We start from the raw sequence: 55382 nt of genomic DNA, 5'->3' as shown, positions 1-55382 counted from the left end.
TGAACCGCTGCCACGACGGTTCTTCGTGATGGCGGCCGTATGCCGCGCGGAGGCGTGCGGCGATCCGTCGTTGCGCGTGGTCGAGGTCGACGTGCGAGCGCTGCCACTCGGAGTCGGTGAACAGGAGCACGGCGCAGTTGCGGCGCTCGGTCGGCATGTCGTCGAGGTCGTCGAAAAGATAGCGGTAGGCGCGGTTGTACGCACGAATGTCGAAGCGGGCGGTCTGCACGGCGGCGGGGTAAGGAAGGAGTTTCTCGAGAAGGTCGAGGTGTGTCGCACCGACGCAGTACCGCGCCCCGCGGTCGGGCACGGGGAGGTCGGCGAGGGCGAAGAGGTGATCGCGCTCGTCGTCGCTCAGTCGGAGCGCCCGGGCGATGGCCGCGACGACCTGGGCGGAAGCCGCGATCGGGCGTCCTTGCTCGAGCCAGGTGTACCAGGTGAGACCGACCCCGGCGAGCTGCGCGACCTCTTCTCGGCGAAGGCCGGCGACACGGCGCCGCGTCCCCTCGGGAAGCCCGACGTCGGCGGGACGCAGGCGCGCTCGCCGGCTGCGCAGGAACCCCGCGAATTCGGCGCGGACGTCGTCGGATCGAGTCATGGCACCCCTCCCTCCCCGGCGATCATAGGACGGGCCCGGCGACATCCCACCCGTCGGAGGGGAGTGCTGGCAGTACCAGGATGAGCGCACTCCTGGTACCAGGATGAAGCGGTCTTCATGCTGGCACCATGACGACTTCCGCACACCCCGCCACCGGCAGCGCTCCGGTGTCGATCCGTCCGGGCGCCTTCGCCGCCGTGCCCACCTGGCGCTACCTCGGATTTCTGCTGGGGCCCGGCGTCGGCACCTTCGCCTTCAACGCGGTGACGGTGATCCTGCCGACCCTGCGCGAGCGCTTCGGAGCCGGCGACGTCGCTCTCGAGCTCGTGATCGCGGGATACGGCATCCCCTTCGCGGTGCTGCTCATTCTGGGCGGTCGTCTGGGCGACCGCTTCGGCCGGCACCGACTGTTCGCCGTCGGAATGGCCCTGTTCCTCGTGTCGGCCATCGCCTGCGCGCTCGCGCCGTCCATCGAGACGCTGATCGCCGCCCGGGTGGTGCAGGGCATCGGCGCGGCGCTGTGCACGCCGCAGGTGCTCGCCACCATCCAGGCGACCTCTCAGGGCGCCGCTCGCACCCGCGCGATCGCGGCATTCGGTGCGAGCGGGGGTATCGGAGCGGCCGTCGGCCAGGTGGCGGGCGGCGCTCTGGCGGCGCTGTCCTTCGGCCCCGTGGAGGGATGGCGTGCCGTCTTCGTCGTCGTTGCTCTCATCGCCGTGGCCGCGATCGCCCTCGCGCCGCTGGCTCCGCGTTCGCGTGCGCACGAGATCGTCGCGATCGACCTGGTCGGAACCGCCGCCTTGGGGCTCGGCATCCTCGCGGCATCCGTCGCTCTGACGTTCGGGCCGGTCTGGGACTGGTCGTGGCCGGTCGCCGTGGCGCTGGTCATCGCAGCCGTGGCGCTCGTCGCGATGTGGAAGCACCAGAACGCCGTCGAGCGTTCGGGTCGGGTGCCGTTGCTGCCGCCGAGCGTGCTGCGGCTGCGTCCCCTTCAGCTGGGCCTCATGGCCGCGGGGCTCTTCTTCGCGGGGTACTCGGCTCTGCTCTACGTCTTCCCGCGAGCCGTCGAGGCCGGTGGGCTGAGCTCTCTCGACGCCGGGATGGCGCTGCTGCCTTTCGCCGTGGTGTTCGCCGGCGTCTCGCTCGCGGTGGCACGGATCCAGGCGAAGCTCGGGGACTCGACGCTCGTGCTCGGCGTCACGGTGCAGATGGTCGCGCTCGTCGCGATGGCCGTCACCCTCGTCCTCGCGTGGGGAAGCGACATCGGGCTGTGGCTGCAGCCGGCGCTCGTCCTGCTCGGGGCGGGTCAGGCTCTGATCTTCTCGCCGCTCACCCAGCTCGTGGTGCGCGAGGTTCCGGTCGAGGCCGCAGGCCTGTCGGGCGGGATGTTCAGCACCGCCCAGCAGCTCGCCCTGTCCTTCGGCGTGATCGTCATCGGCGGTGTCGTCACCCTCACCGGCGTCGGCGGCCGCGCCGAACTGCTCGCCGGGCTCGCCTTCGACATCGTGCTCGCGGCGGCGGTGCTGGCCCTGGCGGTGGCGCTGCGCGCGCGGGGGCGCGGCGCGTCGGTCTAGCTCTCGCGCGTCGCCGCGCCGATGCCCAGAGCGTGCCGTCGTCCCGCCGTCACGGCCCGGCCACCGGGCGTTCACCGCGGGCCGGTGTCATCGGGGAATGCGCGCGCGTCGACCGGTGACCTTGACCGCGGCGTCCGTGGTGGCGCTCGCCGGAGCCGGGGCGGTGGGGGTACGCGCCCTCATCTCCCGGCAGGCGGCGATCGCCCGCCGCCGGATCGGGAAGCCCCTCGGCGAGCAGGCCCTGGATGCCGATCGCGTCTGGCGGCGCAAGAAGCACCCGGGTGAGCCGGTCGAGCTGCTCGTGCTGGGCGACTCGATCGCCGCGGGGCTCGGTGCGGGACACCGTCGCGACACGCTCGGTGCGCGCCTCGCGAAGGGGATCGCGCGAGCGGCCGGACGACCCGTCCGGCTGCGGACCGCGGCGGTGGTGGGGTCGGAGACCTCGGCCGTCGCGGCGCAGGTGGCCTCGCTCCCGCCGGAGTACCGACCGGATGCCGCCGTCATCGTCGTGGGCGGCAACGACGTGACGCACCGGATCCCGGCATCCCGTTCCGCGGAGCAACTCGCGCACGTCGTGCGCGACCTGCGCGACCGGGGCGTGCCCGTCGTGGTCGGCACCTGCCCCGACCTCGGCACCCTGCGCGCGATCCCGCAGCCCCTCCGTGCGCTCGCCGCGCGGTCGTCGCGGCAGCTGGCCTCGGCTCAGGCGACCGCCGTGCACCGTGCGGGTGGGCGGGTGGTCGGACTCGCGCGCGCCGTGGGTCCGGTGTTCGCGGAGCGACCCGACGAGATGTTCAGCGTCGACCGCTTCCACCCCAGTGCCCTCGGCTACCGCCGCACGGCGGAGGCGCTGCTGCCGGCGGTGCTGGCGGCTCTGGAGTCGGGGCGAGCCGATGGCTGAGACGGCCCGATCCTCACCTCACGCATAGCTCCCGGATCTACCTTTCTTCCACGCCTCCCATCGATGTCTTCCTCAGTACCTGGCGCGCCGATCCGATCACGCTCGGCGTGCTCATCGTGGCATCCGCCGCCTACCTCCTCGGTGTTCGGCGTCTCCGTCGCCGCGGGGAGCGGTGGCCGGTCCTGCGCACCATCGGCTTCTTCGCGCTCGGGCTGCTGCCGTACGCGGTCATCGAACTCGGCTTCCTCGGCGTGTACTCATCGGAACTGCGTTGGGCATTCTCGACCCGCGTCGCGCTGCTGATCTTCGCGGTTCCCGCCGGCATCGCCGCCGGTCGCCCGCTCGATCTCGTTCCCTCGGGTCTGCGCGAGCGTTTCCTCTCCGCGCGCGTGACCCGCATCTTCGGCAACGCGATGGTCGCCACCGTCGTCATCGCGGCGGTGTTCTGCCTCTTTCTCACCCCGATCGCCGGCATCCTGCGCGTGAATCCGGCGGTCGAGGCGTCGCTGGGGATCGTCGTGCCCCTCGTCGGGCTCGCGATGGTGCTGCCGATGATGGCGCTCGGCGCCGTCCACACCGGCGCCTTCATCGCCATCGAGTTCCTGCTCGCGTTCGTCGAGCTGCTGATCGACTCCGTTCCGGGGCTGCTGATGCGCTTGAACGACAACGTGCTGGATCTGATCCCGGATGCCACGCAGGCGGTGTCGTGGTGGCCGTCGCTGCTGCACGACCAGCACCTCGCGGGTGACATGATCTGGTTCATCGCGGAGTTCGCCGACGTGCCGATCCTCGTGATCCTCATGGTCCGTTGGATGAGGTCGGACCGGGTGGAGGCCAAGGGTTTCGACGAGCTCTCCGACGAGGAGTACGACGAGATGACCCGCGCCCATCTGCGCGGAGAGCGTTGACCCGCTCGACCGGTGCCGACAGGCTGGGGGAGTGCGCACCCACGAAGACGTCGATGCCTTCCTGACCGAGACCCTCGTCGGGCCCGACCCCGAGGGGGAGGCCGCGCTCGCCGCCCAGCACGGCGCGGGCCTGCCGGCGATCGAAGTCGCGGCGGTCAACGCCAAATTCCTGCACCTGCTCACGCGCATCGCCGGGGCGCGCCGCGTGCTCGAGGTCGGAACGCTCGGCGGATACTCCACGATCTGGTTCGCCCGCGCCGTCGGCCCGTCGGGACGGGTCGTCACCATCGAGGCGGAGCCCGCGAACGCGGATATCGCCCGCGCGAACCTCGCGCGCGCCGGAGTCGCGGACCGGGTGGAGGTGCGCGTCGGTCGCGGAGCCGACGTGCTGCCGACGCTCGCGGACGAGGGGCCCTTCGACCTCGTCTTCATCGATGCCGACAAGGAGTCCAACGAGCTGTACCTGGACTGGGCGGCGCGTCTCGGGCGGATCGGCACGGTGGTCGTGCTCGACAATGTCGTGCGCGGGGGAGAGGTCGCCGATGCGGACACGACCGATCCGAAGGTGCAGGGCGCTCGCCGCGGCATCCTGATGCTCGGATCCGACCCCCGGTTCGACGCCACGGCCCTGCAGACCCTCGACCGCAAGGGGTGGGACGGGGTGGCGGTCGCGATCGTGGTGGATGCCGTGGGACGCTCGACCGATCGGTAGGCGGCCCCGTCGCGCTCCGTGCAGCGCGGACTCCGCAACCCGGCCGCACGCCCGGCGAACGAGATCACTAGACTCGACCACGGACCGACGACGCTCCGCCCCCTCTCCACCCAAGAACCAACGAGGAGTCCTTCGTGGCACTTATCGAGGCTGTCAACGCGCGCGAGATCCTGGATTCGCGCGGTAACCCGACCGTCGAGGTGGAGGTGCTCCTCGACGACGGAATCGTCCAGCGGGCCGCCGTGCCCTCCGGCGCGTCCACCGGCGCGTTCGAGGCCTACGAGCTGCGCGACGGCGACAAGAGCCGCTACAGCGGCAAGGGCGTGCTGAAGGCCGTCGCCGCGGTCGTCGACGAGCTCGGCCCCGCGATCGAGGGCGTCGAGGCCAGCGAGCAGCGCATCATCGACGAGATCCTCATCGAGACCGACGGCACCGAGAACAAGTCGCGCACGGGCGCGAACGCCATCCTCGGCGTGTCGCTCGCCGTGGCCAAGGCCGCCGCCGACAGTGCCGACCTGCCCCTGTTCCGCTACCTGGGCGGCCCCAACGCGCACCTGCTTCCCGTCCCGCTGTTCAACGTCATCAACGGAGGCGAGCACGCCGACAACGGCATCGACTTCCAGGAGTTCTTCCTGGCCCCGATCGGCGCCGAGACCTACGGCGAGTCTCTCCGTTGGGGCACCGAGGTCTACCACGTCCTCAAGGGAGAACTGAAGTCCGCGGGCTACAACACCGGTCTCGGCGACGAGGGCGGCTTCGCCCCCGACCTGCCCAGCAACCGCGAGGGCCTCGACTTCCTCATCCGCGCGATCGAGAAGGCCGGCTTCACGCCCGGTAAAGAGATCGCGGTCGGCCTCGACGTCGCCGCCACCGAGTTCTACAAGGACGGCGTCTACACCGTCGAGGGCAAGGAGTGGAGCGTCGACACCCTCGTCGACTACTTCGCCGACCTCGTCGCGAACTTCCCGATCGTCACGATCGAAGACGCCCTCGCCGAAGACGACTGGGACGGCTGGAAGAAGCTGACGGATGCCATCGGCTCCAAGGTCCAGCTCGTCGGTGACGACCTGTTCGTGACCAACCCCAAGCGCCTGCAGCAGGGCATCGACCTCGGCGTCGCCAACTCGCTGCTGGTCAAGGTCAACCAGATCGGCACCCTGTCCGAGACGCTCGACGCGATCTCGTTGGCGACCCGCTCGGGCTACACCTCGATGCTGTCGCACCGCTCGGGCGAGACCGAGGACACCACGATCGCCGACCTCGCCGTCGCCGTGAACGCCGGTCAGATCAAGACCGGTGCCCCCGCGCGCAGCGAGCGCGTCGCCAAGTACAACCAGCTGCTCCGCATCGAGGAAGACCTCGGCGACGCCGCGGTCTTCGCGGGCCGCTCGGCGTTCCCCCGTTTCAAGGGCTGATCGTCTGACCACATGAGGAGGGGGAGCCGTACGGCTTCCCCTCCTCCGTCGTTCGCGAGCGCTTTTCGCTGAGCGGACGCCGTGCCCCCGGCGCGTCCGCGGGAGCGCCTTCCGGCGGGCCGTAGACTCGCGTGCGGTTCGAGATCCGAGCCGGACGACGACGGAGGGGATGCCGTGGAGCGACCGACTTTGCCTCCTCGCCGCCCAACGGCATCCGAGGCTCCGACGTCGAGCAGGACCTCGTCGAAGAGGAGTCCGACGGCATCGGCCCGACCGGTGCGTCCGTCGACGCGCCCGGCCGCCCGCGAGCGCCGCGTCGACGTGCGCGACTGGCTCGGCCGCGTACGCATCTCCGGTTTCGTCGTGATCATGCTGGGTCTGGTGGTGCTGGGGACCTTCGTCCTCGTGCCGACGGTCGGCACCTATATGGACCAGCGCCAGCAGATCCAGGCGCTTCGCAGCGCCGTGCAGCTCAGCCAGTCCCAGGTGGCCGATCTGCAGACGCAGCGCGACCGCTGGTCCGATCCCGCGTACATACGGACGCAGGCGCGCGAGCGTCTCGGCTACACGTTCCCCGGCGAGGTCGTGTACCTCATCGACAACGACCTTCCGGCCTCGGCCACGCCGCAGGAGCAGGACGACGTCAGCGGTGACGTGGGCCAGACCCGCACCGACTGGATGGCACAGCTCGTGCGCTCGGTCACCTCCTCGGGCGCGGCGCAGGTGGCGGTTCCCGACGTCACTGTCGGCGTTCCGGATCCGACTCCCGCCCCCGACGCACCCGCGGGCTGACTCCGGGTCCCGGCGGGCTGTCGGAGACGGCGGGTATCCTGGAGGCGATGACTACCGCAACGCTTCCCCCCGCCTCCGACGCCGACCTGGCCGTGCTCCAGTCGCAGCTCGGCCGTGTCCCGCGCGGGGTCGTGGGAATCGCGGCGCGCTGCGTGTGCGGCAATCCCACGGTCGTGGCGACTTCGCCGCGGCTCGACGACGGCAGCCCGTTCCCCACCTTCTACTACCTCACCCACCCGGCGGCGACCGCCGCGATGTCGGTGCTCGAGGCGGGCCACGTCATGAAGGAATTCTCCGACGAGCTCGCCGAAGACGAAGAACTGCAGCAGCAGTACCTGGCGGCGCACGAGGCGTATCTGCGAGACCGTGCGGCCTATGGCGAGCCCGAGGAGATCGCCGGGATCTCGGCCGGCGGCATGCCCGCGCGCGTGAAGTGCCTGCACGCTCTCGCCGGTCACGCGCTGGCCGCGGGTCCCGGCGTGAACCCGATCGGAGACCGTGCCCTCGAGCGCGGTACGTGGTCGCCCGAGCGGTGCCAGTGCGAAAGCCCCGGGGCCGGCGGATGAAGCGCGTCGCCGCCGCTATGGCATCCGTCGTTCTCGTGACGGTGCTGAGCGGGGCGATGGCGATGCCCGCGGTGGCCGCGACGGTTCCCGCGTCGGCCGCACCCCAGGCCCCGTCAAATCCGGTCCCCGAGGACCCCACCGATTCGGTTCGCGCGGGGGAGTACTGGCTCGACCAGTACGGCGTGCGCGAGGCATGGAAGACCACACGGGGTGCGGGCCAGAAGATCGCGATCATCGACACCGGCATCGGCCGCGGGCCGACCGAGTTCACCGGGGCGGTTGTCGGCGGCACCGACGTGTCGGGCGTGGGCGCCTCCGACGGACGCTCGCCAGTCGGCGCGGTGGACGCGAATCACGGAAGCTGGGTGGGTTCGCTTGCCGCAGCCCGCGGGACCGGCAACGGCCGCGGCATGATCGGTGTCGCGCCCGAGGCCGAGTTGCTGTCGATCTCGGTCGGGTTCGGCGCCTCGAGTGCCAAGCCCTTCACGGATCAGATCGCCGATGCCATCCGCTGGGCGGTCGACAACGGTGCGACGGTCATCAACATGTCGTTGACGACCAACACCCTCGACTGGGACACCAGCTGGGATACCGCCTTCGAGTACGCCTTCGATCACGACGTGGTCATCGTCGTGGCCGCCGGCAACCGGGGCAGCGGCACCGACCGCGTGGGCGCTCCGGCCACCATTCCCGGCGTTCTGGCCGTCGGCGGCGTCGACCCGAGTGGCGCGGCGAGCAACGACGCGTCGACCCAGGGCATCACGATCGGTCTCTCCGCCCCGAGCGAGCGGCTCATCGGTGTCTCGGCCGACGGTTCGCTGGTGCAGTGGAACGGCACGAGCGGTGCGGCGCCCATCGTCGCCGGCATCGCCGCCCTCGTGCGCGCTTCGCACCCGGGGATGGATGCCAACAACGTCCTCAACCGTCTGATTCAGACCGCGAGGCCCGCGGCCGGCGCTTCGGCTCGACCCGACAAGCTGTACGGCTACGGACTGGTGGATGCCGCTGCTGCGGTGTCGGCGCGGGTCGAGACCGTGTCGGAGAACCCGCTCGGGAGCCTCAAGGAGTGGATCCGTCTGTACCGCCGCGCAGACGCGGAGCCGTCGCCGGAGCCCACCTCGAGTCCCGTGGTCATCCCGCCGCTGCCGCCCGTCGAAGCGGCGCCCGCGGCGGGGTCGCCCCTTCTGCCGTCTCGCGATAGCGTGCTGTACGGGTCGTTGCCGCTCGGCGCTGCCACACTGGCCGCTATAATGATTGCGCTCGGTGTCACTGCTGCTGCCCGGCAAATCCGACAGGCGCGCGTCTCCCGCGAGCCGAGCCGCACCACAAACGAGGAGTCCCTCACATCGTGACCACTACCGTGCCCAGAATCCTCATCGTCGGTGGGGGCTATGCAGGTTTCTACACCGCCTGGAAGCTCGAGAAGCTGCTCGGCCGAGGCGAGGCCGAAGTCACGCTCGTCGACCCGCTGCCGTACATGACGTACCAGCCCTTCCTCCCCGAGGTCGCCGCGGGCGAGATCGAGCCCCGCCACGTGGTGGTCGGCCTCCGTCGCCACCTCAAGCGCACCACGGTCATCGCGGGCAAGGTCACGGGCATCTCGCACGCGACCAAGACCGCGACGGTCACGCCGATCGCCGGTGACGAGACCTTCGAGCAGAGCTACGACCACATCGTCGTCACCGCCGGTGCCGTCTCGCGCACCTTCCCGATCCCCGGCATCGCCGACAACGCGATCGGGCTCAAGACCATCGAAGAGGCCGTCGCGATCCGCGACCGCCTCACGTCGAACTTCGACAAGGCGTCGGTGCTGCCCGCAGGTCCCGAGCGCGACCGTCTGCTGACCGTCGTCGTCGTCGGTGGCGGCTTCGCCGGTATCGAGGTCTTCGCCGAACTGCGCGCCTACGCGTCGTCGCTGCTCTCGCAGTACCCGACCCTGGCGTTCGACGACACGCACTTCCACCTCATCGAAGCCATGGGCCGCATCATGCCCGAGGTCTCGCAGAAGACGAGCGAGTGGGTCCTCGCCGACCTCGCCAAGAAGGGTGCCTTCGTGCACCTCGACACGCAGGTCAAGGGCGCCGTCGATGGCATCGTCGAGCTGTCGACGGGGGAGAACCTGCCGACCGACCTCATCATCTGGACCGCCGGTGTCATGGCCAACCCCACGGTCGTCCGTGGCAGCGACCTGCCCGTCGAGGAGCGCGGTCGCATCCGCACCCGCCCCGACCTGCGCGTCGGCACCGACGAAGAGATCGTCGAGGGTGCGTGGGCCGCCGGTGACGTCTCGGCCGTTCCCGACCTCTCGGGCGGCGGCGTGGGCGGATTCTGCGTCCCCAACGCCCAGCACGCGGTCCGCCAGGGCAAGCTCATGGCGAAGAACCTCGCGGCGGTGCTCCGCGGTGAGGAGCCCAAGGAGTACAACCACAAGAACCTCGGTGCCGTCGCCGGCCTGGGCCTGTACAACGGCGCCTTCCAGTCGGGCAACATCGCCCTGACCGGTCTGATCGCCTGGTTCGCACACCGCGGCTACCACGGTCTCGCCATGCCCACCTGGGAGCGCAAGTTCCGCGTGATCGGCGACTGGATGCAGAACTTCGTCCACGGCCGCGAGGTCGTGTCGCTCGAGGCCGTGCAGAAGCCTCGCGCAGCCTTCGAGGAGTTCGCCGCTCGCCCGCGTCCGGCCGCTCCCGCCGCAGAGACGCCCGCAGCTCCGGCTGAGAAGAAGGTCGAGCCCGTCGCGGCCAAGTAACACCCTTCGTCCGCGACCCTCGCGCCCTTCCGGGTGCGGGGGTTTCGGCGTTTCCGGGGGCGTCACGTGTCGTCGTGCCGAGTCGGGGACCGGGAGGCCGGATGTCGGCATCGGGAATCGGCGTGTCGTCGCTCTTCTTGCCGCACGGTCAGCGGGCGGCGGGCGACGCCCGCGATACGGTGGAGGCACGGGCCCCCGTAGCCCAATGGCAGAGGCAGGCGACTTAAAATCGCTTCAGTGTGGGTTCGAGTCCCACCGGGGGTACGAGATGCCCGTTGCGTGCAGATCGCCTGGGAGTCCTTCGCACCACCCGTAACGCGGCGCACCCCGCAGTTACACTGGAGGGCAATCTTCCGAACGGAGTGTGGGGACTTATGTGGGAGTGGCTCGTACCGGTCATCGTGATCGTCGGCATCCTGGTCATCGCTGGCATCTACCTGTGGGCCACCTACAACAGCCTCGTCGCGCTCAATGTGCGCGTCGACGAAGCGTGGAGTGACATCACCGTTCAGCTCAAGCGACGTGCCGACCTGCTGCCCAACCTCATCGAAACGGTGAAGGGCTACGCGGCGCACGAGAAAGCCGTGTTCGAGAACGTCACGCGCGCGCGGGCTGAGACACTCTCGGCGCAGAGTCCCGCTGAGGCCGGCGTCGCCGAGGGCCACATGCAGCAAGCGTTGAAATCGCTGTTCGCGGTGGCCGAGGCATACCCGCAGCTCCAGGCGAGCCAGAACTTCCTGCAGCTCCAGCATGCGATCGTCGACACCGAAGACAAGATCCAGGCGTCGAGACGGTTCTACAACGGCGGCGTGCGCGAGTTGAACACGAAGATCAAGGTGTTCCCGAACAACCTCTTCGCCCGCCAGCTCGGCTTCCACGAGCGGGAGTTCTTCGAGGTCATCGACGGCGCCGCGATCGCCGAACCGCCACGCGTGCAGTTCTGAGTGAACGCGCCCCCTCCGCTTCGGCCGAGGGGGCGCGTTTCAGTTGGTGCGACCGTCGGGGTGCTCGTGTCGCTCGGCGCGCAGGGCCCCTGCCAGGTCTTCGGCCGCGTCACCCCACCGCGAGACCGTGACGCGGTCGAGGCCCTGCCAACGTGCGGCCGCGAGCAGTTCGGCGGCGACGCGCTCGGCGGCATCCGGAGACGCCCCGGCCTCCCACCACGCGGACTGCACGCGCAGAGCGCGCGACGCGCGGTCGGCCTTGAGGTCGATGCGTCCGACCACGTCGTCTCCGACGAGGACGGGCAGCGAGTAATACCCGTAGCGCCGCTGCGGCGCGGGCGTGTAGATCTCGATGCGGTAGTCGAAGTCGAACAGCCGCTCGGCGCGGTCGCGGAACCACACCACGGGGTCGAACGGGGTGAGGATGGCTGCCGCATCGACCTTGCGCGGCCGGGCGGCGTCGCGGTGCAGCCATGTCTTGGCCGGTCGACCGGCGACCTGCCAGCCCTCGACGGACACGGGGATGAGTTCGCCGGCGTCGACCAGATCGTGGATGCCGGTCATCACCGCCGGTCGATCGCGGATGCGCCAGTAGTCGGCGAGGTCGGCCGCCGTGGCGACGCCGTACGCGATGGCGGCGCGACGTACGAGCTCTCTGATCGCCTCGGCGCGGGCAACGGAGGTCTCGAGCGCCGCCGGTGGAAGGACATCGGAGGCGAGGGCGTAACGCCGCTCGAAGCCGCGTCGGCCGGCGATGGCGACATCGCCGAACAACCAGAGGCGCTCCAGGCCGTTCTTGACGTCGTCCCACCCCCACCAGGAGCCGCGAGAGCCGCTGCGGGCGTCGTGCTCGATCTCGGCGGGACGCAGCGGACCGCGGTCGGCGAGCTCGTCGCGCAACCACCGCAGAAGTGGCTGATTCGCCTCGGCCCACGCGTCGCGACTGTACTTGGCGCGCAGCTCGTCGCGACGAAACTGCAGCAGGGGCCAGTCATCGACCGAGACGAGGGATGCCACGTGCGCCCAGGACTCGACCCACGTCGGCCGGCGTGAAAAGGCGAGTTTGTCGAGCAGGGCGGGATCGTAGGGCCCCAACCGTGCGAACAGGGGCATGTAATGAGAGCGGGAGAAGACGTTGACGGAGTCGATCTGCAGGATGCGCATGCGATGCAGCACGCCCGTGATCTGACGCGTTCCCACCGTCGCGGGGCGCGGTCGGGCGAAGCCCTGAGCAGCGAGAGCGATTCGGCGGGCGTCGGCGCGACGGAGCGTCGTGGTCATGCGATTCACCGTAGCGACCCCCTCCGACATGGCCGCCGGAGCGCGACCGGCGCGGCGGTAGGCTGACGGGATGAGCGGAACCGATCCCGACGAGCGTGGATCCTTCCTCGACGCCCTGAAACGTCGCACCGTGTCGAGCGACCTGCAGCCGCCCGTCCCGCCGGGTCTGCGGCAGGCGACGGCATACGCGTGGCGGTTGCTGGTGATCGCCGCGGCGCTCGCGGTGGTGATCTTCGTCGTCATCCAGCTGAAGCTCCTGGTGATCCCGCTGCTGGTCGCCGTGCTGATCTCGGCACTGGTGTGGCCCGGGTTCTCTTTCCTGCTGCGGCACCGCTGGCCGAAGTGGCTCGCCATCATCGTCACGGTGCTGGGCACCCTCGCGATCATCGCGGGTCTGGTGTGGGTCGCCGTGTGGCAGATCTCGCGGCAGTTCGGGTCGGTGCGCAAGCAGACCGAGGCATCCGTCCAGCAATTCCGCGAGTACTTGATCAGCGGCCCCCTGCATCTGAGCGCTCAGCAGATCGACGACGGGCTCACGCGGGCGGGGACCTTCCTGCAGCAGCAGGGCGAGGTCATCTGGACCGGGGCCCTCACGATCGGCTCCACCATCGGGCACGTCGCGACCGGCGTGCTGTTGACGCTCTTCATCCTGCTGTGCCTGCTCGCCGACGGGGGCGGCATCTGGCGGTGGACGACGCGCCTCTTCCCGCGCGCCGCCCGACCAGCGGTCGACGGTGCAGGTCGCGCCGGCTGGCGCACCATCAAGAGCTACGCCCGCACCCAACTGCTCGTCGCGACGATCGACGCGATCGGCATCGGTCTCGGCGCCTTCCTGCTCGGCGTGCCCCTGTCGATCCCGATCGGTGTGCTCGTCTTCCTCGGCGCGTTCATCCCGTTCGTCGGCGCGGTCGCGACCGGGGCGCTCGCGGTCTTCATCGCCCTCGTCTACAACGGCCCGCTCATCGCCCTGTTCATGCTCATCGTCGTCCTCGGGGTACAGCAGTTCGAGAGCCATGTGCTCCACCCGATCCTGATGGGCTCGGCCGTCAAGGTGCACCCTCTCGCGGTGGTGCTCGTCGTCGCAGGAGGCGCGATGATCGGCGGCATCGCCGGCGCCCTGTTCGCGGTGCCCCTCGCCGCATTCGTCAACGTCGTCGCCGTCTACCTCAGCACGAAAGCGTGGAAGCGCGACGGTGAGACCCTGGCATCCCCGGATCTGATCTGGCGGACCGTCCCGCGCGAACGCGGAAGGAGATCATGAACGACACTCCCACCCTGGCCGAGTTCGAGGATGCCGCGCAGAACCTGCGCGGCATCATCACGAGAACGCCCCTCGACGAGTCGCTCCACCTCACCGAGCTGCTCGGTGTGCCGGTGAACCTCAAGCTCGAGAACCTGCAGCGCACCGGATCGTTCAAGATCCGCGGCGCGACCTACCGCCTGTCCCGCCTCACCGAGGAGGAGCGGGCGCGAGGCGTCGTCGCGGCATCCGCCGGCAATCACGCGCAGGGGGTGGCGCTGGCCGCGCAGCAGCTCGGTATCGCAGCCACGATCTTCATGCCCCTGGGTGTTCCGGTCCCCAAGCTCCTCGCCACGCGCGGATACGGCGCCGAGGTGATCCTCGAGGGGGCGACCGTCGAGACGCCGCTGCGCCTGGCCGCCGAGTTCGCCGAGCGCACGGGTGCCGTGCTCATCCACCCCTTCGACCACCGCGACATCGTCGTGGGGCAGGGGACCCTGGGCCTCGAGCTCGTCGAGGACATGCCCGATCTCGAGACGGTCATCGTCGGTATCGGCGGGGGAGGGCTCGCCGCGGGAGTCGCCGCCGCCGTGAAGGCACGTGCCGCAGCCGAGGGGCGAGCGGTGCGTATCATCGGCGTGCAGGCGCACAACTCCGCCGCCTACCCCTCGTCGCTCGCCGCGGGGTACCCGATGCAGGTCGAGACCACCCCGACGATCGCCGACGGCATCGCGGTCGCCCGCCCCGGTGACCTGCCGTTCGAACTCATCCGTCAGTACGTCGACGAGGTCGTGACCGTCACCGAGGACGACATCGCCCGCGCGCTGCTCGTGCTCCTCGAGCGCGCCAAGCAGGTCGTCGAGCCCGCCGGAGCCGTGGGCGTCGCAGCGATCCTCGCCGGCAAGGTGAAGGCCAGCGGCCCCACCGTGACGATCCTCTCGGGCGGCAACATCGACCCCCTCCTGCTGCAGCGGGTCGTGGCTCACGGACTCTCGGCATCCGGTCGCTATATGTCTCTGCGGATTCCGCTGCCCGATCGCCCGGGCCAGCTCGCCCGGGTGTCGGAGCTGCTCGCAGGCGTCGGTGCGAACGTCATCGAGGTGCTGCACACCCGCCACGGGCAGGGGCTCCAGATCAGCGAGGTGATCCTCCAGCTGAGCGTCGAGACGCGCGGCGAGGAGCACCGGGCGCTCGTGATCTCGACGCTCGAGCACGCCGGGTTCATCGCGACGGTCGTTCCGAACTGACGCGTCAGGGCCTCGACCGGGAGGCTGGTCGAGGCGCGTTCAGCGTGGTCACACGCCCCGGACCGCCCTGGCCTCGGCGGTCCGGAAACACCGCGAGCCGCCCACCCCGGCAGTGGGGGAGCGGCTCGCGAACGAAGGCGGGTTACTGACCCGAGTAGGTCTCGACCTTGACGACCTCGACCTGGATCTCTTTCCCGTTGGGTGCGGTGTACGAGCCCTTGTCGCCCTCTTTGAGGCCCATGACGGCCGTTCCGAGAGGCGAGGCCTCGCTGTAGACGTCGAGCTCGGAGTTGGCCGCGATCTCGCGGTTGCCGAGCAGGAACTTCTCTTCGCCGCCGGCGACGATCGCGGTGACGACGGTGCCCGACTCGACTACGCCGTGGCTCTCGGGGGCCTCTCCGACCTTCGCGTCCTTCAGCAGCGCCTGCAGGGTGCGGATGCGCGCCTCTTGCTTGCCCTGCTCGTCTTTCGCAGCGTGGTAGCCGCCGTTCTCTTTGAGGTCGCCCTCTTCGCGCGCGGCCTCGATGCGCTTCGCGATCTCTTCGCGACCCGTGGTCGAGAGGTGCTCCAGCTCGCTGTGGAGGCGGTCGTAGGCGTCTTGCGTGAGGAACGTCACCTGAGCGTCGTTGGACACGGGTACTCCTTCGTCGAGGCGCTGACGGCGGTGTCTGCAGCCGTCGGCGGGGATATGTCGAACGCCCCGGCATCGAGCCGGGGCGCGTCGTGATTCCGCGAGTTTACGGCACCCAACAGGCGTTGACAAAACCTGTGGTCGCCAGCGACAGCGTCGGAATCGTCTCGGTGAAGGCGCGCGAGGCGTCGTCCGACGCGGGATACTGCACGACCTTCCAGCCCACCGTCCCGTGGTCCTCGTCGCGGGCCTCGAGGGCGCAGGCGACCGGCTTACCCACGGGGGCGGTGATCTGAAAGCTGCTCGAGACGGATTTGTCGTCGATGACGGTGAAACCGGTGTCGGTCGCCGTCACCGAGGCCGCGCTGCTGGCGAACGTCGTGTAGCCGAGATACCCGATGGCGCTGAGCGCGAGCACAGCGACGATCGTCCAGCCGACGAGGCGCCGCCGGGGCGAACGCGTGCGCCCGTAACGTTCGTCGAGCAGGGCTTGCGTCGTCATGGTCTCCCCGGGCTTTAGGCTGGAGTACCAGGCTACGCGCTTCCGCCCGGACCGAAGGACTCCATGCATCCCGTGATCGTCGCTCTTGCGACCACGCCCTCCCCGGCCACCACCCCCGACGAGTCGATCGTCACACCCGGGCCGCTCGGCTTCGCCGCCATCGCCTTCATCGGCGTCGCGGTGTTCCTCCTCGTGTGGGACATGCTGCGCCGGATTCGCCGCGGTCGATACCGCGAAGAGGTCAACGCCGAACTGGATGCCGAGGAGCAGGCGCGCGCGGCCCGAGACGCCAGCACGACCGACGACCAGGACATCGACCCGGCCGCTCCTCGCAGCTGAATCTCAGCCCGGGGCTCTGGCATCCGGAATCCGAGGCTCGAGAAGGGGACGCGCGGGGCGTGACGCGCTCAGCCCCGGCGGCCCGGGGATTCAGCCGCCGTGGTACGCCGGGGCGAGGGCGATGAGCAGGCACGCCGTCCAGTGGCAGAGGAACGCCAGCACGGTGCACACGTGGAAGATCTCGTGGAAGCCGAAGTGTCCCGGCCAGGGGTTGGGCTTCTTCAGCGCGTAGACGATCGCACCGCCCGTGTAGAGCAGACCGCCGACCACGACCAGCACCATCATGGCGACGTTCGCCGCGAGCAGGTCGCCGAGGTACATCACGGCGGCCCACCCGAGCGCCAGGTAGAGCGCCACGTAGAGCCACCGCGGCGCGTTGATCCAGAAGACGCGGAACAGGATGCCGAGGATCGCTCCGCCCCACACGATCGACAACAGCAGCACGGTCTTCGGCGTCGGAAGGGCCAGTACGGCGAGAGGTGTGTACGTTCCCGCGATCAGCAGCAGGATGTTGGCGTGGTCGATGCGCTTGAGCACCGCGAGCGTCTTCGGCTTCCAATGGAAGCGGTGATACAGGGCCGAGTTGCCGAACAGCAGCATCGAGGTGGCCATGAACACGGCCCCGGCCCACTTGCCGGGGGCACCCTGCGCCAGGGCGATCAACACGATGCCGGCAGCGATCGCGACGGGGAAGGTTCCGGCGTGGATCCAGCCGCGCCAGGTGGGCTTGAGCTCAGCCTGCGCGCCTACCGCGCCCGCTTCCAGAAGGGGGAGCTGGGGCATGTCGGGGCCGTCTGCGGGGATCGAGGGCGTCACGCTCTCGACACTACGTCTCAGCTCATGCGCGCGGAGGAACATGGGCGATCCGCTCACCCTTCCCCCAGGAAGCACCGGTCGCTTTCACCGGTCGCCGCCGCCTGCGACGCGGTAGCGTAGGCGAGTGGCGCGTATGCGGAAGAACGAGGGGCGTGGACCGCTTTACCGTCTCTACATCTCGCGTCTGCGTCGTCGCATGCCGGCCACCGTGCCGCACCACGTCGCGATGATGATCGACGGCAACCGTCGGTGGGCGCGCCAGCTCGGCTTCGACAGTGCCGCCCACGGCCATCGAGCCGGCGCCGCGAAGATGCACGAGTTCCTCCGTTGGTGCGACGACCTCGGCATCGAGGTCGTGTCGCTGTACCTGCTGTCGAACGACAATCTGGTCAAGCGCGACAGTCGGGAGCTGCAGGACCTGCTCGAGATCATCGCCGAACTCGCTGCCGAGCTCTCGCATGAGCCCAACTGGCGCGTGAAGCACGTCGGCCGCGCCGACGGCTTGCCCACCGAGCTCGCCGAGGTGCTCCACGAGGCCACCGAGCGCACCCGCGGACACGATGGTCTGCACGTGAATCTCGCGGTCGGCTACGGCGGGCGCAGCGAGATCGTGGATGCCGTGCGCTCGATCATCGCGAAGCACGACCAGTCGGGCGGGTCTCTCGAGGAGCTCGCCGCGAGCCTCACGCCCGAACAGATCGGGGAGCACCTGTACACGGGGGGACAGGCTGATCCCGACCTCGTGATCCGCACCTCCGGTGAGCAGCGCCTCAGCGACTTCCTGCTCTGGCAGTCGGCGCATTCGGAGTTCTACTTCGTCGAGGCGCTCGGCCCCGACCTGCGCGAGGTGGACTTCCTCCGCGCGATCCGCGACTTCGCAGCGCGCGATCGTCGCTTCGGACAGTGAACGATCTCGACGACGTATCGGCGTGAACACGCTGTTTACGAACTCGTCATTTTCGCGGCGTGTTAACGACCCCGGGTGGTGTCGAGGGGTCGTACGGTGATCTCATCGGACACGGAGTCCGGTCGAGTCGACCTTCGGATCGCGACTCGTGACCCACAGGTCGACTCGTGACAACCGGGTGATTCACCCGGGTCGGGAGTGGGTTGTGACTGCACGAGCACCGTACGACCAGCGTCACGTCGTCGAGAGCACCGAGGCCGAAACGGGAGCCGACCAGGCTCTGCGCACATATGTCTTGGACACCTCCGTCCTGCTGAGCGATCCGCGAGCGTTCTTCCGCTTCGCCGAGAACTCCGTCGTGATCCCCGTCGTGGTCATCACCGAGCTGGAAGGCAAACGTCATGACCCCGAGATCGGGTACTTCGCCCGCCAGGCCCTGCGCCACCTCGACGAACTCCGTATCGAGCACGGACGCCTCGACTTCCCCGTCCCGGTCGGCACCGACGGCACCCTCCGCGTCGAACTGAACAACACCGACCAGCAGGTGCTCCCCTCCGGCATGCGCACGGGCGGCAACGACAGCCGCATCCTGGCCGTCGCCATGAACCTCGCGCAGGACGGCGCCGAGGTCACCGTGGTGTCGAAGGACCTTCCGATGCGGGTGAAGGCGGCATCCCTCGGTCTGAATACCGAGGAGTACCTCGCCGAGCAGGCGATGGACTCCGGGTGGACCGGTATCGCCTCGATCGACCTGTCGGGCGACGAGATCTCCGACCTGTACGAGACCGAGGTCGGGGTCAGCGAGGTGGTCAAGGGGCTGCCGATCAACACCGGGCTCGTCATCCACTCCGAGCGCGGCTCGGCGCTCGGCCGTGTCACCGGCAAGGGGGAGTACCGCCTGGTGCGCGGAGATCGCGATGCGTTCGGCCTGCACGGGCGGTCGGCCGAGCAGCGTATCGCCCTCGACCTGCTCCTCGACCCCGAGGTGGGCATCGTCTCGCTGGGCGGTCGTGCCGGTACGGGCAAGTCGGCGCTGGCGCTGTGCGCCGCTCTCGAGGCCGTGCTGGAGCGACAGCAGCAGAAGAAGATCATCGTCTTCCGACCGCTGTTCGCGGTGGGCGGGCAGGAGCTGGGCTACCTCCCCGGCGATCAGGCCGAGAAGATGGGCCCCTGGGGCCAGGCCGTGTTCGACACCCTCGGCTCGGTCGTGTCGGGCAACGTGCTCGAGGAGGTGCTCGCGCGAGGCCTGCTCGAGGTACTGCCTCTCACGCACATCCGCGGCCGTTCCCTGCACGACGCGTTCGTGATCGTCGACGAGGCGCAATCGCTGGAGCGGAACGTGCTGCTCACCGTCCTCAGCCGCATCGGCCAGAACTCCCGCGTGGTGCTCACGCACGACGTGGGCCAGCGCGACAACCTGCGCGTCGGTCGGCACGACGGGGTCGCCTCGGTGATCGAGACGCTGAAAGGCCACGGACTCTTCGGTCACGTGACCCTGACGCGGTCCGAGCGTTCGGCTATCGCCGCCCTGGTGACGGAGTTGCTGGAGGCCGGCGAACTGTCGTAGCGGCTCTCTGAGAGGGGTCGGGATGCCGTGGCGTCCCGGCCCCTCTTCGTCGCCGTCTGTGCGGCACCGGGAGTGAAGCTTTGGGCTCAGATGAGAGGGTTCTCATTTCACGCTCTCCCGGCTCTCACAATGACCCGCCAGAGTAGAGCCATCGACGAGGGAGACCTCGTCACCCGCCTCGGCGGTTCCCCCAGGAAAAACAAGAGAACGTCACGTGCAGGTCACCGCTCTTCGGGTGAGTCGGAAGACCACCGTGAGCGTCTCCCCAAACCCCCGGTTCCCCCGCCGGGGGTTTTCGGGTTGTGAACGTCATTCCCAGCGATAGCCCGCGCCGCGCACGGTGACGATATGCGATTGGCCGATCTTGGCCCGCAGATAGCGCACGTACACGTCGACCACGTTCGACGACGGGTCGAAGTCCATTCCCCAGACGCGGCTCAGCAACTGCTCGCGACTGAGCACCTGGCCCGCGTGGCGGATGAACTCCTCGGCCAGGGAGAACTCCCGTGCGCTGAGATCGATCTCGCGACTGCCGACGGTGGCCCGACGGGCGAGTACATCGAGGGACACGTCGCCGTGTGCCACGGTCATCGGACCGACCGTCACCGGTTCCCGCATGCGCGAGCGCACCCGGGCGAGGAGCTCGTCGAACTTGAACGGCTTGGCGACGTAGTCGTTGGCACCGGCGTCGAGACCGTCGACGGTGTCGCGCGTGCTCGTGCGTGCGGTCAACATGATCACGGGGATCTGCGAGCCTTGGCCGCGCAGGCTCCGCAGCACCTCGAAGCCGTCCATCGATGGCAGACCGACATCGAGCAGGACGAGATCGACGTCACCCGAGAGCGCGGTGTCGAGGGCCTCTGCTCCGTCGGCGATGATCAGAGTCTGGTAGCCCGCGGACTCCAGCCCCTTCGCGACGAACGCGGAGATGCGTTCCTCGTCTTCGGCGATGAGGATGCGTGTCATCCGGTGGCCTCTCTCTGCATGACGACGTCACCGGCGCGCACGGGCGTCGGGAGCTCGGCGGGGGACTGCGCCCCGGTCACGGGGATGTGCAGGGCCACGGTCGCCCCACCACCGGGGGTGTCGCTGACGCTGCAGTGTCCGTCGTGCGCCTTGGCGATGGCATCCACGATCGACAGTCCGAGCCCGGATCCGTCGATCCCCCGCCCCGTCGACAGGCGGTCGAAGCGACGGAACACGCGGTGACGAGCGGCCGGGGGGATGCCCGGGCCGTGGTCGCGGACCCAGAGGTGGGCGGTGGTCTCGTCCGCCGTGCTGCCGATCTCGATCGAGGTGCCCTCGGGGGTGTACTTCGCGGCGTTGTCCGCGAGCTGGAGCCACGCCTGGACGAGGCGATCGGCGTCGCCGTGGATGCGGCCGCGCGCCCGCTGCTCGACGGTCCAGGTGTGCCCCGGGATCGCCCCCGCGAGCTCCGCCACGCGGTCGGTGAGGGAGCCCACGTCGATGACCGCCGCCTCGAGCGCGCCGCTCTCGACGTCGGCCAGGGTGTCGATGTCGTCGACCAGCCGCGCGAGGCGATCGAGTTCGGCAATGCCGAGGTCGCGTGTCTCGGTCACATCGTGGGGATCGGCGGGATCCATCATCTCGAGGTGCCCACGGACGATCGTGATAGGGGTCTTGAGCTCGTGCCTGACGTCGTCGAGCAGTTGCCGTTGCGCGTCGACCGACATCGCCAGTCGATCCAGCATCGAGTTGACCGAGGTCGTCAGATCGGAGATCTCGTCGTTGCCGTGCGCGCGCAGGCGCGTGCCGAGGTCGTCGATGGTGATGGCGTCGGCGGTATCGCGCAGGCGCCGGAGCGGCGAGAACAGGCGCCCCGTGACGAACCAGCCGGCTACGGCGACGAGCAGCAGCACCACGAGCGCCGAGATTCCATAGGTCAGGGTCGAGAGGGTCACCAGCTCCATGCGCTGGTCCACCGAGATGACCTGCACGGCGGCCCCGTCGCGGGTCTCGACGGCCGCGTAGAGCACGGGCCCATGGACGCTGTCGAGGCGCCCACGATCGTTGCCGAGGCTGATCTGGTCGGCCAGGGATGCCACGAGCCCGGCATCGTCGGCGATCGACAGTCCGGGTGGAGACGGGGTGCTCGCGAGCACGCGCGCGCCGTCGAGGGCTACGGTGCCGTCGGTACGACCGGGAACGGTCGCCGCGACGAGTGTGGCGGCATCCTTGCTGCTCGTCGACAGGGTCGAGACGAACCCGTCGAGTTGCCGTTCGGCGTTGGCCACGACGCGTTCGCTCTGCACGAGGAACGTGACGCCGCCGGCGATGATCATGCCGAGCAGCACGACGCCGAGGATCGCGCCGAGGAAGCGCACGCGCGTCGAGACAGGTCTCGTCGTGCGGCTCATCCTCTGATTATGGCGCGCCTCGGCGTCGCGGATGTGCCAGTGGGCCCGATCAGCCCGGGTGGGTCATCGACAGCAGGTCGAGCTTGGCGTCGAGCACCTCTTCGGTGATCTCGCCGCGCTCGACGTAGCCGAGGTCGATGACCGCCTCGCGCACCGTGATGCCCTTGGCGACCGAGTGCTTCGCGATCTTCGCCGCGGCCTCGTATCCGATGACCTTGTTGAGCGGGGTGACGATCGAGGGCGACATGCCGGCGAACGCCTCGGCGCGCGCGACGTTGGCCTCGAGGCCGTCGATGGTCTTGTCGGCGAGGACGCGCATGGCGTTCGAGAGCAGACGGATCGACTCGAGCAGTGCCGTGCCCATGACCGGAATGGCGACGTTGAGCTCGAACGAGCCCGACGCGCCCGCCCACGCGACGGTCGCGTCGTTGCCGATGACGCGCGCGCACACCATCAGGGTGGCCTCGGGGACGACCGGGTTGACCTTGCCGGGCATGATCGAAGAACCCGGCTGCAGGTCGGGGATGTGCAGTTCGCCCAGACCGGTGTTGGGGCCGGAGCCCATCCAGCGGATGTCGTTGTTGATCTTCGTCAGCGAGACCGCGATCGTGCGGAGGGCGCCGGATGCCTCGACGAGACCGTCGCGGTTCGCCTGGGCCTCGAAGTGGTCCTCGGCCTCGGTGATGGGCAGCTGGGTCTCTGCCGCGAGCAGCTCGATGACCTTCTGGGGGAAGCCGAGGGGCGTGTTGATGCCGGTACCGACCGCCGTGCCGCCGAGGGGGACCTCGCCGACGCGGGGGAGCACGGCCTCGACGCGCTCGATGCCGAGGCGCATCTGGCGGGCGTAACCGCCGAACTCCTGGCCGAGGGTGACGGGGGTGGCGTCCATGAGGTGGGTGCGGCCCGACTTGACGATGCCCTTCCACGCCTCGGCCTTGGTCTCGAGCGCCGTCGCGAGGTGCTCAAGCGCCGGGATGAGGTCGGTGATGAGCGCCTGTGTGACGGCGATGTGCACCGAGGTGGGGAAGACATCGTTCGACGACTGCGAGGCGTTGACGTGGTCGTTGGGGTGCACCGTGTCGCCGAGGATGCGGGTGGCGAGGGTCGCCAGCACCTCGTTCATGTTCATGTTCGACGAGGTGCCGCTGCCGGTCTGGTACGTGTCGACGGGGAAGTGCGCGTCGTGCGCGCCGGTGACGACCTCGTCGGCGGCTCGGGCGATGGCATCCGCGATGCGTCCATCGAGGGTGCCGAGCTCTTTGTTGGCGAGCGCGGCGGCCTTCTTGATGCGGGCAAGAGCGGCGATCTGCGTCGACTCGAGGCCCGAGCCCGAGATGGGGAAGTTCTCGACCGCACGCTGCGTCTGCGCGGCGTAGAGGGCGTCCTTGGGTACCCGCACCTCACCCATGGTGTCGTGTTCGATGCGGTACTCGATGTCGGTCACGTCGTTGTTCCTCCGGGTCGTTCGTTGGGTTGTCAGATGCGGGCGTCTTCGACGCGCGGGTCGTCGACGCGGGGGTCGTCGACATCGCCCACGATGACGACGGGGAAGGCTTCGCCCTCATCGAGGCGGTAATTCGCTCCGACCACGGCGGTGCGCCCCTCGGCCACGGCCTCGCTGATCAGTTCGGAGGCGCGCAACAGCTCGCCCACCGTGTGGCGGAGGTGCTCGCGACCCACAAGCTCGGGGTCGACGGCGTCGGGGAGGTGACCGTCGACGGCGGAGGCGCGCTGCACGCGTCGCACAGCCGGGACGATGGGCGCGATCTGCCGCCAGATGTAGGCGGGGAGGGTCGGGGCGTCGACGCCCGTGCTCTCGATGGCCGCGCCGACGGCGCCGCACGCGTCGTGCGCGAGCACCACGATCAGGGGGACTTCCAGCACGCCCACGGCGTACTCGAGGCTGCCGATGACCGAGTCGGAGATGACCTGACCGGCGTTGCGCACGACGAACAGGTCGCCGAGGCCCTCGTCGAAGATGATCTCGGCCGCGAGGCGAGAGTCGGAGCAGCCGAACAGCGCCGCCGTGGGGTGCTGCGAGCTCGCGAGCTCGGTTCGGCGCTCGACGTCTTGACGCGGGTGAGCGGGGGCGCCCGAGACGAAACGTTCGTTGCCCTCCACCATCTGCCGCCAGACCTGCCGGGGGGTCATGCGCTCGCTCACGGGACCTCTCTCAACTGCTCGATCTGCGATGTGACGGACGCGGCGGCCAGCGCCGCGGTCTCGGGGGCGGCATCGCCGTAGACGAGCACGTAGTCGGGCCCGGCCGGGGTGGCGAGGGCGTAGTCGATGTTCCCGGTGCCGGACGGGTTCGACGGGCGGTACACGTTCCACGTGATGCCGTCGATCTCGATGGTCTCGGTGCTGCGGGTGCCGTCGAGCACCTGTCCGACCCACGTCTCGTCTGCCTCGAAGCCCTGCGCGACGCGGAGGAATCCGCTCTCGCCCGAGCGGACGTAGACCATGGTCCACGCCTCGGTGCCGCCGACGCCCTCGGTGCTGGCCTGGTTGACGCGCCATCCCTCGCCGAGGGAGGGGGAGAGCACCGGTCGACCCAGGTCGCTCTGCATCTCGGCCGCGAGGGCGGCGACGTCGATGTCGGGGCGGGGAGCCGGCTCGCCGCGGGGCACGGCCGCGACGACGACGAGCACGACGCCGACCGTCACGATGAGTGCCGCGATGAGGTTGCGGAACGTCTTGCTGGACCGGTACCGACGCGAGGACTCGGCCTTGCGATCGGCCGCTTCCTGCGGGGTTTCGGGGCGACCGAGATGGGCGACGACGCGAGCCATCAGTCGTCACCCTCGCCGCGGGCGGCGTCGAGGCGGCGCTTCGCGCCGAGCAGCCACTCCTCGCAGCGGGCGTAGAGCTTCTCGCCGCGCTCCCAGAGCGCCAGCGACTCTTCGAGGGTCGGAGCGCCCTGCTCGAGCTCGGCGACCACGCGCACGAGTTCGTCGCGGGCCTGCTCGAACGACAGGGTCGCGACGTCGACGGCGGGGCCGGGGGTCGTCGCGGTCATGGCATCCATTCTAGGCGCGCCCCACCGACACCCCGTCGCCGGGTGCCTCGTCGTCGAGCGGTCGATCGGCGGATGCCGAGGACTCGGCGTCGTCCGCGGTGTCGCGGCCGCTGGTCGACGCCCCGTGTGGAACCGTGTCGGGAACGCCGCCCTCCGAGCGAGCGGCCAGCGTGCCCTCCTCCACGGTGAGCCGAAGCGCGGTCCCGGCCGGGGCGTGAGCGGCGTCGCGCAGCACCGAGCCGTCGGGGAGCTGCGCGATCGCGTAGCCGCGGGCGAGCGTCGCGAGCGGCGAGAGCGCGCGCAACCCCGCGCCGAGTTCGCTCGCGCGTCGCCGCTCAGCCTCGATGCGGCGGTCGACGATGTCGCGTCCGCGGTTCGAGAGCATCCATAGCTCCTGCGCGCGGGAAGTGAGCATGGAATGGGGAGTGCGCAGCGCCGGTCGCGAACGGATCTGCTCGAGCTGCGCGATGTCGTGCAGCACGCGTTGGGTGAGACGCCCCGTGAGCCGGGCACGCAGCTGCGACACGAGTGCCCGCTGCTCGCTGACGTCGGGTACCACCCGCTTGGCGGCGTCGGTGGGTGTGGAGGCGCGCACGTCGGCCACCTCGTCGAGGAGCGGCCGGTCGTTCTCGTGTCCGATGGCGCTGACGATCGGAGTGGATGCCGCGGCCACGGCGCGCAGCAATCGCTCGTCGCTGAAGCCGAGCAGCGTCTGCGGATCTCCGCCGCCGCGGGCGATCACGATCACGTCGACCTCGGGGTCGGCATCCAGGATCTTCAGGGCCGCGAGGGTCTCGGGAACGCACCGGTCGCCCTGGACGGCGGCGTGCTGGGTGCGGAAGCGCACGCGGGGCCAGCGCAGCTCGGCATTGCGATGGACGTCTTTCTCGGCGTCCGAGTTCTCGCCCGTGATGAGACCGATGCAGTGGGGGAGGAAGGGCAGCTTCTTCTTGCGGACCGGATCGAACAGGCCCTCGGAGCGCAGCTGGACGCGGAGCCGCTCCAGACGCTCGAGCTGTTCGCCGAGACCCACGTGCCGCATTGCCGAGATCGCGAACGAGAAGTCACCGGTGCGCGGGAAGTAGTCGGCCTTCACACACGCGACGACATGGTCGCCGACCTTGAGGTCTTTCGGCAGACGGTTGAGGGTGCTCGACCAGATGCGGAAGGCCACCGTCGATTCCGTGCCGAGGTCTTTGAGGCGACCGAAGACGTTGCCGCCGCGGCGGTTGAACGAGGTGATCTCGCCCTCGACCCAGACAGACCCCCAGCGTTCGATGAAGCCGCGGATGGTGTCGTTCAGGCGCGAGACCGAGGTGGGGGCGTCGGTGCTCGAGTCACGGGGGTGCACGCTGTCGGCGGGCGGGGCCTGGCCCGCGATGGTCTCGGGCTGGAACGAGGTCATGGTCTCCGGAGGGTCGAGGTGGCCGGTTCGGCCGGTGTTCAGGGGCGTCCCGGTAGAATCGAGGGGTGAGCTCACCTGCCGTCCACCTGCCCGTTCCCCGTATCCCGGGTCGACGCGGGCGGCTCCAGGATATCCCCGTGAAGGGCCAGAAGAAGGTCCTGCTGGCCGCGCCCCGCGGCTATTGCGCCGGCGTGGACCGCGCGGTCATCGCCGTCGAGAAGGCCCTGGAGCGCTACGGTGCCCCGGTGTACGTGCGCAAGCAGATCGTGCACAACATCCACGTCGTGACGGAGCTCGAGAAGAAGGGCGCGATCTTCGTCGAAGAGGTCGACGAGGTTCCCTCGGGCGCCCACGTCGTCTTCAGCGCGCACGGCGTGTCGCCCGCCGTCGTGTCCGCGGCATCCGACCGGGGTCTTCAGGCCATCGACGCCACGTGCCCCCTCGTGACGAAGGTGCACCGCGAGGCCGTGCGCTTCGCCCGTGACGACTTCGAGATCCTGCTGATCGGCCACGAGGGACACGAGGAGGTCGAGGGCACCGCCGGTGAGGCTCCCGAGCACGTCACCGTCGTGAACTCTCCCGACCACGCCGACACGATCGAGGTGCGCGACCCCTCGAAGGTCGTGTGGCTCTCGCAGACCACGCTGTCTGTCGACGAGACGATGGAGACCGTGCGGCGTCTGCGCGAGCGCTTCCCGCAGCTGCAGGATCCGCCGTCGGACGACATCTGCTACGCCACCCAGAACCGCCAGGTCGCGATCAAGAAGGTCGCCGTCGGCGCCGACCTCGTGATCGTCGTCGGTTCGGCGAACAGTTCCAACAGCGTCCGCCTGGTCGAGGTGGCCCTCGAGCACGGGGCCAAGGCCGCGTACCGCGTCGATTACGTCGACGAGGTCAAGCAGGAGTGGCTCGAGGGGGTCGAGACGGTCGGCGTCACCAGCGGTGCGTCGGTTCCCGAGGTCCTCGTGACAGAGGTGCTCGACGAGCTCGCCGGCGCCGGCTACCGCGATATCGAAGAGGTGCGCACGGCCGAAGAAGACCTGATCTTCTCGTTGCCCAAAGAGCTGCGGCAGGATGCCACCGGCAAACGCGACGAGCGCGCGCTGGGCGGCCGGGGTCGGGCGTGAGCGACACCGATCCGCGCACCCCCTCCGACGAGGCCCGTCCCCGCCCGCAGTACGGCGAGTACGCCACGCCCGAAGAGCAGCGCGCGCGCATCCGGCGTCCCGAGGTGACCGAGGCCCTCGAGGCCGGGGTCGCCCCTCAGCCGGAGCCGGTCGCCTTATCGAGCTCCGCGGCGAAGCCTGCGCCGATGCCCGTCCCCACCACCCGCGGCGGGCAGATCGACCGGATCGTGACGTTCGGCCTGCTCATCTACGGTCTGTTCTCGGTCGTCACCAGCATCATCCAGCTGCTCAACTTCCCCGAGTACGCGAACAACTTCGCCCGGGTCTTCCGGGTCGATGCGACGTTCACGAACCTCACGGCCGGATATCTCTGGGGCGCCGCGGCCGCGGCCGTCACCGGCATCGGATGGCTGCTCACGGCGATGTTCACCTGGCGGTCCATGAAGCGCGGGCGTATCTCGTTCTGGATCCCCATCGTCGGGGCGCTGGTCAGCACGGTCATCGCCGCCGTCCTTTCTCTGGTCGGCATGGCGAGTGATCCGCAGTTCTTATCGGCCGTCATGGGCAGCGTCTCGAACTGAACCGTTCCGCGCGGCATCCCGTGTTCCTAGAAGAAGAGGGAGAGGGGATGCCGCGGTGCGAGACGATCACGCGCAACTGACCGCGCTGTACGACGCGCACGCGACTCCCGTCTGGCGGTACGTCGTGAGCCTGACCGGCGACCATGCGGGGGCCGACGACGTGGTGCAGGAGACGCTGCTGCGCGCCTGGCGGACCCCGCGGGTCATGAGCGACGATCCCGCGACGCTGCGCTCGTGGATGTACACCGTGGCCCGCAACCTCGTCATCGACGAAGCGCGCAGCGCGCGGCGTCGGCACGAGCATCCGGTCGACGAACTGCCCGAGGTCGTCCGCGACGACGACACCGACGCGATGTTCGACGCCCTCCTCGTGGAAGAGGCGCTCGCCACCCTGACTCCTGACCACCGCGCCGTCATCGTCAGCGCTTACTACGGTGGGCGCAGCGTCGCTCAGGCCGCCGAGGAGCTCGGCATCCCGGCCGGAACCGTCAAATCGCGACTGCATTACGCGGTGCGGGCATTGCGGCTCGCGCTGCAGGAAAGGGGGGTGACCCGATGAACGACGATCACGAACGTCTGTCGATGTCGGACGGCGCCTACGTGCTCGGGGCGCTGTGCGCATCCGACCGCGCCGAGTTCGAAGCCCACCTCGCGGTGTGCGCCGCCTGCCGCGCGTCCGTCGCCGAGCTCGCTCCCGCCGCGGGACTGCTGTCGCGGCTGTCCCCCGAGCGGGCTCGAGCCCTGAGCCCGACGACCGGCCCCATCCCGCTCGCCTCGCCCGACCCGGCCCTGCGCGGACGCGTCGTCGAGGTCGCCCGACGTCGGCGCAAGCGCCGCCTCACGGTGTGGACGCTCGCCGCATCCATCGCCCTGGTCGCCGTCGCGGTACCGAGCGTGTTCGCCGTGAACAGCGCGGTGCAGCAGTCGACGGGGACGGTGTACGCCCTCGACGACGTCGCCGGAGCGCCGCTGGAAGCCTCGGTGAAGCTCACGTCTGCCCCGTGGGGAACCCGCATCGACCTCGTCTGCCAGTACACCGGGCAGGTGCTCGATGCTCCTCCCGGTGGCTGGCCGTATGCCCTGGCCATCACCGACGACGCGGGCACGACGAGCGTGCTCTCGACGTGGCGTGCCGATCCGGGGTCGACCACCGAGCTGAGCGCCGGCACGGATCTCTCTGCCTCGAACATCGGGGCGGTCGAGATCCGCTCTCTCGACGGCGACACCGTCGTGATGCGGCGGGAGTTCGGCTGAGTCCTGCGCGCATGCGTCGGCTTCGTACGCTTTAGCATCGGTCCATGCCTCGACTCGTCGCCGTCTGCGCCGTCCACAGCCTGCACCCGGATTCCGGATCCGTCGGGGTGACGGCGATCGACAAGCGTGCCGTCGAGGGAAGCGTGCGCGTCGGCAAGCTCGGCATCCGCTCCGACGTGCAGGCGAGTCGCAAGCACCACGGTGGGCCCGACAAGGCGGTGTACGCCTACGCCACCGAGGACGCCGCGTTCTGGGAGGGCGAGCTGGATCGCGAGCTGCACCCGGGCTGGTTCGGTGAGAACCTGCGCGTGGAGGGGCTCGACGTCAACGGCGCGCGCATCGGAGAGATCTGGCGCATCGGCGACACCGTCGAGGTCGAGGTCACGATGCCCCGCACCCCGTGCGCGACGTTCGCGCGATGGGTCGGCGGTTCGGCGGCGCGCGGCTGGGTGAAGCGGTTCTCCGACGAGGGGCGACTCGGCGCCTACCTGCGCGTTCGCCGTGCCGGCGAGATCCGGGCGGGGGATGCCATCGAGGTGCTGTCGTCGCCCGAGGGTGCCCCCACGGTGCTCGAGGCGTACCGCAGCTGAGTCGCTGTTGCCGGACGGGCGGAGGGCACGCGAGACAGCATCTCGCTGACATCTCGGATGCAGTCCGACGCCGAATCGTCAGCGAGATGTCGTCTCGCTGACGTCAAGCGCCCGGCCCGGGGCGCGGCATCCGGAAACGACGAACGCCCCGGCGGGAGAGCCGGGGCGTTCGTGCAAACGCGCTGGGTCAGTTCTGGGACTGGCCGTACGAGCCGAGCTGCTTGGTGGCCTCGACCACGCGCACGGCCATGGCCGACTCGGCGACCTTGCCCCAGGCGCGGGGATCGTACTGCTTCTTGTTACCGACCTCGCCGTCGAGCTTGAGCACGCCCTCGTAGTTGGAGTACATGTAGCCCGCGATCGAGCGCGTGAAGGCGTACTGGGTGTCGGTGTCGATGTTCATCTTCACGACACCGTTGGCGACGGCGAGGGCGATCTCGTCGTCGGTCGAGCCGCTGCCGCCGTGGAACACGAGGTCGAGGGGCTTGGGGCCGGTGCCGAACTTCGCGGCGATGCCCTCCTGGATCTCGCCGAGCAGCTCGGGGCGGAGCTTGACGCCACCGGGCTTGTACACGCCGTGCACGTTGCCGAAGGTGAGGGCCGAGATGTACCGGCCGTTCTCGCCGAGGCCGAGGCGCTCGACGGCCTTGGTCACGTCGGCGACGGTCGTGTACAGGGCCTCGTTCGAGCCCTCGTGCTGCACACCGTCTTCTTCGCCGCCGACCACGCCGACCTCGATCTCGAGGATCGCGTTGATGTTCTTCATGCGGGGGAGGAGCTCGGCCGCGATGTCGATGTTCTCGTCGAGGGGAACGGCCGAACCGTCCCACATGTGCGACTGGAAGATGGGGTTGCGACCGGCCTTGACCTCTTCTTCGGAGGCCTCGAGCAGCGGGAGGACGAAACCGGGCAGGGCGTCCTTGGGGCAGTGGTCGGTGTGGAGGGCGACCGTGATGGGGTAGTTCTTGGCGACCTCGGTCACGTACTTGGCGAAGGCGAGAGCGCCGGTGGCGCGGGCCTTGACGGTGTGGCCGGCGAAGTAGTCGGCACCACCGGTCGTGACCTGGAGGATGCCGTCGGAGCCGGCCTCGGTCAGGCCCTGGAGCACCGAGTTGATGGTCTGCGAGCTCGAGACGTTGATCGCGGGATACGCGAAGCCGCCGGCCTTCGCGCGGTCCAGCATGTCGGCGTACTGCTCAGGGGAAGCGACGGGCATGGAGGTGCTCCTTGGTGTTGTCGGGACACCGTCACTCTAGCGAAGCCACCGGATCGTGATGCGGCGGGCGCGGCAGGAACGGGGCAGTTCTGTCGAACCGTTAAGAATGGCGATTCCTTCGTTGCACATCCGGTCAAAACCGGCGATTGTCCACGCTTCGCTGGATACAGTGGCCGCATGGTGAGCCTGACTGCCGACATGAGCCCTTTGCACCCCGACCGCAACCTGGCGCTCGAGCTGGTGAGAGCGACCGAGGCGGCGTCCATCCGCGCCGTTCCCTTCATCGGCCGGGGCGACAAAGAGGCCGCCGACGGTGCAGCCGTCGACGCGATGCGCGCGTTCTTCAGCACCGTCAACTTCGACGGCACGATCGTGATCGGCGAGGGCGAGAAGGACAACGCGCCCATGCTCTACAACGGTGAGCGCGTCGGCAGCGGCCGTGGGCCGCAGTGCGACGTGGCCGTCGACCCCATCGATGGCACCTCGCTGACCGCCGCAGGCCGCCAGAACGCCCTCTCGGTCATCGCCGTGTCGGACCAGGGCACCATGCTCGACGCGTCGAGCGTCTTCTACATGGACAAGCTCGTCACGGGCCCCGCCGGTGTCGGCGTCGTCGACATCCGCCTCCCGATCGCCGAGAACATCCGCTTGCTCGCGAAGGCGCTGGGCAAGCCCGTCGATGAGATCGTCGTGTCGGTGCTGAATCGGCCGCGCCACGAGAAGCTCATCGCCGAGATCCGCGAGGCCGGCGCGGGAACCCGCCTCATGAGCGACGGCGACGTCGCCGGTGGCATCAACGCCGCTCGTCACAACGCTCGCACCGACATGTGCGTCGGCGTCGGCGGAAGCCCCGAGGGCATCGTGACCGCGTGCGCCATCAAGGCTCTCGGCGGGCACATCCAGGGCGTCCTTGCCCCGCGCAACGACGACGAGAAGGAGAAGGGCCGAGATGCCGGACTCCAGGTCGACGGCGAGGTGTACGAGGCCGATGGCTTGGTGAAGGGCAAGAACACGATCTTCGTCGCGACCGGCGTGACCGACGGACAGCTCGTCCAGGGTGTTCGCCGCGAGGGTGACTTCCTGTACACGGAGAGCGTCGTGCTTCGCGGCGCCTCGGGCACCCTGCGCCGCATCTCGTCGGAGCACTTGACGTCGAAATGGCTGTGACGCTCCGGGCTGACGCTTCGGGGTCGATGTCATTGCGCTGACGTCATTGCGTTGACGTCGTTGCGTTGACGTCAGGCTTCCTGTCTGGGACGCCTCTGATCGCGAGACTGCGCCTCGCTGACAAATCGGTTGAAGGTCGCAACTGTCGTGTCAGCGGAATGCGGTCTCGGCGGTAGGGCGAGGTCCCGGCGATCCAGTGCGCTCCGGCGCCCGGGGGAACCGCGACGCGGCGAGAATCCCGCGATGTGCAGATACAGCCGGGCGTGTCGTGACGCAAGCGTGACCGGCCCCGGAGGCCGTGTCTGGCAGAATCGAACGCAGTGTCAACGGCGACGCTGTGTACTTCCGAGACCCGAAGGGGGATCGTCCATGGCAGCTCCGACGAATCACACCGCACCTCAGACAGGTGCACAGGCGGTCATCGCCAGCGCGGTCGACCCCGCGCGTCGTCCCGATGTTCTGCTGCGCGTGCGCCGCGACGAGGGCCACGAGGTCAGCGCGTGGTGGATGGTCGGGGCGTTCGTCGCCGTCTCGGCGGCCGTGGTGAGCCTGTTGAGCTGGGTTCCCGGCGGGGCCTGAGCCTTCTTCCTGTTCCGTCGCCGAGTGTTCGACCTGCGACATCCGCTTCTCGACCCCTCCCACCTGGTATGGCGCCCCGACGCGCGCGAGCACTTTCGCGCGACGCGGCGGACGCTCACGACCCGGCGTCGGAGAGCCCTGCTCGCTGACGGATGTCACCCAGATCGGCCCTCGTGGTCGCCCCGTCTTCGTCGACCGGTGATTGCGTGACCTCGCCGGTTCCCTCGAGATCCTCGATCATCTCCGGTGCGGTCCACCGACGCGGAGCTGCCTCGAGCGCGACGGGAGCGGCGACCGCGTCGAGCTTCGTCTCGTCGATACCGGGGAACTTCCGCGCCGTGACGAGCACGCGCGACTCCAGCGACCCGGCGAATCGGTTGTAGCTGTCGACAGTCTTCTCGATCGCTCGGCGCAGGTCGTTGGCGTGTTCAGCAAGCTTGCCGATGCGCTCGTAGAGTTCGGTGCCCAGAGCGAAGAGCGTGCGCGCTTCGTCGGAGACGTCTTGCTGCGTCCATGTGAAGGCGACGGTCTTGAGCACCGCCCAGAGGTTCACGGGGGAAGCGAGGGCGACGCGACGGGTGAAGGCGTAGTCGAGCAGGGTCGGATCTTCGTCGAGGGCCGAGGCCAGCAGCGACTCGCTCGGGAGGAAGCACACGACGAACTCCGGGCTCGTGGTGAGGCCCGCCCAGTACGCCTTCTTCGCCAGCGCGTCGACATGGGCGCGCACCGCGCGGGCGTGTTTGGTCAGGAGTGCTGCCCGACGGGCCCCGTCGTCGCCGTGCGCCGTCACCGGGATGGCGCTCGCCTGCAGGTACGCGTCGAGGGGGGTCTTGGCATCCACCGCCAGGGACTTACCGCCGGGGAGCCGCACGACCATATCGGGGCGACCGGCTCCGGCGTCGCTCGAGATCGCGGTCTGCAGGTCGAAGTCGACGTAGCGCGTGAGCCCGGCGGCTTCGACGACCCGCCGTAGTTGCGTCTCGCCCCAGACGCCGCGCGTGGTTCCCGAACGCATGGCCGAGGCCAGAGACTCCGTGGTGGCACGCAGAGCCTCGTCGGCTTCGCGGGACAGGCGCAACTGCTCGCCGAGTGCGGAGTACTGCTCGACGCGATCGCGCTCGAGACCGTCGACCTTGCGCTGCATGGCGTCGAGCGTCTCGCGCACCGGGTCGAGGGCGCGCAGGACGGTCTGCTCTCGTCGCTCGCGCTCTTCGCGGGCTGCTTGATCGGCGCGCGATTGCCCCACCAGTTCGCGGTACAGCGACACCTGATGATCGAGCTGCGCCTGCACTCCCGCGCGCGCGGTCTCGGCTGCGGCGACCCGCGCCCCGAGGGCCTGGTGCTCGACGGCGTTGCGAGCTGCGGCGCGCGAGGACCCTGTGAACCACCCGCCGCCGACGCCGAGAGCGAGGGCGAGGATCACGAAGAGGAGGGCGATGGCATCCATGGGGTCAGCTTGCACCAGACGTCCGACATCCGCGGAAAGACGGGCCGACGCGACTCAGGCGACCGCGCGCTCGGCGGGCTCGGCGACGATCTGCGAGACCCGCACGCCGAGGTGGGCGGCGAGGGCGTGCACGTCGTCGACACCGGCGCGGCGGGCGCAGTCGATCGTGATCTCGGCACAGGCCACCGCATCGGCGAGAGCATCGTGGTGCGCGAAGGGAGAGCATCCGGCCTCGGCGGCGACGAGCGGAAGGCGGTACGAGTCGAGCGTGTAGGTCTTACGCGACATCTGCACGCTGCACAGGTAACGGTAGGGCGGGCAGTCGTCGCCGGTCGCGGCGCACGCGCGGCGCAGCACCGACATATCGAAACCGGCGTTGTGCGCGACCAGGACGTCCGCTCCCGCAAAGGAGGTGAGACGCGCGAGCTGCGCCGACCAGCCGGGCGCGTTCACGACATCGGAAGACTGGATGCCATGGATCCCGACGTTGATGGGAGCGAAGTGGTCGTGACCCGCCGGCGGCTTGATGAGCCAGGCCGCTGTGGCGACCACGCGGCCGTCGCGAACACGGGCCAGACCCACCGCGCACGCGGACGCACCGCTGGAATTCGCCGTCTCGAAATCGATCGCGGTGAAGTCCAGAGCCACGACTCCACCCTGTGCCGGGACCGCCGCGTTGCGGAGGAGGCGCGCCGGGGCGGGGTCGTACAGCCCTGGTATCTGCTCGCCCCCGAGGCGACCCACACGTGCCGTCGAGCGGAGGTCGTCGACGGCCCGCCGGCTTCCGGAATCCACCGACGGCGGGTCGCACTCCGACTCCGCGGGGCGGGTCGACGACGGAGGGCCGTGCGCGTCCCGCTGCCCCGATTCAACGGAGGGTGTCGGAGGGGCGGCGTAGGGTCGTGGGCATGACCGATCGCGAGAAGTCGACCTCGTTCGGGCAGGCGGCCTCCGCCTACGAATCCGGGCGTCCGGGGTATCCGTCCGGCGCCGTGGCCTGGCTCCTCGACCCCGTGCGGGAGCCCGGTCGCGCGTTGCGCGTCGCCGATGTCGGAGCGGGGACGGGCAAGCTCACCCGCGCTGTCGTCGAGCTCGGCGCCGACGTGGTGGCGGTCGATCCGGATGCCGACATGCTCGCGAGCCTGCGAGAGAACGCGCGGGGTGTGCCCACGTTCGTCGGGATGGCCGAGAACCTGCCCCTGCCCGATTCTGGCCTGGACGCCGTCGTCATGGGCCAGGCCTGGCACTGGGTCGACGTCGAGCCGGCCTCGCTCGAGACCGCGCGCGTGCTTCGCAGCGGGGGAGTGCTCGGGCTCATCTGGAACATCCGCGACGACCGGGTCGACTGGGTGCGGCGGCTCACCGCGGCCATGGGCGGGTCGAACGCCGAGGTCCTCCTCGCCACGACCGGTCCGCGCGTCGCCGAGCCCTACGGCGAGCTCGAGCACCGTGAATGGTCGTGGGAGAGGCGGATCACTCTGCCGCAACTGCGCGACCTCGTCGTCTCGCGAAGCGACATCATCACGGCCAGCCCCGAGAAGCGCGCGGGCATCGAGGCCGCGGTCGACGGGGTCGTGGCATCCGTTCCCGAACTCGCCGACGGAGGGTCGGTCGCGTTGCCGTACGTGACCCACGCGTTCCGCGCGCGGCGGCCGTGACGCGGGTGACCGGGCTCCAGGCCGGGTAACCTGGACTCCCGTGGCTCTTACCATCGGAATCGTCGGCCTTCCCAACGTCGGAAAGTCGACCCTCTTCAACGCTCTGACCAAGAACTCGGTGCTCGCGGCGAACTACCCGTTCGCCACCATCGAGCCGAACGTCGGGGTCGTGAACCTTCCCGATGTGCGCCTGCAGAAGCTCGCTGACGTGTTCGGCAGCGAGCGGCTCGTGCCCGCTGCGGTGTCGTTCGTCGACATCGCGGGCATCGTCCGCGGGGCCAGCGAGGGCGAGGGCCTCGGCAACCAGTTCCTCGCGAACATCCGTGAAGCGGATGCCATCGCCCAGGTCGTTCGCGGATTCGCCGACGACGACGTGGTCCACGTCGACGGTTCGGTCAACCCGGCCAACGACATGGAGACCATCAACGCCGAGCTGCAGCTCGCCGACCTCCAAACGCTCGAGAAGGCCATCACCCGGTACGAGAAAGAGGTTAAGGGCAAGAAGCTCGACCCCTCGGTGCTCGAAGCCGCGAAGGCCGCGCAAGACGCCCTTCAGCGCGGCGTGCTGCTGTCGGCATCCGGAATCGACCTCTCGCCGATCCGCGAGCTGGGACTGCTTACCGCGAAGCCGTTCATCTTCGTCTTCAACGTCGACGAGGCCGTCCTCACCGACCAGGCCCGTAAGGACGAGCTCGCCGCGCTGGTCGCGCCCGCCAAGGCCGTGTTCCTCGACGCGAAGATCGAGTCGGAACTCATCGACCTCGACCCTGAGGACGCGGCCGAGCTGCTCGCGTCGACCGGACAGGACGAGTCGGGCCTCGACCAGCTCGCCCGCATCGGGTTCGACACACTGGGCCTGCAGACCTACCTCACCGCAGGTCCCAAGGAAGCGCGTGCCTGGACAATCCCGCAGGGCGCGAAGGCGCCGCAGGCCGCTGGTGTCATCCACACCGACTTCGAGAAGGGCTTCATCAAGGCCGAGGTCATCTCGTTCGACGACCTCGTCGAACTCGGCTCGGTCGCCGAGGCCCGCGCGAAGGGCAAGGCACGCCTCGAGGGCAAGGACTACGTCATGCAAGACGGCGACGTGGTGGAGTTCCGCTTCAACAATTGAACCGCCCGTGAAGGCGCGGCGCAGAGCTAGTCCGGGCCGCCCCGCACGCCGCGACCTGTCCGTACCGCGCTTCGCGCACGTGCCCCGCCGCTGTGACAGCCGTAGGGCCGTGACTCGCGGGCGGACGGCGGCGACGGGGTGAATGCGCAGTCGGCCGGCGCGATAACGTTGCGCCCATGATCCGGAACAACCGAGCATCCCTGAGCGTGCACAGCGACACGTACACGGTGGCGCAGATCAGCCACATGCTGGGGATCGAACCGGAAAGCACCGGCGATGTCGGCGATCTCACTCCGTCCGGGCGCGCCGGCCGGAACATCAAGCCGCAACATCTCACGTATCAGCGCACATTCTGGAGTCTTCACGAGAAATCGCCGGAAGCGGAGGGGGAGGACGAGACCGGGTTCTCAGCCCTGAGGAAGCTGGTGGAACGCGTGCTGCCCGTCAAGGACCGGCTGGCCGAGCTCCGCGACGGCGGAGAAACCGTCATCTGGTGGTCGGGAGACTCCGACAGCACGCAGGGGGGATTTGTTCTCGAGCCCGACCTGCTCGACGCACTGAGTGTCCTCGGGTGTCACGTCTATGGCACGGCCTTCCTCAGGGAGGACATGGAGAGGGGTGAGGGGCCGTGAGGCACCTCCCCGTCGTCACGGCTCGGGGTGAGCAGCGATCATCCGAGTCGCGTTCACGTTCAGCGGTGCCGTCCCCCCGCAGTTTCCGTTCTGGCGGGTCGCTGGGCCTCGGCGCCGTGACGAACATTCCCCCAGCTCGTCGTGTCGTCCGTCTCTTTCCGGATTACTCGCGCGACTGGCCGCTCTGGGAGGATTCGACGCCCACCTGGGACGCCGGGTACACGACGACCCCCGCGATGTACGGGCTTTCCACCGCGCTGACGGATGCGCTCGGCGAGTGGAACACGCTGTGGGAAGCCCAGTACGATCCCGTCGACGGGTGGAAGAGCGAGTCCGCGCGCGACGCCTGGCGAGAAGGCGGTGTGGAGATCGCGAGGCGTCTGCGAGCGGAAGTCGCGGAGTTCGCCGACGTGCAGTACGAGCCGTGGCCGCTCGGAGACGACGGTCAGTGACCTCCGATGCGATAACGCGACCGAGGGAGTAGCCCTGCGCAGCCTTCGGTGTTCACGACGGACGGGGACGATGCACAGAAGTGGTCGTTGCCCCGCCACCCCCACGCTAAGGGCCCGTGGTCAATGACTGACCACTAGGGTCGGGCACGTGACCACCCCCGAGCCCGCCCGCATCGAAGACCTCGCCTCCTTCGCCGCAACGAATGGCTGGACCTACGAGGCCACCGCGGAGCCTCCCGCGCTCTCGGGTGACATGTGGGAGTACGCCACGGCGGGCAATGTCCAGGACCGCATCACCGGGCCGGGGTGGGAGGCCGGCCGGATCGTCGGCGGGGCGAGGAAGGCCGAGAACGTCCGCCAGAGCGGGATCGTCACGATTCGGACGAGCGTGTCGGTGAACGTGCCGGTGAAGAGCATCAACCTCGGCTACCTGGCGATCCGGTTGCCCAGACAGCTGCCGCACTTCGTGCTCGATGCGCGGAGCAACGACGGCATCCTGTCGTCGCTCCAGCACCGACCGCAGCGCAAGCAGCGACTCTCGCTCGAGGGCGACTTCGACACGCACTTCCATCTCTTCGCACCGAGAGGGTACGAGCGCGACGCCCTGTACGTCTTCACGCCCGACCTCATGGGTCTGTTGATCGACGAGACAGGCGATCTCGACGTCGAGGTGCGCGACGACATGCTCATCGTCTACCGCCCGGGTGGCTTCGACCTGCACGACCCCGCGGTCTGGGAGCGCTTCGCCCGCATTCGGGCCACGGTGGGCCGGAAAGCGTGGACCCAGACCGACGGGTATAGCGACGATCGCGCGGCGCCGGGGCTGTCGGCATCCGTCGGTCCCGAGGGGCGCCGGCTGAAGCGCAGCCTGTCGCGCTGGGTGTGGATCGGGATCGGGATCGCCGCGGCTGCCGTGCTCGTTCCGGTGGGGATCCTGATCACGGTGTTCAGCGTGGCGACCTCGCTCTGAGGCGACGTCAGGCCCCCACGGCCTCCCGCGCCCGACGCGCGAGCTCGGAGCCGTCGATGCCCGGCCACCCATGAAGCCCTTCGGCGTGCGAGGGCGGCAGCGCCTCGGCGCCCCAGACCGCACCCGCCAGCGAACCGGCGATCGCGGCGACGGTGTCAGTGTCGTTTCCTCCACGGACGGCACGCTCGATCGCGTCTAGAGGCGAGGCCGCACCGGCAACCGCCGAAAGTGCACCCTGGAACGCCCGTACGATCCAGCCGTTCGCCTGCTGGAAGTCCCGCGGATGGCGGCCCTCGGTCGCCTCGATCAGGTCGGCCCAGTGATCCCGGCGCTCGGCGGGCACGAGGTCGAGCTGCGCGCGCATGTCGAGCTCTCCCGTCAGGATGCCGTGGCGGACGGCCCCGCACCACAGGGCGCACGCGTCGAGATTGTCGTCCTCCCAGTGGGTCAGGCGGGCGACGGCTCCGGCCGCCGCGGCCATCTCCGCGCGGGGACGCTCGAGGTAGCCGAGGGCCAGGGGTCCGGTGCGCATGAGCGAGCCGTTGCCTCCGCTGCGACCCGATGCGTCGTGCACGGCACGGGATGCCGCGGTGATGGCATTCATTCGTCCGCCGACGGGGATGCGGGACAGGACCTGGCGCGTCTGCGCTCCGACGTCGAGGGCGTCGCGCGCCCACTCCTGCCAGCGTCGGACGATGGTCTCGAGCGACGACGGGTCTTCGAGTCGGTGCCCGGCGGCGAGCTCGTCGAGGATCGGCACGGCCATGCTCGTGTCGTCGGTCCACTCGCGCTCGCCGTGGCCGAAGTGGCCGCGGCCGAAGGCGGGGACGACGTCGTCGGCGAGCGCGGGACCGAACTCGTACGCCGAGCCCAGGGCGTCGCCCGCGGCGGAGACGAGCACGGCGCCGACAGCGCGATCGACCTGGGCGGGGGAGAGGCTGGTCATGAGGTCAGCCTAGGAGGGGATGCGCTCAGGAGGCCGGCGTCGTGCTGCGTCCGGGTGAGGCGAGTTCTGCGAGACCGGCGCCGGGGGTCCATTGCCACCTCGTACCGAGGCCGTCGGCGTACTCCAGCACGGTGATGGAGCGATCACCGGCGACGGTGAAGGGGTCGAGAACGTCTGCCTCGCGCACCGGCAGGGGGATACCGTCCCAGGAAGACTGCTGTGCAAGGCCCTTCTTCTGAACGAAGAACTGGCCCGGCGGCAACACCTTCATGCGGATGGTGTGGGTCGCGCCGCCTGGTCCCGCCACCTGCACCTCAACGTCGTAGAACACGGCGGACGTGGGGCTCTGGTTCGAGACCACAACCCCATATCTGCGGCCGTTCTCTTCTCGGTCGGCTGCCCACCACGAGGCGACGCTGCCGGCCAACTGGCGCCGATCGCGTGCACGGTCGACCTCGTCTCGCTGCGCTTCGCGCGTGGCAGAATCGCGCGCCGCGACAACAGCCGCTTGACGCGTCTCATCTGCGGTTTTGTTCGCGGCGAGGGCTACGCGGAGCGCGAAAATGCTCAAGATGCACCCCAAGACGGCGGCGAGGGCTGCGACCCAATCGGCGATGGTTCCGGGTTCGAGGTGGAGTGACGACATGCTGTTCACGTTAGAGCGAGGCGCAGCGACGGGAGAAGGAAATGCTGATGTTCACCCGGCAGAGTCCACGCGTCGTTCGACGCGGGAAATCATCAGATATCGCTGTAGTCGTTCGCCGGCAGGATGATCTGGACGATGGAGTCGCCGTCGAGGACGAGCATCACGTACTGCCGGCCGAGCTCACCCGGCCGCTGCAACGACTGCGTCCCGGGTGCGTCTCGCGTGTCCAGCCGCAGTTCGGTGGAGTCGAATCCCTCCGTGGCGCCCGCCGCGACGGCCTCGGCTCGGGTCGAGCCGACACCGATGCCACCGCTGGTGACCACGGGGTGGCCGGCGACCGTGGGCGAGGAGACGCGAACGGAGGCGCCGCGTGTCGACCCGTCGTTCGGCACGGTCAGCGTGAAACCCGGCCACTCGAGGGCGGTGAGCTCGGAATCGCCGCCGTACGGGCCTTCCACCGCCGACCGGGTCGGTGCGATGCCCAGCGCGGCCGTCCACGCGTCGACCGCGGCGAGCGAGTACTCGAGCGTCGAACCCGCGGCGATGGAGGCGCCGTCGAGCTGAACGATCAGCACGGCGTCGCTCGCCGGGGCTGAGGCATCGGCGGAGGGAGACACCGTCGCGGTGGGCTTCACCGTCGGCGTGAAGGACGGGGTGGCCGCGTCGGTCGTCGTCGGTTCCGGGGCGGGCTGCGGGACGCAGGCGCTGAGCCCGAGGGCGGCAGCCACCGCGATCGTCAGGAGGGGAATCGTCCGGCGCATCCTCGAACGCTACCGTCGGGGCCGTTCGCCATCAACGTACCGAGGACGCAGCTGCTCGGCGTGAGCGCGGGGTGTCGGCATCCATGTCATGCGTGCTCCACAAACGGGTGCGTCCGTGATGCGCGGCCCCGCTCAACGGGCGCGTCCTCGGCCGCTCAGCCCAGCTCGCTCGGGTGCGTCAGGCGCCACCACAGGGTGGGTTCCTCGATCGCGCCCGAGATCTTGACGTCGGCGGAGGTCGTCTTCGGTCCCGCGGTCCAGGTGACCGAACCGACCACTTCGCCGTCGGTGTAGTTCTGGGGCGTCGTCGTGTCGAGAGTCACCGCCACGGGGGTGTCGGACCAGGTGCGGAGCTTCGTGGTCTGCGCGAGCACGAGGGAGGCGCTCGATCCCCACGGCGTCGAGATCGTGCCGAGGGTGTCGCCGACGGTGCCCAGGGGGATGTCGTGGAAGCCGTCGCTGATGCTCTGGAGGAGGTTTCGGACGTCCGCATCGGTGCTGTCGTGGGTCTCGCCGCCGAGCCGCACGCCCGTGATCTTCAGGGGAGCGCCGATCCGCACGTCGAGCGTCGAGGTGAAGAGGAGGTTGAAGGTCCCGTCGCCGAGGTTGCCGGTCTTGAGCCCGGTGACCCCGAGCGTGCCCAGCAGGTCGTTGGTATTCGTGACGGTTCCGGCGCCGGTGATCTGCGCCGAACGGGTATTGGCGATCTGTGCGATGACCGGGTTCGCCTCCGCGATCTTCGCGAGTGCCAGCAGATCGCTCGGGGTGCTGGCATTGCGGGAGTCGATGCCGGTGGCATCCACGATGCGTGTGTCGTTCAGCCCGTTCTTGCCGAGCCACGAGCGGGCCGCAGAGACGTAGGCCCCCTCGGAGCCGAAGCCCCACCGGGCGATGGCCACCGCGTAGTTGGCGGCCGAGGGGAGGAGCATCGTCGTGAGCGAGTCGTGAAGCGACAGCTTCAGGCCATCGGGCATCGGCGCGATGACCGCGCCCTGCACGTAGAACTGGTCGTAGAGGTCGGTGTCGGCCTCGGTGTACGAGATGGTCGGCCCGGGATCTGTCGGGCCGATCAGAGGGTGGGCGTCGAGGACGACGAGGGCGGTGATGAGCTTCGAGATGCTCGCGAGCGAGCGCGCGTCGTTCCCGCCCGCTGCCGCGAACGACTGAGCGGCGTCGGGACCCAGGTAATCGGCACCCCCGTCGACTCGCAGCAGCGTCTCGCCGCCGGAAGGGAGAGCGATGGATGCCGGCGCCCCGGCGTTCGCGGTCGGTGTCTGCGAGGTGACGGTCGGGGCGGGCAGCGCCGCTGCGGACGCCCACCAGACGTACCCGCCGCCTCCGCCGAGCACGATGAACGTGATGACGAGGAAGACGATCAGGGCGACGCGACCCGCTCGACCGTTGCGCACGGGCCCGTCGGGCGCTTCCTCGAGAAGGTCGTCGAAATCGGCAAGCGTGCTCACGAGATGTCCCCCCAGTTCCCCACGTCACGAACCTATTCGCATCCGTGCCTCACGGCGACGTGGATTTCAAGCCCCCTGCCCCCTCGGGAACCGCCGCCTAGCGTGAATGCACATCGGGAGATACCCGAAGACCACAACGGGAGGAGCCGACTATGGGACTCGACGACAAGATCAAGAACGCTGCGGAGAACATTGCTGGCAAGGCGAAGGAAGCCACCGGCAAGGCGACGGACAACGAGCGCCTCGAAGCCGAGGGCCAGGCCGACCAGACCAAGGCTCACGTCAAGAAGGCCGGCGAAGACGTCAAGGACGCCTTCAAATAAGTCGCCCTCCCCGGAATGCCTCGACCCCTCGCGGGTCGGGGCATTTCGTCGGTTCGGGTGAAATCCGGCGGAGGGGATGCCGGGGTGGCGGGGCCGCGGCCGGGATAATGGCGACATGACCGCTGCCGTTCCCACCGAGACCCCCACCGTGGTCTCGGGCACCCCCGTCGTCCTGCGCGCCCACGGCTACGAAGCCGCGATCGCGAGCGTCGGCGCCACCCTCCGATCATTGACGCACGAGGGCCGCGACCTCGTCGTCCCCTTCGACGCCGACGAGTTACGCCCCGCTTACCGCGGCACGACGCTCGCCCCCTGGCCGAACCGTGTGGTCGACGGCATCCACCGCTTCGACGGTCTCGAGCACCAGCTGCCGTTGACCGAGCCGAATCGCGGCCACGCGCTGCACGGACTGCTGTCGTGGGTGGACTGGAACGTGCTCGAGGCAGCCGATGACGCGGTCACTCTCACCGCGACCATCACCGCGCAGGCCGGATACCCCTGGTGGCTGGTCGTCTCGACCACGTATCGCCTGGATGCCGCCGGCCTCACGCAGACTGTTCGCGCCACGAACCTGTCGGACACACCGGCGCCCTGGGGTACGGGCCCCCACCCGTATCTCGTCGCCGGTCCCGCGACGCTCGACGAGTGGACGCTCGGGCTTCCGGCCGACACCGTGCTCGAGGTCACGCCGGACCGGCTCGCGCCGGTGGCGCTGGCATCCGTCACCTCCGACGCGGAGCGCTTCGACTTCCGCGAGGAGCGGGTGCTGGGCACCGTCGAGATCGACCACGCCTACACGGGGCTGATCCGGGATGCCGACGGTCGCGCGACCGTCACGCTCACCGATCCTTGGGGCAGCGGTGTGGCCATGAGCTGGGCGGGGGAATGCGCGTGGGTGCAGATCCACACGGCCGACCTGCCGGACGGCCCGGGGACGCCGGGTCACCGCGCCGGCCTCGCCGTCGAGCCGATGACCTGCGCGCCCGACGCGTTCAACGACGACGCGTACGACTTCGACACGGGTGTCGTCTCGCTCGACCCCGGCGCCTCGCACGAGGCCGGGTGGACGATCTCGGCCCGCTGAGTCTCCCGAACACGAAGAACCGCCCCGAGGAAAATCCGGGGCGGTTCTTGGTTTAACCGATCAGACGACCTGGGCGCCGCACATTCCGCAGTCGCCGCCGGCCGAGACCTCGACGAAGCAATCGGGGCACATCGCGCGCGTCGGGCGATCGGTGATCGGGGTGGGCTTCAGGCTCGGGGCGCGACGTTCCTTGGGCGCTGATGCGGCGCGGGCGCGGCGCGCCTCGATCGTCGGGGCGGGCGGCGGCGGGGGAGCGGCCGGCTTGTGAACCTCGCAGTAGAAGCGGACGAACCCGCCGTGATGCTTGGGGTGGCGGTGCTTGACCGCCCACAGCTCTGTGCGCTCGTAGAGCGGCCCGTCGGTGCCGCAGGCCACGCAGCGGGTGGCTTCTCCCGGAACGACCTCGGCGACGAGCACGGGAGCATCGAAGCGGATGGCATCTCGCCAGTCCTGCGACGAAACGATCTTCATGGGGGACCCTTCTGGGGCGGTTCGGGCCGCCCACTCTCAACGGTACGCTCCTCCCCACCCCGGCGGCGACCGGAACCGTGCGCACAGGGGCTGGACAGCGCCCGCAGGCCCCCGGATAGGTTGGAGGGAATTCCCCCGCGCCGCGGTTCGCGGCGCCTGTCGAAGGAGAACCATGGAATTTGCTGCTCTGGGGGCGATCGGCATCGTCGTGGTCATCGCACTCGTCGTTGTCGTCGTCGTCCTCTTGATCATCGCGGGCTTGATACGCGGGTGGTACCGCGTCGCCAAGGCCGACGAAGCACTGGTCATCGTCGGAAAGCGGCAGAGAGGGGCAGACGGGGGGTCCTCGCGCATCACCGTCATCACCGGCGGCGGCGCCATCGTGAATCCGCTGACGCAGCGCGGCGAGATGATCTCGCTGCGCGCGCGTCAGATCAAGATGGAGCCCACGGCTCAGTCGTCGAACGGCGTCACGGTCAACGTCAGCGGCGTGGCCCTGGTGAAGATCGGCTCCGACCCCGAACAGGTGCGTCGCGCGGCCGAGCGTTTCGCCTCCCAGGACAAAGCGATCGAGCAGTTCACGACCGAGCAGCTCGAAGGAGCCTTGCGCGGCGTCGTCGCGACCCTGACCGTGGAAGAATTGATGCGCGATCGACAGCGACTTTCGGACCAGATCGCCGAGGGCATCAAGGGCGACCTGTCGTCGCAGGGGCTGATTCTGGACTCTTTCCAGATCCAAGGCGTCACCGACAGCAACGGCTACATCTCGGCCCTGGGTGCGACCGAGGTCGAGCGCGTCAAGCGCGAGGCAGAGGTGGCGCGCATCAACGCGGTCCGCGAGATCCGCGCGCGACAGATCGCCACCGACGAGGCGAACCTCATCGAGCAGACGAAGCTCGACAAGAACAGCGCGGCGGCGAAGGCCGAGGTCGGTCGCGCCAACGCCGAGGCCGAGCAGGCCGAGGCGCTGACCCGCGCCGAGCGTCGACAGGCCGTGCTGCAGCAGGAAGCGCAGAACACCCAGGCCCGCCTGGAGTCCGAGGTGTCGCGCGTCGCGGACGCCGACCTGTACCAGCGTCAGAAAGACGCCGACGCCGAGGCGTACGCGCAGATCAAGGCGGCCCAGGCCCGTGCCGAGATCGCCGAGCAGGAAGCGGCCGCCGTGCGCGTGCGGGCCGAGGCCGATGCTCAGGCCGTCCGTCTCGCCGGTGAGGCGCGCGCCGAGGCGATCCGTGCCGAGGCCGAGGCCCTCTCGCACAATCAGGAAGCACTGCTCGCGCAACGTGCCCTCGAAGCCCTCGTGCCGATGATGGCCGAATTCGCCAAGGGGTACGACCGCGTCGGCAACATCACCGTCCTCGGTGGCGAGGGCGCGAGCGGTCACCTCGCGGCGGAGTCGGCAACGGGCCTGCGCTCGTCGTTCGAGGCCGTGCGCGCGGCGACCGGGATCGACCTCACCCAGATCATCCAGGGTCGTGTCGTGGCGGACTCGTTCGCCCAGGCGCAGCAGTCGAGTCAGCCCGGCTCGACGAGCTCGTACCCGGCACCGACCGCGCCCCCGGCGTCGTCGGAGTCCTGATCGCGATGACCCGTGCCTGAGGCACCCGAGGTCGAGGCGCTCGCGCATTTCCTGAGCGAGCGACTGCGCGGCCGTGCGGTCACGGGCGTCGAACTCGTCGAGGGACGCGCGCTCAAGACCCGCGCGCGTCCGCTCGACGAGATCGTCGGTCGCACGGTGACCGCGGTCTCGCGCCACGGGAAACACATCGACCTCGATCTCGACGGCGTGCATCTGGGGCTCGGCTTCGGCCGGGCCGGCTGGGCGACGTGGAGCCCCTCGGCCGCGACGGACGACGAGGCGGTGCCGGCCGCAGCCGTGATCGCGCGTATCGCCTTCGACGACGGCATCCTGGGCATCATCGATGCGGGCGAGTGGCTCTCGGTGCAGCTGCACGTCGTCGATGCGGCCGAAGAGGTGCCTTCGATCGCGAAGCTCGGACCGGATGCCGCGGATCCGAGCTACTCGAGAGAGATGCTCGCCGAGGCACTGGGGCGTCGGCGCAAGCAGCTCAAGGCGCTCCTGCAGGAACAGGAGACGCTCGCCGGGATCGGGAACGCGTATTCGGACGAGATCCTGTTCGCGGCGCGGCTGGCACCGACGGCGCACGCTGCGGCGCTGAGCGAGGACGACATCACACGGCTCCACCACGCGTTGCACGACACCCTGACGGCCGCTGTCCTCGCCCGACGCGGGGTGCCGATCGCGGAGCAGAAGGCGGCGAAGGTCGCGTCGATGCGCGTGCACGGGCGCACGGGCGAACCGTGTCCGGACTGCGCCGGAGTGATCGAAGACATCCCCGGAACGAAGGGCGGCGGGCAGTGGTGTCCCTCGTGTCAGACGCTGCCGGCGGGGGACTGACCCTGGTGTCGGTGCCCTCGGGGTGCAGCCGTCGGGCGGGAGGGTCGCGAGCTGTCGCTCCGGTCGGCGTCGTACCGCGCGATGCGACCCCACACATCGCGACCCGCGCGCCGGGGCCGACGACGAAGGCCCCGAACCGTGGTCCGGGGCCTTCGTCGAAAGCGGGCTCAGGCGGTCTGACCGGAGTGCTTCCCCTCCGCGACCTCTTCGACCAGCTTCGCGTTGAACGCGGGGAGGTCGTCGGGGTTCCGGCTCGAGACCAGACCCTGGTCGACGTGCACCTCTTCGTCGACCCACGTCGCACCCGCGTTCCGCAGGTCGGTCTGCAGCGTCGGGTAGCTCGTGAGTGTGCGGCCCTTCAGCACGTCGGCCTCGGTGAGGATCCACCCGCCGTGGCAGATGACGGCGACCGGCTTGTGCTGATCGAAGAAGTCACGGGTGAACGACACGGCGTCCTTCACGATGCGGATGTCGTCGGCGTTCTGCACGCCGCCGGGGAGGACGAGGGCGTCGAAGTCGCCCGCGGAGGCACTCGAGACGGAGAGGTCGACCTTCTGCTCGTGGCCCTTCTCTCCGGTGATGCTGCCCTCGCTCGGCGAGACGAGGACGGCCTCGGCGCCGGCGGAGGTCACAGCATCCCATGGGCTGGTGAGCTCGCTGTCCTCGAAACCGTCGGTGAGCAGGAACGCGATGCGCTTGCCGTTCAGATCAGTCATGGAAAGCCCTTCTTTCTCGGTCGGGGTCTCCACGGTAGAAAGCCCCGCGAGGGGAGGGGCGGGGGTTGCGGATGCCGCGACGCAGCGTTAGCGGATACCCCCGGCCCGGGCCCTCACGCGCAGGCGTAGCATGGAGCGCATGTCTGCTGACACCACGTCTGACACGGCCGCTTCGTCGAAGCCGCTGATCGCCCTGCTGAACGCCCCCGCTGTCGAGACCGAGAACGGCGAGAAGCCGTCCGCGTCGCAGTGCTGCGGCGGCGGTTCCTGCTCTCTCTGAGTCCGCGTCGGCGCGCGACCAGTCGCGACGTTCTCCCGCACCACCGGACCTCGCAGTGAGTAAGACTCCTCGCGAGGTCTAGCTGCACACGGTCCGCGCGGCCGGGCGAGCGCGACCGCAGGGCCGCGCCCGCCTCGACGGGGATCAGTGGGCGCTGACGGGAGCGTCCGTTTCTTCGCCCTCCGCGGGCTTGCGGACGAAGCACGCGAGAACGACGGCTGCGGTGGCGATCACCGCGCCGACGACGAACGACGCGTGCACGCCCGATGCGACGGCACCGGCCTGATCGACGCCACCGGCGAGAGCGGCGCTCGAGAAGACCGTCATGATGGCCACGAAACCGGCCGTGCCGGCGGCCCCGGCGACCTGCTGCGCCGTACCCACCACGGCGCTGCCGTGAGAATAGAGACGGCGGGGGAGCGAGCCGAGCGCGGACGTCATGAGCGGCGTGAACACGAGGCCCAGTCCCAGGTTCAGGGCGAGGTACACCGTGACGATCCACCAGATGGGGGTGCCCTGGCCGAAGGTCAGCGCCATCGTCCACAGGACCGCGGCCGCGATCAACATGCCCGGGATGACGAGCGGGGTAGGCCCGAAGCGGTCGAAGAGGCGCCCGACGATCGGGGCCATGACGCCCATGAGCACGCCGCCCGGGAGCAGCATGAGACCGACGGTGAGGCTGCTGAGGCCGAGCGCCTGCTGCAGGAAGATGGGCAGGAGGATGAGCGAGCCGAACAACGCGGCCATCACGATCGCCACCAGGGGCACGGCGAGTCGGAACGACGGGCTCTGGAAGACGCGCAGGTCGAGCAGAGCGGAGTCGGAGCGCTGCAGACGGAGCTGACGGACGACGAACACGGCGACGAAGACCACGCCGACGACGAGCGGGATCCACACCGGCACGGACGCGTGCCCGGAGGCCGATTCGCCGATGGCGCTGAGACCGTAGACGAGGCCGCCGAAGCCGACCGCCGACAGGACGACCGAGAGGACGTCGAAGCGCGCGTCAGGGCGCGTCTGGGTGACGTTGCGGACCCAGCGCGCTCCGAGAGCGATGGACACCAGCGCGATGGGGAGGATGAGCCAGAAGATCGCGTGCCAGGTGAGCGCCGACAGGATGAGCCCGGATACCGTCGGCCCCACGGCGGGTGCGACGGCGATGACGATGGTGACGACGCCCATCACGCGGCCGCGCTTGTTCGCCGGAACGAGGTTCAGAACCGTCGTGAACAGCAACGGCATCATCACGCCCGTACCCATCGCCTGGACGATGCGGCCCGCGAGCAGGACCCCGAACGCGGGCGCGAGCGCGGCGACGAGGGTGCCGAGCGCGAAGACGCCCATCGCGCTGAAGAAGACGACGCGGATGGGAAAGCGTTCGAGGAGGAAGCCGGTCAGGGGGATGACGACAGCCATCGTCAACAGGAACGCCGAGGTGAGCCATTGGCCGGTCGCGGCGCTCACTCCGAAGTCCGCCATGATCGCCGGCAGGGCGACGGACATGGTGGTCTCGTTGAGGATGACGACGAACGCGGCGACGACAAGCAGAGCGATGACGGGGCCGGAGCGGTGCGACGGCGAGGAAGCGGTGCTCTCCGGAGAGACGGGGATGGTGCCGGTGGCGGCCATGACGAGGTCCTTTACGTGCGGGGGGCTTCGTGGCGCCACGGTGGGCGACTGCGACGGTCACAACGGGTGCGCGGACTCGGATATTCCGATATCGAGACAACCGATCAAAGGTCGTTCGTTAGCGACCCTATCGAGGGCATCCGACATCGCCGGCCCGGCGCTCGGTGTCGGCGGTCGGACGTAGGCTGACGAGCATGAGCATGGGGATGGGCGGGAGCATGTTCCGCGGCGTCGACGCGGACGTACAGCGTCGTCGCAACGCCCAGGCTCCGCCCGTGCAGAACCTCGGGCGCCGCGTCATCGACCTGTTCCGGCCCTACCGCGGTCGTATCGCCTTCACGGCGCTCCTCGTGGTGGTGGGCGCGGCGGTGGCCGTGATCCCGCCTCTGCTCGTGCAGCGCATCTTCGACGACGCGCTCTTCCCCATCGACGGGTCGCCGCCCGACCTGCGGCTCCTCGCGTTCCTCGTGAGCGTCATGATCGGCCTCTTCCTCGTCTCTGCGGCACTCAACGTCGGGCAGACCTGGCTTACCGCGACCGTGGGGAACCGGGTCACGGGCGACCTGCGGACGCGTCTGTTCGACCACCTTCAGAACATGGAGCTCGGCTTCTTCACGCGCACGAAGACGGGCGTCATCCAGTCCCGCCTCCAGAACGACGTGGGGGGCGTCTCGGGGGTCCTGACCAATACGGTGACGAGCATCCTCGGCAACGCCGTCACGGTCATCGCATCCCTCGTGGCGATGATCCTCATCGACTGGCGTCTGACCCTCATCGCCGTCGCGCTCATGCCGTTCCTGCTGTTCGTGCAGCGGCGCGTGGGCCAGGTGCGTGCGCGCATCGCCGGTGAGACGCAGGAGTCGCTGTCGGAGCTGTCGGCGATCACGCAAGAGACGCTCAGCGTCTCGGGCATCCTGCTGTCGAAGTCGTTCAACCGTCAGCGCACCGAGTCCGCGCGCTTCGACGCCGAGAACGACAACCAGGTGCGCCTGCAGGTGCGGCGTGCCATGAGCGGTCAAGGCTTCTTCGCCGTCGTCCAGGTGATCATGTCGAGCGTTCCGGCGGTCATCTACCTGGTCGCCGGGTACCTCATCGGCGGCGGCGTGGGAGCGATCACGGCCGGCACGATCGTCGCCTTCACCACGGTGCAGGCGCGGTTGCTCATGCCGCTGATGGGGCTCATGCGCGTCGCCCTCGACGTGCAGACCTCGTCGGCTTTGTTCGCCCGCATCTTCGAGTACCTCGACCTGCGTCCGGCGATTGTCGACGACGCCGACGCCCTGCCCGTCTCGGCGGCCCCCGGTCCGGTGGGGCGTATCGAGTTCCGCGACGTCGAGTTCCGCTACCCCGATGCGCCGGAGCAGGCGCGGCCGACCCTCGACGGCGTCTCGTTCACCGTCGATCCGGGTCAGCACGTCGCCTTCGTCGGTCCCTCGGGCGCCGGTAAGACGACGATCCTCTACCTCACGCCCCGGATGTACGAAGCAACCGGGGGAGCGGTGATGTTCTCGGGTGCCGACGTTCGCTCCCTCGAGCGGGCGTCGATCATCGACGAGATCGGCATCGTCTCGCAAGAGACCTACCTCTTCCACGCGACCGTGCGCGAGAATCTGCGGTACGCCCGGCCCGACGCCACCGACGACGAAATCGAGGCCGCCTGCCGTGCGGCCAACATCCACCACGTCATCGACTCGTTCGAGGCGGGATACGACACCATTGTCGGCGAACGCGGCTATCGACTCTCGGGCGGAGAGAAGCAGCGCATCGCGATCGCGCGCGTCCTGCTGAAAGACCCACCGGTGCTTCTCCTCGACGAAGCGACGAGCGCCCTCGACACCGTGTCGGAGCGCATCGTGCAAGAGGCTCTCGAGACCGCGTCGCACGGGCGCACGACCCTTTCGATCGCGCATCGCCTGTCGACGGTGATCGGCGCTGACCAGATCCACGTGGTGGATGCCGGCCGCATCGTCGAATCGGGCACCCACTCCGAACTGCTGGCCGCGGGTGGCCTGTATTCGAGCCTCGCCGCCGAGCAGCTCGCCGCCTCGTTCGTCCTGGCCGAAGAAGAACACGACTCTGCCGGTCTCGCGCGCGCAGCGCTCCCCGCTCGCCGCGCCGACGAGGCCCCCGCCTAGGCGACGGAGGCTGCTGAGACCGGTGCGACCGCTCAGCCGGGAAGCGTCTCCAGGAACGCGTCGAGCGCGATGCGGTACGCGGGGTCGGGGTGCGTCTCGGCGATCAGCTGCAGCGGCGGGAGATCGAGGGTGCGGATGAGGGCTCCGCGCTCCTGCACCGCCGCGTCGGCGCCGGCCTCGCGGAGCACCGCGATGCCTTCGCCGAGGGCGTCGAGGTAGTCGCGCAGCACGTCGAGCTCGCCGAGACGCTGGGTGATCGACCCGCCCTCGCGGCGCTGGCGCCAGTCGACGACGACGTCGGGGATGACGTCGAACGCCGTGGCCGCCGTGTACATACGCTGCGTGAGGACCTGGTCCTCGTAGTAGCGCCCCTCGGGAAAGCGCAGGCCGTGCGTGTTCCAGAACCGCGTGCGGCTCATCTTCGACCACGCCACGATGTTCCCCGAGGCCGCGGGATGCTCCGCGATCGTCGTGCGCTCGCGGGCGGGAGAAGTGGATGCCGTGACCCACGGTTGCACGTCGCCGGCCGTGTACCCCGGGGTGTCGGCATCCGGTCGCAGACGGACGTACGCGCCGACGGCGAAGTCGCTGCCGGTTCGATCGAGAGTGTCGGCGAGGCGCGTGAGTGCGTCGGGGCGGAAGCGGTCGTCGGCGTCGAGGAAGGCGACGTACGGGGTGTTGACGCGTGACAGGCCGGTGTTGCGGGCGGCGCCCAGCCCGCGCTGCTCTTCATGCCGCTCGAGTCGGAAACGGGGATCGGAGGCAGCGGCGTCGGCGAAGATGCGGGTGGTGTCGTCGATGGAGGCGTCGTCGACGAGGACCGCCGTCCAGTGCCGGTGCGTCTGTGCGCGCAGGGAGTCCAGGGCCTCCTCCGCGAAGGCGGCGACGTCGTATCCGGGGACGATGACGGTGACGGGAGTGGAACTCACCCGCGCGAGCCTACGGCGGATACGGCGTCGGCGACCGCATCTGCGACGGCGTCGAGAGAACCCGTCAGTCCATGCGGGAGGGAGAAACGCACGGCCGTGCGTGCCTCGTCGGGCGAGAGCCCCACGGCGAGGAGCACGTGCGAGGCCTCGTCACTGCCCGCCGCGCACGCCGAGCCACTCGATGAGACAACCCCGTGACGCTCCAGCTCGAGCAGGACGGTCTCGCCGTTCGTTCCCGGAAAGACGAAGCTGGCGGTCCCGGGAAGCCGGCGCTGCGGGTGACCGGTGAGGCGTGCGCCGGGCACCGTTGCGAGCACCCGTCTGATGAAGGCATCGCGCAGGGTCTCGACCCGGGCCGCATCGGCCGCCCGTTCCGCTTCGGCGAGCGTCAGGGCGGTGGCGATCGCCACCGCCCCCGCGACGTCGGGGGTGCCGGAGCGTCGGCCGCGCTCCTGCCCGCCCCCGTGCAGCAGCGGCTCGAACGGCAGGCGCCCGCGCACGGCCAGGATCCCGGTGCCCTTCGGGGCGCCGATCTTGTGGCCGGCGACCGTCACGGCATCCGCTCCGAGTCCCGCCAGGGGAAGCCACCCGGCGGCCTGGACGGCGTCGAGATGGAGGGGAATCCCGCGTTGGTGAGCGACGGCCGCGAGGGCGGCGGCGTCCTGAACCGTTCCGATCTCGTTGTTGGCGTAGCCCACGCTGACGAGCCCCGTGTCGTCGCACAGCACGCCGGCGAGCGCTTCGGGCGTCAGAGTGCCGGTGTCGTCGACCCGAGCGTGGGTCACGCGCACCCCGTGCAGGCGTGACAGGTAGTCCGCGGAGGCCAGCACCGACTCGTGTTCGATCGCCGTCGTGACGAGATGTCGACGACCCGACCCCAGCACGATTCCCTTGATCGCCGCGTTGTTGGACTCGGTGCCGCCGGAGGTGAAGACCACGTCGCCGGCGCGGAACCCGAGGACGGCGGCGACCCGCGCGCGAGCCTCGTCGAGGGCGGATGCCGCGGCCTCGCCCACCTCGTGATGGCTCGACGGATTGCCGAAGAACCGCGTGAGGTAGGGCGCCATCGCCTCGCGCACCTCGGGGCGCACGGGGGTGGTGGCGGCGTTGTCGAGGTAGAGACTCACGCCGTCTCGATGCGGATGTCGAGGCCCAGATCGAGGGCGGAGGCCGAGTGCGTGAGCGCGCCGACCGAGATGACGTCGACCCCGGTCTCGGCGATCGCCCGCACGGTGTCGAGCGTCACGCCGCCCGAAGCCTCGACCTGGGCGGCCCCGGCGATGCGAGCGACGCCCGTGCGCAAGTCGTCGATCGAGAAGTTGTCGAGCATGATCGTTCCGACGCCGGCGGCGAGCACCGCGTCGATCTGCTCGAGCCGGTCCACCTCGACCTCGACGTGCGTGGTGTGAGGGAGTCGGGCGATGGCGCTCTCGAGCGCCTGCGTCACCGAGAGCCCACTGGCGGTCAGCACCGCGAGGTGGTTGTCCTTGGCCATGACGGCATCCGACAGCGAGAAGCGGTGATTGTGGCCGCCGCCGTCGCGGACGGCCTGGCGTTCGATCGCGCGCAGGCCCGGCGTGGTCTTGCGTGTGTCGACGATCCGCGCGCCGGTGTGGGCGACCTCGGCGACATAGCGGCTGGTGAGGGTCGCGATCCCCGACATACGCTGCACGAAGTTGAGGCCGATGCGCTCGGCCGTGAGCACACCTCGCGCCGGTCCCGTGACCACGGCGAGCGTGTCGCCGGGGGTGAACCGCGCGCCGTCGGTGATCTGCAGCTCGACGGTGATCGAGGGGTCGGTGAGGGTGAACGCGGCGACGAACACCGCCGAGCCGCTGAACACCCCCTCGACGCGTGCCACGAGCTCGGCGCGCGCGGTGGCGTGCTCGGGAATCAACGTCTCGCTGGTGAGGTCGCCCCACGGGGCGTCCTCGTCGAGGGCGGCCGAGACGACGCGGTCGATCGTGGCGCGGGTCAGCATGCGAGGACCTCCTGGAGATCGAGACGGGATGCCGAGGACTCGGCGTCGGAGCGGAAGTGCGCGCCCACCGAGGTCGTGCGGGCAAGAGCTGCGGTGACCACGTGCGTGGCGAGGAGGAGGAGGTTCGCTTCCTCGATGCTGCGCGGTGCGGGCTCGGCGTTCCAGGCGGCGAGCACGGCGGCCGCGCGGCGCAGACCCGTCGCCTCCCGTTCGAGCCCCGCCTCGGCCCACATGAGTTGCTGCAGGGCGCGACGAGAGAACGGGGGAGCGTCCACCGCGGGGGCGACGTCGAGACACCGAACGGTGCGCGCCGAGAAC

At 69.6% G+C, this 55382-nt stretch carries 59 protein-coding genes and 1 tRNA gene (2 of these 60 only partly in view); 34 read left to right on the top strand and 26 right to left on the bottom strand.

What is annotated here, in order from left to right:
• A protein-coding gene (locus tag MTE01_RS10820; protein WP_141377416.1) for a helix-turn-helix transcriptional regulator crosses the window boundary here: on the bottom strand, nt 1-598 show its 5' portion. The gene continues 260 nt to the left of window position 1, outside the view; the window shows 598 of its 858 coding nt (coding positions 1-598); it begins with the start codon at nt 596-598; its stop codon lies off the left edge, out of view.
• Nucleotides 599-726: 128 nt separating this feature from the next.
• Between MTE01_RS10820 and MTE01_RS10815 the strand changes: the two genes are divergently transcribed.
• The 11 genes from MTE01_RS10815 (at nt 727) to MTE01_RS10765 (ending at nt 11162) form a co-directional block, all read left to right on the top strand.
• Nucleotides 727-2172: an MFS transporter gene (locus MTE01_RS10815; protein ID WP_103210971.1), complete on the top strand. Its 1446-nt coding sequence runs from the start codon at nt 727-729 to the stop codon at nt 2170-2172.
• Nucleotides 2173-2287: 115 nt separating this feature from the next.
• Nucleotides 2288-3073, top strand: a complete 786-nt coding sequence (locus MTE01_RS10810) for an SGNH/GDSL hydrolase family protein (protein WP_371861614.1) — start codon at nt 2288-2290, stop codon at nt 3071-3073.
• A gap of 116 nt (nt 3074-3189) precedes the next feature.
• Nucleotides 3190-3981: a cytochrome c oxidase assembly protein gene (locus MTE01_RS10805; RefSeq protein WP_246078235.1), complete on the top strand. Its 792-nt coding sequence runs from the start codon at nt 3190-3192 to the stop codon at nt 3979-3981.
• 31 nt (nt 3982-4012) lie between these two features.
• Complete coding sequence (locus tag MTE01_RS10800; RefSeq protein ID WP_141377412.1) at nt 4013-4693, top strand: O-methyltransferase; 681 nt, start codon at nt 4013-4015, stop codon at nt 4691-4693.
• Nucleotides 4694-4827: 134 nt separating this feature from the next.
• A complete protein-coding gene (gene eno / locus MTE01_RS10795; RefSeq protein WP_013586083.1) occupies nt 4828-6108 on the top strand; it encodes a phosphopyruvate hydratase in 1281 nt (426 codons plus the stop codon).
• Between the two features lie 276 nt (nt 6109-6384).
• Nucleotides 6385-6900: an FtsB family cell division protein gene (locus MTE01_RS10790; protein WP_246078228.1), complete on the top strand. Its 516-nt coding sequence runs from the start codon at nt 6385-6387 to the stop codon at nt 6898-6900.
• Between the two features lie 47 nt (nt 6901-6947).
• A complete protein-coding gene (locus MTE01_RS10785; RefSeq protein ID WP_103210966.1) occupies nt 6948-7466 on the top strand; it encodes a DUF501 domain-containing protein in 519 nt (172 codons plus the stop codon).
• The gene (locus tag MTE01_RS10780) at nt 7463-8818 is read left to right on the top strand and encodes a S8 family peptidase (protein ID WP_141377410.1); all 1356 of its coding nucleotides are present in this window, start codon (nt 7463-7465) and stop codon (nt 8816-8818) included. The genes MTE01_RS10785 and MTE01_RS10780 overlap by 4 nt, the downstream gene beginning before the upstream one ends.
• An 8-nt stretch (nt 8819-8826) precedes the next feature.
• Nucleotides 8827-10218: an NAD(P)/FAD-dependent oxidoreductase gene (locus MTE01_RS10775; protein ID WP_141377454.1), complete on the top strand. Its 1392-nt coding sequence runs from the start codon at nt 8827-8829 to the stop codon at nt 10216-10218.
• 191 nt (nt 10219-10409) lie between these two features.
• A tRNA-Leu gene (locus MTE01_RS10770) sits at nt 10410-10482 on the top strand.
• Between the two features lie 110 nt (nt 10483-10592).
• On the top strand, nt 10593-11162 hold the full coding sequence (locus MTE01_RS10765) for a LemA family protein (RefSeq protein ID WP_103210964.1): 570 nt from the start codon (nt 10593-10595) through the stop codon (nt 11160-11162).
• A gap of 39 nt (nt 11163-11201) precedes the next feature.
• Here MTE01_RS10765 and MTE01_RS10760 read toward each other — a convergent pair whose 3' ends face one another.
• Nucleotides 11202-12443 carry a winged helix-turn-helix domain-containing protein gene (locus MTE01_RS10760; RefSeq protein WP_141377408.1) on the bottom strand — a complete coding sequence of 414 codons (1242 nt, stop codon included), beginning with the start codon at nt 12441-12443 and terminating at the stop codon, nt 11202-11204.
• Nucleotides 12444-12513: 70 nt separating this feature from the next.
• On the opposite strand from MTE01_RS10760, the gene MTE01_RS10755 reads away from it, so the two are divergent.
• Together MTE01_RS10755 and ilvA are read left to right on the top strand one after the other, a co-directional pair.
• Nucleotides 12514-13704, top strand: coding sequence for an AI-2E family transporter (locus MTE01_RS10755; RefSeq protein ID WP_116240052.1), 1191 nt, complete (start codon nt 12514-12516; stop codon nt 13702-13704).
• Complete coding sequence (gene ilvA, locus MTE01_RS10750; RefSeq protein WP_141377405.1) at nt 13701-14930, top strand: threonine ammonia-lyase; 1230 nt, start codon at nt 13701-13703, stop codon at nt 14928-14930. The genes MTE01_RS10755 and ilvA overlap by 4 nt, the downstream gene beginning before the upstream one ends.
• A gap of 142 nt (nt 14931-15072) precedes the next feature.
• Here the strand turns inward: ilvA and greA are convergent, their stop codons facing one another.
• Nucleotides 15073-15564 (bottom strand): transcription elongation factor GreA, encoded by a 492-nt coding sequence (greA, locus tag MTE01_RS10745; protein ID WP_103210960.1) that lies wholly within the window; start codon nt 15562-15564, stop codon nt 15073-15075.
• 103 nt (nt 15565-15667) lie between these two features.
• On the bottom strand, nt 15668-16063 hold the full coding sequence (locus MTE01_RS10740) for a DUF4307 domain-containing protein (protein ID WP_103210959.1): 396 nt from the start codon (nt 16061-16063) through the stop codon (nt 15668-15670).
• A gap of 63 nt (nt 16064-16126) precedes the next feature.
• Between MTE01_RS10740 and MTE01_RS10735 the strand changes: the two genes are divergently transcribed.
• On the top strand, nt 16127-16402 hold the full coding sequence (locus MTE01_RS10735; protein WP_103210958.1) for a hypothetical protein: 276 nt from the start codon (nt 16127-16129) through the stop codon (nt 16400-16402).
• Nucleotides 16403-16492: 90 nt separating this feature from the next.
• Here MTE01_RS10735 and trhA read toward each other — a convergent pair whose 3' ends face one another.
• Nucleotides 16493-17185, bottom strand: a complete 693-nt coding sequence (gene trhA, locus MTE01_RS10730; RefSeq protein ID WP_103210986.1) for a PAQR family membrane homeostasis protein TrhA — start codon at nt 17183-17185, stop codon at nt 16493-16495.
• A gap of 166 nt (nt 17186-17351) precedes the next feature.
• Between trhA and MTE01_RS10725 the strand changes: the two genes are divergently transcribed.
• The gene (locus MTE01_RS10725; protein ID WP_103210957.1) at nt 17352-18125 is read left to right on the top strand and encodes an isoprenyl transferase; all 774 of its coding nucleotides are present in this window, start codon (nt 17352-17354) and stop codon (nt 18123-18125) included.
• A gap of 205 nt (nt 18126-18330) precedes the next feature.
• Nucleotides 18331-19692 (top strand): RNA 5'-3' helicase PhoH2, encoded by a 1362-nt coding sequence (gene phoH2 / locus MTE01_RS10720; RefSeq protein WP_103210956.1) that lies wholly within the window; start codon nt 18331-18333, stop codon nt 19690-19692.
• 309 nt (nt 19693-20001) lie between these two features.
• Here the strand turns inward: phoH2 and MTE01_RS10715 are convergent, their stop codons facing one another.
• Genes MTE01_RS10715 through xseA form a run of 7 tightly spaced genes read right to left on the bottom strand, consistent with a single transcriptional unit; the run spans nt 20002 to nt 26494 of the window.
• On the bottom strand, nt 20002-20658 hold the full coding sequence (locus MTE01_RS10715; RefSeq protein WP_103210955.1) for a response regulator transcription factor: 657 nt from the start codon (nt 20656-20658) through the stop codon (nt 20002-20004).
• Nucleotides 20655-22070, bottom strand: coding sequence for a sensor histidine kinase (locus MTE01_RS10710; RefSeq protein WP_141377403.1), 1416 nt, complete (start codon nt 22068-22070; stop codon nt 20655-20657). Before MTE01_RS10710 ends, MTE01_RS10715 begins: the two co-directional genes overlap by 4 nt.
• A 49-nt stretch (nt 22071-22119) precedes the next feature.
• Complete coding sequence (locus MTE01_RS10705) at nt 22120-23514, bottom strand: class II fumarate hydratase (protein WP_103210953.1); 1395 nt, start codon at nt 23512-23514, stop codon at nt 22120-22122.
• Between the two features lie 32 nt (nt 23515-23546).
• Nucleotides 23547-24233, bottom strand: a complete 687-nt coding sequence (locus MTE01_RS10700; protein WP_371861613.1) for a carbonic anhydrase — start codon at nt 24231-24233, stop codon at nt 23547-23549.
• Complete coding sequence (locus MTE01_RS10695) at nt 24230-24862, bottom strand: DUF4245 family protein (protein WP_103210952.1); 633 nt, start codon at nt 24860-24862, stop codon at nt 24230-24232. Before MTE01_RS10695 ends, MTE01_RS10700 begins: the two co-directional genes overlap by 4 nt.
• Nucleotides 24862-25089 (bottom strand): exodeoxyribonuclease VII small subunit, encoded by a 228-nt coding sequence (locus MTE01_RS10690; RefSeq protein WP_174799685.1) that lies wholly within the window; start codon nt 25087-25089, stop codon nt 24862-24864. The genes MTE01_RS10695 and MTE01_RS10690 overlap by 1 nt, the downstream gene beginning before the upstream one ends.
• A 10-nt stretch (nt 25090-25099) precedes the next feature.
• The gene (gene xseA / locus MTE01_RS10685) at nt 25100-26494 is read right to left on the bottom strand and encodes an exodeoxyribonuclease VII large subunit (RefSeq protein ID WP_141377401.1); all 1395 of its coding nucleotides are present in this window, start codon (nt 26492-26494) and stop codon (nt 25100-25102) included.
• A gap of 65 nt (nt 26495-26559) precedes the next feature.
• On the opposite strand from xseA, the gene MTE01_RS10680 reads away from it, so the two are divergent.
• The 5 genes from MTE01_RS10680 to MTE01_RS10660 are packed head-to-tail and all read left to right on the top strand — an operon-like array spanning nt 26560 to nt 30046.
• Nucleotides 26560-27621, top strand: a complete 1062-nt coding sequence (locus MTE01_RS10680; RefSeq protein WP_174799684.1) for a 4-hydroxy-3-methylbut-2-enyl diphosphate reductase — start codon at nt 26560-26562, stop codon at nt 27619-27621.
• Nucleotides 27618-28202: a DUF6264 family protein gene (locus MTE01_RS10675; protein WP_103210949.1), complete on the top strand. Its 585-nt coding sequence runs from the start codon at nt 27618-27620 to the stop codon at nt 28200-28202. Before MTE01_RS10680 ends, MTE01_RS10675 begins: the two co-directional genes overlap by 4 nt.
• A 55-nt stretch (nt 28203-28257) precedes the next feature.
• Entirely contained in the window at nt 28258-28761 is a 504-nt protein-coding gene (locus tag MTE01_RS10670) for a sigma-70 family RNA polymerase sigma factor (protein WP_103210948.1), read from the top strand.
• Complete coding sequence (locus MTE01_RS10665) at nt 28758-29456, top strand: anti-sigma factor family protein (RefSeq protein ID WP_103210947.1); 699 nt, start codon at nt 28758-28760, stop codon at nt 29454-29456. Before MTE01_RS10670 ends, MTE01_RS10665 begins: the two co-directional genes overlap by 4 nt.
• Nucleotides 29457-29500: 44 nt before the next feature.
• On the top strand, nt 29501-30046 hold the full coding sequence (locus MTE01_RS10660; RefSeq protein ID WP_141377399.1) for an MOSC domain-containing protein: 546 nt from the start codon (nt 29501-29503) through the stop codon (nt 30044-30046).
• 187 nt (nt 30047-30233) lie between these two features.
• Here MTE01_RS10660 and fbaA read toward each other — a convergent pair whose 3' ends face one another.
• The gene (fbaA, locus tag MTE01_RS10655; protein WP_141377397.1) at nt 30234-31262 is read right to left on the bottom strand and encodes a class II fructose-bisphosphate aldolase; all 1029 of its coding nucleotides are present in this window, start codon (nt 31260-31262) and stop codon (nt 30234-30236) included.
• Between the two features lie 177 nt (nt 31263-31439).
• Here fbaA and glpX point away from each other — a divergent pair, with 177 nt between their 5' ends.
• Both glpX and MTE01_RS10645 read left to right on the top strand, forming a co-directional pair.
• A complete protein-coding gene (gene glpX / locus MTE01_RS10650) occupies nt 31440-32429 on the top strand; it encodes a class II fructose-bisphosphatase (RefSeq protein WP_116240044.1) in 990 nt (329 codons plus the stop codon).
• Nucleotides 32430-32798: 369 nt separating this feature from the next.
• Nucleotides 32799-33008, top strand: a complete 210-nt coding sequence (locus MTE01_RS10645) for a UDP-N-acetylmuramyl pentapeptide phosphotransferase (RefSeq protein WP_103210943.1) — start codon at nt 32799-32801, stop codon at nt 33006-33008.
• Between the two features lie 115 nt (nt 33009-33123).
• Here the strand turns inward: MTE01_RS10645 and MTE01_RS10640 are convergent, their stop codons facing one another.
• Both MTE01_RS10640 and MTE01_RS10635 read right to left on the bottom strand, forming a co-directional pair.
• On the bottom strand, nt 33124-34455 hold the full coding sequence (locus MTE01_RS10640; RefSeq protein WP_141377395.1) for a DNA recombination protein RmuC: 1332 nt from the start codon (nt 34453-34455) through the stop codon (nt 33124-33126).
• A gap of 54 nt (nt 34456-34509) precedes the next feature.
• On the bottom strand, nt 34510-35103 hold the full coding sequence (locus MTE01_RS10635) for a 3'-5' exonuclease (RefSeq protein ID WP_103210984.1): 594 nt from the start codon (nt 35101-35103) through the stop codon (nt 34510-34512).
• A gap of 260 nt (nt 35104-35363) precedes the next feature.
• Between MTE01_RS10635 and MTE01_RS10630 the strand changes: the two genes are divergently transcribed.
• The 5 genes from MTE01_RS10630 (at nt 35364) to MTE01_RS10610 (ending at nt 39281) form a co-directional block, all read left to right on the top strand.
• Nucleotides 35364-36113 (top strand): class I SAM-dependent methyltransferase, encoded by a 750-nt coding sequence (locus tag MTE01_RS10630; RefSeq protein WP_141377393.1) that lies wholly within the window; start codon nt 35364-35366, stop codon nt 36111-36113.
• A 40-nt stretch (nt 36114-36153) separates the two neighbouring features.
• Nucleotides 36154-37227: a redox-regulated ATPase YchF gene (gene ychF / locus MTE01_RS10625; RefSeq protein ID WP_103210940.1), complete on the top strand. Its 1074-nt coding sequence runs from the start codon at nt 36154-36156 to the stop codon at nt 37225-37227.
• A gap of 176 nt (nt 37228-37403) precedes the next feature.
• Nucleotides 37404-37859: a DUF4279 domain-containing protein gene (locus tag MTE01_RS10620; RefSeq protein ID WP_141377391.1), complete on the top strand. Its 456-nt coding sequence runs from the start codon at nt 37404-37406 to the stop codon at nt 37857-37859.
• Nucleotides 37860-37975: 116 nt separating this feature from the next.
• Entirely contained in the window at nt 37976-38311 is a 336-nt protein-coding gene (locus MTE01_RS10615) for an immunity protein CdiI family protein (protein ID WP_141377389.1), read from the top strand.
• A gap of 148 nt (nt 38312-38459) precedes the next feature.
• Entirely contained in the window at nt 38460-39281 is an 822-nt protein-coding gene (locus MTE01_RS10610) for a hypothetical protein (protein ID WP_141377387.1), read from the top strand.
• Between the two features lie 7 nt (nt 39282-39288).
• Here MTE01_RS10610 and MTE01_RS10605 read toward each other — a convergent pair whose 3' ends face one another.
• The 4 genes from MTE01_RS10605 to MTE01_RS10590 all read right to left on the bottom strand — a co-directional run bounded on the left by MTE01_RS10605 (nt 39289) and on the right by MTE01_RS10590 (nt 43097).
• Complete coding sequence (locus MTE01_RS10605) at nt 39289-40227, bottom strand: ADP-ribosylglycohydrolase family protein (RefSeq protein WP_141377385.1); 939 nt, start codon at nt 40225-40227, stop codon at nt 39289-39291.
• A gap of 25 nt (nt 40228-40252) precedes the next feature.
• The gene (locus MTE01_RS10600; RefSeq protein WP_103210936.1) at nt 40253-40873 is read right to left on the bottom strand and encodes a hypothetical protein; all 621 of its coding nucleotides are present in this window, start codon (nt 40871-40873) and stop codon (nt 40253-40255) included.
• Nucleotides 40874-40965: 92 nt separating this feature from the next.
• Nucleotides 40966-41634, bottom strand: a complete 669-nt coding sequence (locus MTE01_RS10595) for a hypothetical protein (RefSeq protein ID WP_141377383.1) — start codon at nt 41632-41634, stop codon at nt 40966-40968.
• 155 nt (nt 41635-41789) lie between these two features.
• Complete coding sequence (locus MTE01_RS10590; protein ID WP_174799683.1) at nt 41790-43097, bottom strand: D-alanyl-D-alanine carboxypeptidase family protein; 1308 nt, start codon at nt 43095-43097, stop codon at nt 41790-41792.
• A 152-nt stretch (nt 43098-43249) separates the two neighbouring features.
• On the opposite strand from MTE01_RS10590, the gene MTE01_RS10585 reads away from it, so the two are divergent.
• The gene (locus MTE01_RS10585) at nt 43250-43420 is read left to right on the top strand and encodes a CsbD family protein (RefSeq protein ID WP_103210933.1); all 171 of its coding nucleotides are present in this window, start codon (nt 43250-43252) and stop codon (nt 43418-43420) included.
• A gap of 115 nt (nt 43421-43535) precedes the next feature.
• Nucleotides 43536-44504: an aldose 1-epimerase family protein gene (locus MTE01_RS10580; protein WP_141377379.1), complete on the top strand. Its 969-nt coding sequence runs from the start codon at nt 43536-43538 to the stop codon at nt 44502-44504.
• A 60-nt stretch (nt 44505-44564) separates the two neighbouring features.
• Here MTE01_RS10580 and MTE01_RS10575 read toward each other — a convergent pair whose 3' ends face one another.
• Complete coding sequence (locus MTE01_RS10575; RefSeq protein WP_103210931.1) at nt 44565-44975, bottom strand: glucose-6-phosphate dehydrogenase; 411 nt, start codon at nt 44973-44975, stop codon at nt 44565-44567.
• 172 nt (nt 44976-45147) lie between these two features.
• Here MTE01_RS10575 and MTE01_RS10570 point away from each other — a divergent pair, with 172 nt between their 5' ends.
• Both MTE01_RS10570 and MTE01_RS10565 read left to right on the top strand, forming a co-directional pair.
• Nucleotides 45148-46554 (top strand): flotillin family protein, encoded by a 1407-nt coding sequence (locus MTE01_RS10570; RefSeq protein ID WP_141377377.1) that lies wholly within the window; start codon nt 45148-45150, stop codon nt 46552-46554.
• Between the two features lie 12 nt (nt 46555-46566).
• Nucleotides 46567-47394 (top strand): DNA-formamidopyrimidine glycosylase family protein, encoded by an 828-nt coding sequence (locus tag MTE01_RS10565; protein WP_116240033.1) that lies wholly within the window; start codon nt 46567-46569, stop codon nt 47392-47394.
• 167 nt (nt 47395-47561) lie between these two features.
• Here MTE01_RS10565 and MTE01_RS10560 read toward each other — a convergent pair whose 3' ends face one another.
• Nucleotides 47562-48110, bottom strand: a complete 549-nt coding sequence (locus MTE01_RS10560) for a type 1 glutamine amidotransferase domain-containing protein (RefSeq protein ID WP_116240032.1) — start codon at nt 48108-48110, stop codon at nt 47562-47564.
• Nucleotides 48111-48249: 139 nt separating this feature from the next.
• On the opposite strand from MTE01_RS10560, the gene MTE01_RS17075 reads away from it, so the two are divergent.
• On the top strand, nt 48250-48390 hold the full coding sequence (locus tag MTE01_RS17075; RefSeq protein ID WP_170210682.1) for a hypothetical protein: 141 nt from the start codon (nt 48250-48252) through the stop codon (nt 48388-48390).
• A gap of 144 nt (nt 48391-48534) precedes the next feature.
• Here the strand turns inward: MTE01_RS17075 and MTE01_RS10555 are convergent, their stop codons facing one another.
• The gene (locus MTE01_RS10555; protein ID WP_116240031.1) at nt 48535-50019 is read right to left on the bottom strand and encodes an MDR family MFS transporter; all 1485 of its coding nucleotides are present in this window, start codon (nt 50017-50019) and stop codon (nt 48535-48537) included.
• Nucleotides 50020-50213: 194 nt separating this feature from the next.
• Here MTE01_RS10555 and MTE01_RS10550 point away from each other — a divergent pair, with 194 nt between their 5' ends.
• Nucleotides 50214-52154, top strand: a complete 1941-nt coding sequence (locus MTE01_RS10550) for an ABC transporter ATP-binding protein (protein ID WP_246078226.1) — start codon at nt 50214-50216, stop codon at nt 52152-52154.
• Between the two features lie 32 nt (nt 52155-52186).
• Here MTE01_RS10550 and MTE01_RS10545 read toward each other — a convergent pair whose 3' ends face one another.
• The 4 genes in view from MTE01_RS10545 to nadB are tightly spaced (each overlapping or abutting the next) and all read right to left on the bottom strand, a layout consistent with a single transcriptional unit that may run on beyond the window.
• Nucleotides 52187-53083, bottom strand: a complete 897-nt coding sequence (locus MTE01_RS10545; protein ID WP_141377375.1) for a glycosyltransferase family 2 protein — start codon at nt 53081-53083, stop codon at nt 52187-52189.
• Nucleotides 53080-54210: a cysteine desulfurase family protein gene (locus tag MTE01_RS10540; RefSeq protein ID WP_141377373.1), complete on the bottom strand. Its 1131-nt coding sequence runs from the start codon at nt 54208-54210 to the stop codon at nt 53080-53082. The genes MTE01_RS10545 and MTE01_RS10540 overlap by 4 nt, the downstream gene beginning before the upstream one ends.
• Nucleotides 54207-55064, bottom strand: a complete 858-nt coding sequence (gene nadC, locus MTE01_RS10535) for a carboxylating nicotinate-nucleotide diphosphorylase (RefSeq protein WP_103210923.1) — start codon at nt 55062-55064, stop codon at nt 54207-54209. The genes MTE01_RS10540 and nadC overlap by 4 nt, the downstream gene beginning before the upstream one ends.
• Nucleotides 55058-55382, bottom strand: the 3' portion of a protein-coding gene (gene nadB, locus MTE01_RS10530) for an L-aspartate oxidase (protein WP_141377371.1). 1169 nt of this gene lie beyond the right edge of the window; 325 of the gene's 1494 nt are visible here — the last part of the coding sequence; its start codon lies off the right edge, out of view; its stop codon occupies nt 55058-55060. The genes nadC and nadB overlap by 7 nt, the downstream gene beginning before the upstream one ends.

The sequence above is a fragment of the Microbacterium testaceum genome, from assembly GCF_006539145.1.
Classification (GTDB): domain Bacteria; phylum Actinomycetota; class Actinomycetes; order Actinomycetales; family Microbacteriaceae; genus Microbacterium; species Microbacterium testaceum.
Note: the sequence above shows the minus strand (reverse complement) of the source record. Positions and strands in the feature narration are given on the sequence as shown.

What these genes read in the sequence shown, in the direction of transcription:
- MTE01_RS10815 (WP_103210971.1), top strand. Translation starts at nt 727, where the DNA reads ATGACGACTTCCGCACACCCCGCCACCGGCAGCGCTCCGGTGTCGATC.
- MTE01_RS10785 (WP_103210966.1), top strand. Translation starts at nt 6,948, where the DNA reads ATGACTACCGCAACGCTTCCCCCCGCCTCCGACGCCGACCTGGCCGTG.
- MTE01_RS10780 (WP_141377410.1), top strand. Translation starts at nt 7,463, where the DNA reads ATGAAGCGCGTCGCCGCCGCTATGGCATCCGTCGTTCTCGTGACGGTG.
- MTE01_RS10765 (WP_103210964.1), top strand. Translation starts at nt 10,593, where the DNA reads ATGTGGGAGTGGCTCGTACCGGTCATCGTGATCGTCGGCATCCTGGTC.
- MTE01_RS10760 (WP_141377408.1), bottom strand. Translation starts at nt 12,443, where the DNA reads ATGACCACGACGCTCCGTCGCGCCGACGCCCGCCGAATCGCTCTCGCT.
- MTE01_RS10755 (WP_116240052.1), top strand. Translation starts at nt 12,514, where the DNA reads ATGAGCGGAACCGATCCCGACGAGCGTGGATCCTTCCTCGACGCCCTG.
- ilvA (WP_141377405.1), top strand. Translation starts at nt 13,701, where the DNA reads ATGAACGACACTCCCACCCTGGCCGAGTTCGAGGATGCCGCGCAGAAC.
- MTE01_RS10740 (WP_103210959.1), bottom strand. Translation starts at nt 16,063, where the DNA reads ATGACGACGCAAGCCCTGCTCGACGAACGTTACGGGCGCACGCGTTCG.
- MTE01_RS10735 (WP_103210958.1), top strand. Translation starts at nt 16,127, where the DNA reads ATGCATCCCGTGATCGTCGCTCTTGCGACCACGCCCTCCCCGGCCACC.
- trhA (WP_103210986.1), bottom strand. Translation starts at nt 17,185, where the DNA reads ATGCCCCAGCTCCCCCTTCTGGAAGCGGGCGCGGTAGGCGCGCAGGCT.
- MTE01_RS10725 (WP_103210957.1), top strand. Translation starts at nt 17,352, where the DNA reads ATGCGGAAGAACGAGGGGCGTGGACCGCTTTACCGTCTCTACATCTCG.
- MTE01_RS10715 (WP_103210955.1), bottom strand. Translation starts at nt 20,658, where the DNA reads ATGACACGCATCCTCATCGCCGAAGACGAGGAACGCATCTCCGCGTTC.
- MTE01_RS10710 (WP_141377403.1), bottom strand. Translation starts at nt 22,070, where the DNA reads ATGAGCCGCACGACGAGACCTGTCTCGACGCGCGTGCGCTTCCTCGGC.
- MTE01_RS10695 (WP_103210952.1), bottom strand. Translation starts at nt 24,862, where the DNA reads ATGGCTCGCGTCGTCGCCCATCTCGGTCGCCCCGAAACCCCGCAGGAA.
- MTE01_RS10690 (WP_174799685.1), bottom strand. Translation starts at nt 25,089, where the DNA reads ATGACCGCGACGACCCCCGGCCCCGCCGTCGACGTCGCGACCCTGTCG.
- xseA (WP_141377401.1), bottom strand. Translation starts at nt 26,494, where the DNA reads ATGACCTCGTTCCAGCCCGAGACCATCGCGGGCCAGGCCCCGCCCGCC.
- MTE01_RS10665 (WP_103210947.1), top strand. Translation starts at nt 28,758, where the DNA reads ATGAACGACGATCACGAACGTCTGTCGATGTCGGACGGCGCCTACGTG.
- MTE01_RS10660 (WP_141377399.1), top strand. Translation starts at nt 29,501, where the DNA reads ATGCCTCGACTCGTCGCCGTCTGCGCCGTCCACAGCCTGCACCCGGAT.
- fbaA (WP_141377397.1), bottom strand. Translation starts at nt 31,262, where the DNA reads ATGCCCGTCGCTTCCCCTGAGCAGTACGCCGACATGCTGGACCGCGCG.
- glpX (WP_116240044.1), top strand. Translation starts at nt 31,440, where the DNA reads ATGGTGAGCCTGACTGCCGACATGAGCCCTTTGCACCCCGACCGCAAC.
- MTE01_RS10645 (WP_103210943.1), top strand. Translation starts at nt 32,799, where the DNA reads ATGGCAGCTCCGACGAATCACACCGCACCTCAGACAGGTGCACAGGCG.
- MTE01_RS10640 (WP_141377395.1), bottom strand. Translation starts at nt 34,455, where the DNA reads ATGGATGCCATCGCCCTCCTCTTCGTGATCCTCGCCCTCGCTCTCGGC.
- MTE01_RS10630 (WP_141377393.1), top strand. Translation starts at nt 35,364, where the DNA reads ATGACCGATCGCGAGAAGTCGACCTCGTTCGGGCAGGCGGCCTCCGCC.
- MTE01_RS10620 (WP_141377391.1), top strand. Translation starts at nt 37,404, where the DNA reads ATGATCCGGAACAACCGAGCATCCCTGAGCGTGCACAGCGACACGTAC.
- MTE01_RS10605 (WP_141377385.1), bottom strand. Translation starts at nt 40,227, where the DNA reads ATGACCAGCCTCTCCCCCGCCCAGGTCGATCGCGCTGTCGGCGCCGTG.
- MTE01_RS10600 (WP_103210936.1), bottom strand. Translation starts at nt 40,873, where the DNA reads ATGTCGTCACTCCACCTCGAACCCGGAACCATCGCCGATTGGGTCGCA.
- MTE01_RS10595 (WP_141377383.1), bottom strand. Translation starts at nt 41,634, where the DNA reads ATGCGCCGGACGATTCCCCTCCTGACGATCGCGGTGGCTGCCGCCCTC.
- MTE01_RS10585 (WP_103210933.1), top strand. Translation starts at nt 43,250, where the DNA reads ATGGGACTCGACGACAAGATCAAGAACGCTGCGGAGAACATTGCTGGC.
- MTE01_RS10580 (WP_141377379.1), top strand. Translation starts at nt 43,536, where the DNA reads ATGACCGCTGCCGTTCCCACCGAGACCCCCACCGTGGTCTCGGGCACC.
- MTE01_RS10575 (WP_103210931.1), bottom strand. Translation starts at nt 44,975, where the DNA reads ATGAAGATCGTTTCGTCGCAGGACTGGCGAGATGCCATCCGCTTCGAT.
- MTE01_RS10570 (WP_141377377.1), top strand. Translation starts at nt 45,148, where the DNA reads ATGGAATTTGCTGCTCTGGGGGCGATCGGCATCGTCGTGGTCATCGCA.
- MTE01_RS10560 (WP_116240032.1), bottom strand. Translation starts at nt 48,110, where the DNA reads ATGACTGATCTGAACGGCAAGCGCATCGCGTTCCTGCTCACCGACGGT.
- MTE01_RS17075 (WP_170210682.1), top strand. Translation starts at nt 48,250, where the DNA reads ATGTCTGCTGACACCACGTCTGACACGGCCGCTTCGTCGAAGCCGCTG.
- MTE01_RS10555 (WP_116240031.1), bottom strand. Translation starts at nt 50,019, where the DNA reads ATGGCCGCCACCGGCACCATCCCCGTCTCTCCGGAGAGCACCGCTTCC.
- MTE01_RS10550 (WP_246078226.1), top strand. Translation starts at nt 50,214, where the DNA reads ATGAGCATGGGGATGGGCGGGAGCATGTTCCGCGGCGTCGACGCGGAC.
- nadC (WP_103210923.1), bottom strand. Translation starts at nt 55,064, where the DNA reads ATGCTGACCCGCGCCACGATCGACCGCGTCGTCTCGGCCGCCCTCGAC.